Below are 55871 nucleotides of genomic sequence, written 5' to 3'. Positions count from 1 at the left end.
AGACGCTGCTCGTACCCCCTCACCCACCATCGAGGTGACGGTCATGACGGAGACCACTCAGCGCAGCAACGCCGCAACCGGGCCAGGCTCCGCGTCGCGGGGCGGTAAAGGCGCCCCCGAGACTCGTGGGAGCACCGCGATCGCGGACACGGTCGTGGCGAAGATCGCGGGCATGGCGGCCCGGGAGATTCCCGAGATCTACGCTCTCGGCGGCGGGATGACCAGGGCCTTCGGTGCCGTGCGTCAGCGCGTGCCCGGCTCGGGCGGCGGTGTCACGCAGGGCGTGAAGGTGGAGGTCGGCGAGCGTCAGGCCGCCGTCGATCTGGATGTCGTCGTGGAGTACGGCGCCGCCATCGTCGACACCTCAGCCGAGGTCCGCAGCAATGTCATCAACGCGGTGGAGCGGATGACCGGGCTGGAGGTCGTGGAGGTCAACATCTCCGTCGACGACGTCCATCTGCCCGACGAGGAGGACGAGGAGGAGGGCAGCGGGAAGCGGGTGTCCTGATTCTCGTCGCGCGACCCGTCCCCGTTCTGATCGCCTCCTTGTCGTCCCTTCACTTCCCCGGCGTGGCGGGTGGCACGTCGGGGGTCTCTCCTTGCGGGGAGGGGGAGGCCGTTGGGGACACGGCTTCGGTGACTGCCGTTGGCTTTGATCCGCCAGCCGGCCGCGGTTTCGGGCGTGCCCCCTTCTCAGCCCTCGTGCGCGCTCAGCCCTCGTGCACGCTCGGGGTCAGGCCCGCCTCCGCCGAGATGCGGGCTCGTTCCCCGTGGGCGCAGTGGATGATGCGGTCTCCGAGGCCGATCTTCTCCGCCTCCGCCAGGAACTCCGACAGCGGTGAGCGCATCACCGTGTAGTCGCCGTAGTGGACCGGCAGGATCAGGCGGGGGCGCAGGCGGCGGGCCAGTTCGGCGCCCTGGGAGCCGTCCATCGTGACGACGAAGCCGCCCGGCAGGCGTGTGCCGCCGAGGTGGAGGACGGCCAGGTCGGCGGTGGGGAAATGGCGGGTGATCTCGTCCAGGCCGTCGTAGACGAGGGTGTCGCCGGAGATGTAGAGGCGCAGCCGGGGCGGGCCGCCGGTCGGGCCGAACTCCAGCATGCTGCCCATCACCGGCGGCAGCAGGCGGCGCAGTGCGGCGTGGCCGGCGTGGCGGCCCGGCAGCGCGGTGACCGTGACCTGCGCACCGCCGCGGTGGAGGGTGAGCGACTTCCACGTGCGCAGGCCCGCCGTGCGTGCGAAGCGGTGGAGCACCTTGAGGCGGCGGGCCGCGTGCGGGGTCGTCAGGATCGGCACCGTGTGGTCCAGGTGGCGGCGGGCGCGGCGGTCCCAGTGGTCCCCGTGCAGATGGGAGAGGACGATTCCGTCGAGGCGCGGCAGTTCGTGCACGTCCAGGGCCGGTTCGGTCACGCGGCGGCTGAGCAGGCCGTAGCCCAGGTAGGCGTACTGGCCCCGGTGCAGGAAGTTCGGGTCGGTGAGCAGGGTGAGGGGGCCGTACGTCAGCAGCACGGTCGCGTTGCCGATGAAGTGGACGTCGAGTGTGTCGGCCCACCCGTCGGTGGGGGCACCGGCGTCAGTACGGCTGTCGGTGTCGCGCGGCATGGCGCTCTCCCGTCTTCCCGGACGCGGTGGCGCGGACGTACGTCGTGCAGCTTCTGCGGAACCGCGTTCCCGTGACCGGCTCGGCCGGGACCGGCCCGGCCCGCGCGGTGCCGGCCGCCGCGGTTCCCGCCCGTCCCGGGGCGGGGTACCCCCGGCCCGGGCGTTCAGGCCGAGCGTTTGCGCGGGGTCGACTTCTTCGCCGGTGTCTTCTTCGCCGTGCTCTTCGCCGTCGTCTTCTTCGCGCTCTGCGCCGACGTCGACTTGGCCGTGGACTTCTTCGAGGACGCCGTCGTCTTCTTCGCCGCCGTCTTCTTCGCGGTGGACGTCGACTTCTTCCCGCCGGTCTGCTTGGGCGCCGCGCGGGACGACTTGCGGGCCGGGAGCGCCTTGACCTCGGCGTGGTCGCCGGCCTCCTCGCCGCGGGACTCGCGGGCGGCGCGGACGCTGTTCTCCAGGGCCGCCATCAGGTCCAGGACCTTGCCCCCGGCGGCCGGTTCCGGGGCCTGCGGCGGGGCCTCGCCGGCCACCTTCGCGGCGATGACCTCCTCCACGGCCTCGCGGTACTCGTCGTGCAGGTCCTCCAGGTCGACCTCGCCCAGGGTGTCCATCAGGGCGTCGGCGAGGTCCAGCTCCTGGTCGCGGACGGTGACGTCGGCGTCGGGGGCGACGCCCTCGGGGGCGCGCACCTCGTCCGGCCACAGCAGGCCGTGCATGGCGATGGCGTCGTCGACGACCCGGAGCATGCCGAGGCGCTCCCGGCCGCGCAGGGCGTACTTGGCGATCGCCACCCGGTTGCTGCGCTTGAGCGCCTCGCGCAGCAGGGTGTACGGCTTGGCCGCGGGGGCGCCACTGGCCTGGAGGTAGTACGCGGCGTCCATCTGGAGGGGGTCGATCCGGTCGGCCGGGACGAACGCCACGATCTCGATCGTCTTGGCCGTGGGCAGCGGCAGGCTGGAGAGGTCCTCCTCGGTGATCGGGATGATCGTGCCGTCCGCGTCCTCGTAGCCCTTGCCGATCTCCCCTTGGGTGACCTCGCGGTCCTCCAGTTCGCAGAACTTGCGGTAGCGGATGCGCCCGCCGTCCTCGCTGTGGATCTGGCGGAAGGAGATCGAATGGCTCTCGGTGGCGTTCACCAGCTTGATCGGGATGCTGACCAGGCCGAAGGAGATGGCGCCGTTCCAGATGGATCTCACGTGCAGCACCCTTCCGGTCACGCTCGGGAGTGTTTGTCACGGTTTGCGTGGGATTCTTATCGTATGGCGCCTATGACAGTGGTGGAGGGGCGACGGCTCGCGCTGAGCAACCTGGAGAAGGTGCTGTATCCCGCCACCGGCTTCACCAAGGGCGAGGTGCTGCACTACTACGCGACCGTCGCCGGGGTCCTGCTGCCCCATCTGCACGACCGGGCGGTGTCCTTCCTGCGGTATCCGGACGGGCCGGACGGGCAGCTGTTCTTCGCGAAGAACGTGCCGCCGGGTACGCCCGAGTGGGTCACCACCGCCGAGGTGCCCCGGGTCGAGGGGCCCTCGCGGATGGTGCTGGTGCAGGACCTGCCGAGCCTGATGTGGGCGGCCAACCTGGTGACCGAGTTCCACACCCACCAGTGGCTCGTCGGCAGCTCGCACGAGGCCGACCGGATCGTCTTCGACCTCGACCCGGGGGCGCCGGCGACCATCGTGCAGTGCTGCGAGGTGGCCCTGTGGCTGCGCGAGCGGCTCGGCCGGGACGGCTTCGAGACGTACGCGAAGACCTCCGGCTCGAAAGGGCTGCACCTGCTCACGGCGGTGCGCGGGGCGTCCTCCGAGCAGGTCTCCGAGTACGCCAAGGCCCTCGCCGTCGAGGCGGAGAAGGCCATGCCGCGCCTCGCCCTGCACCGGATGACGCGGAGTCTGCGGCCCGGGAAGGTGTTCGTCGACTGGAGCCAGAACGCGGCCCGCAAGACGACCGCGGCGCCCTACACCCTGCGGGCCCGCCCCGAACCGACCGTGTCGGCGCCGGTGACCTGGGAGGAGATCGAGGAGTGCCGGGCCCCCGGGCGGCTGGACTTCCGGGCCGGGGACGTACCGCCCCGGGTGCAGGACTTCGGCGACCTCCTGGCCCCGCTGCTGGACCCGGAGGAGGCGGGGTCGCTGCCGTCGTAGGCGACGAGCCCTCCGCCCGCCGGGGCGCCCCGGCTCCGGCGCCGGTCGCTGCGCTGTGTCACACCCGTGCCCAGGTGTGGCGGTCCCGGGCCATGGCGTGCAGGGCCTTCACGTCCGCCGGTTTGAGGACGCCGCCCTGGCGGGACAGGCCCGGCAGGTCACCGTCCGTCAGCACGCGCACCCCGCGGGGCGCGACGGGGACCGACACGGCCGCCGGCTCCACCAGGGCGAGGACCGGGCGGACCTCCGCGGTCAGGGCGTAGGAGGCGCGGGCGGCGTCGGAGCGGACGCGGCGCAGCAGGGGTCCGGGGTCGCGGCGGCCCAGGGCGACGAGGGGGTCGGAGACCCGGACGCGCTGCTTGCGGGCGTACAGCGTGTGGACGGCGTACACGCCGCCGGGGCCGATCAGCAGGTGGTGGACGCGGTCGCCGCCCGGGAGCGGTACCGAGTGCAGGGCGTGCCAGCCCGCGCCGTCCAGGGCGTCGAGGGCGTCGCCCACGGTCTGCTCGGCGGCGAGGGCGCGGCGGCGCGGGTCGGGCCGCAGCCGGTGGGCCGGGCCCGGGTCCCTCTCCAGGGCGACGACGAGGGCCTCCCCGGGGCGGTTGGGGGCGAGGTCGTCGTCGGGGTGGAGGCTGAGGCGGGCGAGTTCGGCGGGGGTCGGCACCGGGGGCGGCCCGACCGTCACCGGGCCGGTGAGGAAGGGCTGGAGGACCCGCAGGACCTCGTCCTCGCGGTCCTCGCCGAGCAGGCTGACCCGGGCGGCCTCCCGGTCGTACCAGGCGACGTTCCCGCCGTCCGGGAGGCAGACGTAGAGGAGCTCCCGGCCGTGCCTCCAGGTCGGTATGACGCGCAGTCCTCGCATGCACCATCACCCCCGACCATGGGAACAGGCGGGGTGCTGCGGGGGCAAGAACCCGGTTACCTTGGGAACGAGTTGGACCCGTCCGGCGACGGGGCGCGGAATGGACACCGTGCCTGGTCAGCGTGGTGCGGGTCCTCGGCGGTCAGGTGGGAGGCGTCGGTGCGTACCCGCGGAAAACCCGATGTTCCGGCTCCGCAGAGCGCGTGGAGCGAGGTGGTCCCCGGCCTGTGGATGGGCGGCCACGAGTACACCGGCGGCTCGGGCCACCGGGAGTTCGCCGTCGTGCGGGACGAGTTCGACCTGGTGCAGACGCTGCTGCGGCTGCCGGGGCACGGGCCCGACCCCGGCGTGCCGCACCAGGTGTGGCCGATCCCGGACGGGCCGCTGGACGGTACGCAGCTGGCCGGGGTGATGCGGCTGGCCGAGGCCGCGTGCGAGGCGCTGGACGACGGCCGCAGGGTTCTGGTCCGCTGCTTCCACGGGTACAACCGTTCGGGGCTGGTGGTCGCGCACGTGCTGATGCGGCGGGGCAGTTCGGCCGAGGAGGCGATCCGGCTGATCCGGGACCGCCGCTCGCCCTGGGCGCTGCACAACGACCTGTTCGTCGCCTACCTGCGGTCCGGGCTGGCGACGGCCCGGCTGCTGGAGGAACTGACCGAGCAGCAGGGCACGGGCTGACCGCTGGCGGCTGGCGGTGGCGGCTGGCGGCTGGCGGCTGGCGACCGAGCAGGGCAGGGCAGGGATGCTGTCCTGCCAGGCGTCGGGGGTCGTCGCGTGCACGGCATACGGGCGCCCTCGCGCGCAAATGGGACGTCCCCGCGAATAAGGTGTACGCGGCCGGCGGTCGCGCCCGAGCCGCGTGATCAATCACCAACCGCAGGAGTGCAGTGCCCCTCAGCCGCCGCCCCGGCAGCCGTCGCCACAGCCACAGCCACAGCCACAGCCACAGCCACAGCCACAGCCACGATCGCCTCGGCCCCTTCACGCGCCGACTCGCACGCTCCCGCGGCCACCTCACCGCCGGTCCCGCCGCGACCCGCGGCCGCCGCGGCCGGGCCGTCCGTGCCACCGCGGTCGCCGTGCTGCTGCTGGCCGGGGCCGTGGGCTGCGGGGACGCCGGCGGTCTCGAAGGTGCGGGGGCCACCCCGACGGCGGCCGGGCCGGTCCGGCTCTGGCCGCAGATGACACCGGCGTCCAGCCCGGCCTTCGAGATCGGCGAGGTGGACACCGAGGTCGTCAAGGGGGTGAAGGTCCCCGGCGACGACATCGGCAAGGTGGACCCGGTCCGCATCGTCCGGGCCGAGATCGCCGCCCACCCCGGCGACTACGAGGGCGCCAAGGCCCCCTACCGCGACACGGAGGCCCGGATGGCCGACTGCGCGGAAGGGCCCGGGCACGGCGACTGCCCCGTCCTCGCCCCGTACTACCGCGACCTGACCGGGGACGGGCGCGACGACCTCGTGCTGGGCTTCCGGCTGCTGCCGGGCAAGACCACGGCCGTACGCGTCTACACGGTCGTCCGGCACCGGATCGAACAGGTGATGGCCTGGGAGGACGCGCTGAGCGGCGTCGAGCTGGCCGGGCGGTCCCTGGTGATCCGCTCGCCCTCCGAGGTGGCCGGCTACGAGTACCGGCTCCAGTGGACCTGGGACCGGGACCAGGGGGCGATGCTCCTCACGCACGACGAGATGCTGCGCACCGGCTCGCGCAAGCCCCCGCACACACCCTCCCACCGCCCGTCGCCCTTCCCCGCCCCGTCCGCCTCGGCTTCCGGGACGCCCTCCGCGACGCCGTCCGGCCCGCCCTCCGCGAGCACCGGATGAAGAGACCCGTCCTCCCCCGGTGGTCCGGGACGCTCGCCGTGAAGGCCGCCGCCTTCATCACGGTGATGTGCTGCGCGCTGGCCGCGCTGCTCGGCGTCCTGGTGCACGTGCAGGTGACGAACCAGACCGTCGGGCAGGCCCGCCACCAGGCGCTGGAGCGGCTGACGCAGGCCACGCAGCGGTACGAGGCCGGGGACGCCCTGCGGCCGGACACGGGGCTGGATCCGCGGGGACTGCCGCGCGAGCTGCGGGACCTGGCGGTCTCCGGGGACCGGGGCACGATGGTCGCCGACCGGGAGGGGCGGCCGACGATGTGGGCGGCCGGGCCCGCCGACGGGGGCAGGGCGCTGGCCGTGGCGGTGGACTACTCGCAGCAGGCCCGCACCATCGCGGGCCTGGACCGGGCGATCCTGTGGTCCTCGGCCCTGGCGATCGGTGCGACGCTGCTGGTCGGCGCGTTCGCGGTGACACGGGTGACGCGGCGGCTGCACGCGACGGCACGGGTGGCCCGGCGGATCAGCGCGGGCGATCTCGACGCCCGCGTGAACGACCCCCGTACCGGCCCTCGTGACGCCGCCACCACAGGGCCCCGTGCCGGCTCCGGCACGGATCCCCGTACCGGCTCCCGTACCGGAGCGCGGGCCGAGGGCCGGGCGCGTCCGCAGGACGAGGTGGCCGCGGTCGCCGCCGCGCTGGACTCCATGGCGTCCTCGCTGCAGGGCAAGCTCCTCGCCGAGCAGCGGTTCACGGCCGACGTCGCGCACGAACTGCGCACCCCGCTGACCGGGCTGCACGCGGCGGCTGAGCTGCTGCCGCCCGGCCGGCCGACGGAGCTGGTCCGGGACCGGGTGGCGGCACTGCGCACCCTCACGGAGGACCTGCTGGAGATCTCCCGGCTGGACACCGGACGGGAGCGGCTGGAGCTGGACACCGAGCAGCTGGGGCCGCTGGCCGGACGGGTGGTGCGGGCGGCGGGGAGCGACACGGAGGTCAGGGTGGTCCGGGACGTGTGCGTGGAGACGGACCGGCGGCGGCTGGAGCGGGTGCTGGGCAATCTCGTGGCCAACGCGCACCAGCACGGGCGGGGGCCGGTGGTCCTGACCGTGGACGGCCCGGTGGTGACGGTGCGGGATCACGGTGAGGGCTTCCCGGAGTACCTGGTGGCGCACGGTCCGCAGCGCTTCCGCACGGAGGGCGGTACGCGGGGGCACGGGCTGGGGCTGACCATCGCGGCCGGGCAGGCCGAGGTGCTGGGCGCGGGGCTGGAGTTCGCGAACGCGCCGGACGGCGGCGCCGTGACGACGCTGCGGCTGCCGTCCGGGTGACGGCCGTCGCGCCTGTAGCTGCACCCGCACCCGCATCCGCTACACCCGCACTCGCCCGTCGTCGTGAGCCCGAGCCCTCTCCTGGCCCAGTGCGGGAAGCGGGGCCCGCGGGGCGCTCCTAAGGTGGCGATCGGCGGGCTTCGCCGCGTTCGCCCGCCCATGGAGGTTCCCGTGTCCCTGCGCTCCAGCCTCCCGACAGCCACCGCCGCAGGTACGCCCACCGCCGCAGGTCCGCCCGCCACCGCTGCCGGCTTCACGCCCGCCGCCGCGTCCGACGACCGGGGCTCCGGCGGCGGCGACAGCCGGCAGGACCGGATCACCCGCACCGACCCGGCGCCACACCGGTGCTGACACTCCGTCACCCAAAGACCCACAAGGCGCACGGTTTGGGTAGGTTCCGGACATGAGCAAGGCCGGAATCACCGTGGCGACGGCGGACCCGCCCGCGCCCGCCGTCCACCGCCCTCCCCGGCGCCGGGGCGTCGAACTCTCCCTCATCGTCCTGGCCGTCCTGCTGTCGGTCTACGGCTACTGCGCCGTGGGCCTGGCCCGGCACGGCACCCTGCCCCCGGGCGCGGCCGGCTACGGCGCCGGGCTCGGCGTGCTGGCCCTGGTGGCCCATCTGGCCGTGCGCCTGCGGGCCCCGTACGCCGATCCCCTGCTGCTGCCCATCGGCGTGCTGCTCAACGGGCTCGGCCTGGTGCTGATCTACCGGCTCGACCTGGAGACCCCCGGCGACCGGGCGGCACCGGCCCAGCTGGTGTGGTCGACGCTGGGCGTCGCGCTGTTCACCCTGGTGGTGCTGGTCCTGCGCGACCACCGGGTGCTCCAGCGCTACACGTACGTCTGTGTCGCCGCCGCGCTGGTGCTGCTCACCGCGCCGATCCTGTTCCCGGCGGTGAACGGGGCCCGCATCTGGATCCGGGTCGCCGGGTTCTCCATCCAGCCGGGCGAGTTCGCGAAGGTGCTGCTGGCGGTGTTCTTCGCCGCCTACCTGGCGGCCAACCGCAACGCCCTGGCCTACACGGGCCGCCGCCTGTGGAAGCTGCAGTTCCCCACCGGGCGGGTCCTCGGGCCGATCGTCGCCGTCTGGCTGGTGAGCGTGGGCGTGCTGGTCCTGGAACGCGACCTGGGGACCTCCCTGCTGTTCTTCGGCCTGTTCGTGGTCCTCCTCTACGTCGCCACCGGCCGCACCGGCTGGATCGCCCTGGGGCTGCTGCTGGCGGCGCTGGGCGCGGTCGCCGTGGGCCGGCTGGAGCCGCACGTGCACAGCAGGATCGAGACCTGGCTGCACCCCTTCGCCTCCGTCGAGGCGGGCGAGGGGGCGAACCAGCTCGCCCAGTCGCTGTTCGCCTTCGCGGAGGGCGGCCTGCTCGGTACGGGCCTGGGCCTCGGCCACTCCGTCCTCATCGGGTTCGCCGTGAAGTCCGACTTCATCCTGGCCACGGCCGGTGAGGAGCTGGGCCTGGCCGGCCTGTCCGCGATCTTCCTCCTGTACGGCCTGCTGGTGGAGCGCGGCTACCGGGCGGGCCTCGCCCTGCGCGAGCCGTTCGGCCGGCTGCTCGCGGTCGGTCTCGCCTCGCTGGTGGCGCTGCAGGTGTTCGTGATCGCGGGCGGGGTGACCGGGCTGATCCCGCTGACCGGCATGGCGATGCCGTTCCTGGCGCAGGGCGGCTCGTCGGTGGTGACCAACTGGGCGATCGTGGCGCTGCTGGTCCGGGTCAGCGACTCCGCCCGGCGCCAGCAGGACGGGCGGGAGACCCGGTGACCCGGCACATCCGGCACGCCCGCCTGTTCTGCGCGCTGCTGCTGGCGGCCCTGCTGCTGAACGCCGCCCGCGTCCAGCTCGTCCGGGCCCCCGAGTACGACCGCAGCCCGGCCAACCGCCGCCCCGACATCGCCCGTTACGAGCAGCCCCGCGGTGACATCCTGGTCGGCGGCAGGCCCGTCACGGGCTCCCGCGACACCCGCGAGCACCTGCGCTTCGAACGGACCTACACGGACGGGGCGCTGTACGCGCCGGTGACCGGCTTCGCCTCCCAGCTGTACGGGACGACGCTGCTGGAGGACGCCCAGGACGGCGTCCTGTCCGGCTCGGACCCGATGCTCACTCCGTTCCCGCTGTGGGACGAGTTCACGCGGGCGCGCCGCACCGGCGGGGACGTCGTGACGACGCTCCACCCGGGTGCGCAGCGGGCCGCGTTCAAGGGCCTCACCGGACTGAAGGGGGCCGTCGCCGCGGTGGATCCCACCAGCGGCCGCATCCTGGCCCTGGTGTCGACCCCGTCCTACGATCCCCAGCCGCTGTCCGGCAACGGGGCCGAGGCGACCCGGGCCTGGAAGCGGCTCAACGCGGACGAGGACCGGCCGATGCTCAACCGGGCGGTGCGGCAGACGTATCCGCCGGGCTCCACGTTCAAGGTGGTCACCGCGGCCGCCGCGCTGGACGCGGGCGTGGTGACGGACCTGGACGCGCCGACCGGCTCGCCCGACCCGTACACCCTGCCGGGGACGCGGACGCGGCTGACGAACGCCGCCGAGGGGTGCCGGGACGCTTCCCTGCGCAAGGCGTTCACCCTGTCCTGCAACACGGTGTTCGCCAAGCTCGGCGTGGAGGTGGGGGTGGCGGACATGACGGCCACGGCCCACGACTTCGGCTTCAACGACCCGGACCTGCGCGTGCCGTTCACGGTGGCCCGCTCCACGTTCGACACCGCGCTGGACCGGGCGCAGCTCGGGCTGTCGTCGATCGGCCAGTACAACACCCGTGCCACACCGCTGCAGATGGCGATGGTCGCGGCGGCGGTGGCCAACGGCGGGCAGGTGCGCGAGCCGTACCTGGTGGAGCGCACGACCCGGCCGGGCGGCGGCACGCTCGCGACCGCGGGGCCGCGCGCGGCCCGTCAGGCGATGTACCCCTCGACCGCGGTGCGGCTGCGGGCGCTGATGCGGGAGGTGGTGGAGAAGGGCACCGGGCACCGGGCCGCGATCCGCGGCGCCGAGGTGGGCGGCAAGACGGGCACGGCCCAGCACGGCCGCCGCAACTCCGGCACGCCGTACGCCTGGTTCATCTCCTGGGCACAGGGCGACCGTGACCTGGAGCCGCGGGTGGCGGTGGCGGTGGTGGTGGAGGACGCGGAGGCGGAGCGCCGGGAGATCAGCGGGGGCGGCGACGCGGCCCCGATCGCCCGGGCGGTGATGGAGGCGGTGCTCACGTCCCCCCGCTGAGCGGTGCGCCCGGCCGGCACGGGCCGGCAACTCGCGCACGGGGGATTGACGAGCTTGCTGACAGGCAGTCTCATAAGTGGGACGGTGACGTGTGCACAACGAGGTGGGGCAGCCATGACGACCCTGACGGAAGCCGACGCGCTCGACGGCCTGCGCGACGCCCTGGGCCTGCTGAAGGACCGGGAGCAGGTGGCCCAGCGGCTGCTCGACTCCTCCGCCAAGCACTCCTTCGACCCGGACGAGGAGCTGGACTGGGACGCGCCCTTCGAGGAGGGCAAGTGGTTCTGGCCGCCGGAGCTGGTGTCGCTCTACGGCACGCCGTTGTGGAAGCGGATGGGTGAGGAGCAGCGCATCCTGCTCTCCCGGCACGAGGCGGCGGCGCTCGCCTCCCTCGGCATCTGGTTCGAGATCATCCTCATGCAGCTGCTGGTGCGGCACATCTACGACAAGGCGGCCACGAGCGCGCACGTGCGCTACGCGCTCACCGAGATCGAGGACGAGTGCCGCCACTCCAAGATGTTCGCCCGCCTGATCTCCCGCGGCGACACGCCCTGGTACCCGGTCAGCCGCGTCCACCAGCAGCTCGGCCGCGTGTTCAAGACCGTCTCCACCACGCCGGGTTCCTTCACCGCGACTCTGCTGGGCGAGGAGGTGCTCGACTGGATGCAGCGCCTGACGTTCCCCGACGAGCGGGTCCAGCCCCTGATCCGGGGCGTCACGCGCATCCACGTCGTGGAGGAGGCCCGGCACGTCCGCTACGCGCGTGAGGAACTGCGCCGCCAGATGGTGACGGCCCCCAAGTGGTCCCAGGAGTTCACCCGCATCACCTCCGGCGAGTTCGCCCGGGTGTTCTCGGTGGCGTTCGTGAACCCCGACGTCTACACGAACGTCGGGCTCGACAAGCGGGAGGCCCTCGCGCAGGTGCGGGCGAGCGGGCACCGCCGCGAGGTCATGCAGACCGGCTCCAAGCGCCTGACGGACTTCCTCGACGACATCGGCGTGCTGCGCGGCGTCGGCCGCCGCCTGTGGAAGTCCTCGGGCCTGCTGGCGTAGCGCCCCGGCCGGGAGAGGACCGCGACCGCCGGGCGGCCGCCGCACGGGCCGCACCCCGGATCCGCCCGCGCGCGGCGACCGGTGCCCGGATCCGCCCGCTGTGCGGTGACCGGTGCCCCGATTACGCTGCTGGGCATGACGCCAGCCGCCTCCAGTCCCGCCTACCGGCGACTCAGTGTCGAGGAGCGGCGCAGCCAGCTGCTCTCCTCCGCGCTGGGCCTCTTCGCGCACCGCGCCCCGGACGAGGTCTCGCTGGACGACGTGGCGGAGGCGGCCGGGGTGTCGCGGCCGCTGGTGTACCGCTACTTCCCCGGCGGCAAGCAGCAGCTGTACGAGGCCGCCCTGCGCTCCGCCGCCGACGAGTTGCAGCACTGCTTCGACGAACCCCGCGAGGGCCCGCTGCTCGCCCGCTTGTCCCGGGCCCTGGACCGCTACCTCACCTTCGTCGACGAGCACGACACCGGCTTCAGCGCCCTGCTCCAGGGCGGCAGTGTCGTGGAGACCTCGCGCACGAGCTCCATCGTCGACGGGGTCCGCCGGGCCGCCGCCGAGCACATCCTCAGCCACCTGGGCGTCACGCGCCCCGGCCCGAGCCTGCGCATGACCGTCCGCATGTGGATCACCGCGGTGGAGGCCTCGTCGCTCATGTGGCTCGACGAGGGCAAGCAGCCCCCGGCCGGGGAGCTGCGCGACTGGCTGGTGGAGCAGTTCGTCGCGGTGCTGACGGTCACCGCCCGGCGCGACCCGCAGACCGACGGCCTGGTCCGGGCCCTCGCCGAGGATGTCTGACACTGATCCCGTGAAGAGCGAAGAGACCCCCTTCGAGGGCGGCCCGATGGACGGCAGGGTCCTGCCCGTCCTCGTCGGCATCACCGGCCACCCGCCCAAGACGTACCGCATCCCCGTCCCGGACCCCGCCGGCGGCCCGTCCACGGTCCTGGTCTACCGGCGCGTCCCCCGCGGACCGGGCAAGGTCGGCCTGACCAACCGCTGGAAGTACGTGTACGCCCCGGAGGGCGTGCCGCCCCGCCGGCTGAACTGGCCGTGGTCCAAGCCGCGGAGGCCAGACGCCACGCCGCCCGGCAAGCCGGACGACGCCGACGGGTGACCCCGTTGCGCCGAACCGCGCACAGTCGCCGCGCGCGCTCCGCGCGCACGCCTGATCCTCACGAGTGTCCGGTGGCCGAAGGGCCGCCCCCGCACCGGAGGTGATGGCATGTCAGGAAGGCTCGTGCGTCTGGTCTGTGTCGTGGCGGCCTCGGCGGCCGCGGCGACCACGGTCCTCGCACCCGCCCCCGCCACCGCGGCCCCGAAGCCGGAACCGGCCGAGGACGCCTCCGTCGCCACACTGCTGACGGACCTTCAGAAGCTTTACCGGAAGACGGAGAAGGCCACCGAGGCCTACAACGCCGCCGAGGAGAGGCTGAAGGAGCAGCGGGCCGAGACCGGCCGGCTGGAGCGCGCCCTGGTCCGGGCCCGGCTCTCCCTGTACGACAGCCGGGGCGCGGCCGGCCGGCTGGCCCGCCAGCAGTACCAGAGCAGCACGGACATCTCCCCCTACGTGCGCCTGCTCCTGGCCCGGGACCCGCAGCACGCGATCGAGCAGGGGCAGGTGATCGGCCGGCTCGCGCGGGAGCGCGCCGAGGCCGTCGGCCGGCTGACCGGTGCCGAGCGCGCGGCCGGTGAGCTGGCCCGCACCTCCCGCAAGGCGCTGGACCGGCAGCTCGTCCTCGCCGAGCGGCGCAGGAAGGCCCGCGACGAGGTCCGCGAGCGCCTGAGGGAGGTGGAGAAGATGCTGACGTCGCTCAGCCGGGAGCAGCTGACCGCCCTGGCCGAGCTGGAGGCGGACGGCATCACGAAGGCGCAGCAGGAGTTCCTGGCTTCCGGAGCCCTCGGCGGGACCACCGAGGACGAACGCGCAGGCGACGAAGAGACCGCCGACAAGACCGCCGAGAAGGACGACGGGGGTGACGAGGACGGGGGTGACGAGGACGGCGGCGGCGGTGACGGGAAGAACCGCGACCACCGGAAGGCCGGCGGCCGGGAGGGCGTGCGCCGGCCTTCCGCGGCGGGCGCCCGGGCCGTCCGCTACGCGGTGCGGCAGCTGGGCAAGCCCTACGAGTGGGGCGCGGAGGGCCCGAAGTCGTACGACTGCTCGGGGCTGACCTCGCGGGCGTGGGCCGCCGCCGGGAAGACGGTGCCCCGGACCAGTCAGCAGCAGTGGAAGCGGCTCGCCCGGGTCCCGCTGAACCGGCTGCGCCCCGGTGACCTGGTCGTGTACTTCCCCGAGGCCACGCACGTGGCGGTCTACCTGGGCGACGGCATGGTCGTCCAGGCCCCCCGCCCCGGCGCGCGGGTGAAGGTGTCCCCGATCGCGGCCAATCCGGTCCTGGGCGCCGTACGCCCCGACCCGGGCGGGAAGCCCCTGCGGCGCTACCGGCCGCCGGAGCTCCCCGAGAGCGCCGTGCGCGGGTCGGACAAGGGCTACGGGGCCTACGCGGCGCCCGCGCCGGACACCTCGGCCAGGTAGGCCTGCGTCTTGTCCGGGTCGTAGAAGAAGTTCTCGAAGTCGGAGGGGTCGTTGAAGCCGTTCGCGAAGCGGTCGGCGACCGGCTGGATCTCGCCGGCGGCGCCGATGAGGTTCAGGATGTGCTCCGGCGGCGGCGCGAGCATCGCGTTGGTCCACTTGGTGACGTGCTGCGCGGTGTTCCAGTAGCGGTCGAAGGTGGCCCGCATCCACTCCTCGTCGAACGGCTTGTCGCCGTGCTCGACGATCGAGGCGAGGTAGGCGGCGGCGCACTTGGACGCCGAGTTGGAGCCCTGCCCGGTGATCGGGTCGTTCGCCACGACCACGTCGGCGACGCCGAGCACCAGGCCGCCGCCCGGCAGGCGCCCGATGGGGTTGCGGACGGTGGGGGCGTAGCGCCCGGCCAGCGTGCCGCCGGCGTCGGTCAGTTCGACCTTGGTGGCCCGCGCGTACTCCCACGGGACGTACCGCTCCATGAGTTCCAGGGTCAGGGAGAGGTGCTCGGCGGGGTCCTTGACGCCGGCGAAGACGTCGAGCGGGCCGCCGGGTATGCCCTCCCAGAAGAGGATGTCGGCGCGGCCGGAGGTGGTCAGGGTCGGCATCACGAACAGCTCGCCGACGCCCGGCACGAGGTTGCAGCGGACCGCTTCCGTGCCCGGGTGCTCGGGACGCGGGCCGAGGCCGTGGACGTAGGCCACGGCGAGCGCGCGCTGCGGCTCGCCGTACGGGGAGCGCTCGGCGTCGCGGGCGAACATCTGCACCAGTTCGCCCTTGCCGGCCGCGACCAGCACCAGGTCGTAGGTGCGGGAGAAGTAGTCGAGGTCGCCGACGGCCGCGCCGTGGATGACCAGCTGCCCGCCGCGCTGGGCGAAGGTCTCCATCCAGCCGGCCATCTTCACGCGCTGGTCCACGGACTGCGCGAACCCGTCGAGCCGGCCCAGCCAGTCGATGGCCCGGGCGGCGGGGCCCTCGGCCCAGGAGCCGGGGGCGGCGACCGAGACGCCGAGTCCTTCGATCTTCGGGGCCTGGGACTCCCAGAAGTTCAGCTGGAGGTCACGCTCGTGCTGCAGGGCGGTGTGGAACATGCACTGCGTGGACATGACCCGGCCGGTGCGGATCTCGTCCGCGGTCCGGTTCGACATCAGGGTGACCTCGTACCCCTGGGACTGCAGGCCGAGGGCGATCTGGAGGCCGGACTGACCGGCTCCGACGACGAGTATCTTCCGCATGCGGGGCTGTCTCCTACTCGGGGGTTTCGTCGAGCGCGTGGCCCACCAGGGCCAGGAGGGTCTCGATCACGGAGATCCGGCGACGCGCGTCCATGATCATGACAGGTATGTGCCGCGGGATGGTCAGGGCCTCCCGCACGTCCTCCGGCTCGAACAGCTCGCTGCCGTCGAAGTGGTTGACGGCGACCACGTACGGCAGTCCGGAGCTCTCGAAGTAGTCCAGGACCGGGAAGCAGTCCTTCAGACGCCGGGTGTCGGCCAGGACGACGGCGCCGATCGCTCCGCGCACGATGTCGTCCCACATGAACCAGAACCGCTGCTGGCCCGGCGTGCCGAACAGGTACAGCACCAGGTCGTCGTCGAGCGTGATGCGACCGAAGTCCATGGCGACGGTGGTGGAGGTCTTGCCCGGCGTGGCGGTGAGGTCGTCGGTGGCCTCGCTCGCCTCGGTCATCAGCGCCTCGGTCTGCAGGGGCGTGATCTCCGAGGCGGAGGTGACCAGCGTGGTCTTGCCCACGCCGAAGCCGCCCGCCACCACGATCTTCGTGGCTATGGGGGCCCGGGTGCGGTCCGTCTCCCAGGCGTGCATGCCCTCGTCGGGCTGCGCGAACGGAGAGGAACCGGAGACGCCGTGAGCGGCGTCAGAGACGACGGAGTCCACTCAGCACCCTTTCCAGCAGAGCGCGGTCGGGGCGGCCCGTGCCGTGGCCGGTCCCCGTGCCGTACACACGGATCTTTCCCTGGTCCGCGAGGTCGCTGAGGAGCACGCGGACCACGCCGAGCGGCATCTTCAGCAGCGCGGCGATCTCGGCCACCGTACGCATCCGGCGGCACAGTTCGACGATGGCCCGCAGCTCCGGCATCACGCGGCTGGAGAGGTGGCCGTTCGTCAGTTCCCTGCGCTCCTCGGCCGCTTCGAGGGCGGCCGTGCTCGCCACGAAGGTCTCCACGAGGAGGACGTGGCCGAAGCGGGTGCGGCCGCCGGTGAGCGAGTAGGGGCGCACCCGGGCGGGTTTGCGGTCGCCGCCGCGCACGGGGAGCTGCTGTTTGGGCGTCCTGCTCATCGGGCGTCCTCCGCCGTCTGCGACTCCTCGAGGGAGGCGCGCAGCTCGCTGCGCAGTTCGGGCGTCAGGACGTGGCCGGCCCGGCCCACGAACAGCGCCATGTGGTAGGCCACCACGCTCATGTCGCAGTCCGCGGAGCCGTGCACGCCGAGCAGCGAGCCGTCGCTGATCGACATGACGAACAGGCTGCCCTCGTCCATGGCGATCATGGTGTGCTTGACCCCGCCGAAGTCCATCAGCTTGGCGGCCCCGACGGTGAGGCTGCCGATGCCGGAGACGATGGTCGCCAGGTCGGCGGCGGATCCGCGCGGGCCGGCCTGCCGGGTCCCTCGGGTCTGCCGGGCTTCCCGGGCCTCCTTGTTGCGGTCCGCGTCGGAGGACAGCAGGAGCAGTCCGTCGGACGAGACGACCGCGACCGACAGGATGCCGGGGACCTCCTCGACGAGGTTGGTCAGCAGCCAGTGCAGGTTTCGTGCCTCGCTGCTCAGTCCGATCAGTCCGAAGGTACTGGGAGCGGTCAACTGCTTGCCTCCTCGACTGTGCCCCCCGTGGCTTCTTCGGATTCAGCTGGTCCAGATGTGCCGGTGGCCGGCGGCCGCTGGTGCGAGGCCGTCTGCTCGGCGATCTCCGCACTGACGTCCCGGTAGCCCGCCTGGGCGCCCTGGCGGAAGCCGCCGAGGCGCCGGCGCAGGGCCTCGGCGTCGACGGAGCCGCTGCGCTGGCGTGGCGCGGTGGCCGGTGCGGTGATCTTCGGCGTGCGCTTGGGGAGGCCCTTGTCGGTGACGCGCTCGTGTTCGGCGCCGGCCTCCGCCGCGGCTTCCCCTCCGGCGGTCTGGTCCCCGGCCGCACCCCCCGTGCGGCCTTCGTGTTCCTGCGCGGCCGGCTCCTGCGGGGCGTCCCCGCCGTCGGCGGCAGCGGATGTGTGCTGCACGTCCTCCGGCTCGCCCTGCGGTATCGGAGCCAGCAGCTCCATCGTGGTCTCCGACGGGGTCTCCGCCGGGATCCGTGTGGGTTCCCCGCCGGCGGGTCGCGCCGTGCCGTCCGGTCCGGTGGTGCCGGCCGGGTCGGGGTGCTCGGCCGCCGTGCCGCGCTCGTCGGCCTCCTGGCGGCGTACGGCCTTCTCCGCCAGGGCGACCAGCGGGTCGCCGCTCTCGGCGCGGCCGTGCAGGACGTTGGAGTTGGCCTCGGCGTCGGCACCCGGCAGGGAGACGGAGTGGGCGGCGCCGGTGACGGGGCCGGAGGCCGGGACGGCGCCCGGGGTGGCCGCCGCCAGCAGGGTGCGGGGCAGGACGACGACCGCCGCGACACCGCCCTGCTTCTGCTCGCGCAGCTGCGCGCGCACGCCGTGGCGGTGGGCGAGGCGGGCGACGACGTACAGGCCGAGGCCCAGGCCGTCCTCGCCCTCCTGGTCGTAGGGCGCCTCCGGGTCGAAGTCGGACAGCCGGGCGTTGAGGCGCTCCATGCGGTCCTCGGTCATGCCGATGCCCTCGTCCTGCACGGAGAGCATGACCTCGCCGTTCTCCAGCAGCCAGCCGGAGATCTCGACGGGCAGGTCGGGCGGGGAGAACGAGGTGGCGTTCTCCAGGAGTTCGGCCAGCAGGTGGGAGAGGTCGTCGGCGGCGAACCCGGCGATGTGGGCGTGCGGCGGCAGGGCGGCGATGCGGACCCGCTCGTAGCGCTCGATCTCGCTGACCGCGGCGCGGACGACGTCCACGAGCGGTACGGGACCGGCCGTGTGCTGGACGTGCTCGGTGCCGGCGAGGACCAGGAGGTTCTCGCTGTGCCGGCGCATGACGGTCGCGAAGTGGTCGAGCTTGAACAGCGTGGACAGGCGGTCCGGGTCCTGCTCGCGCTCCTCCAGGTTCTCGATGACGGCGAGTTGCCGCTCGACCAGGCCCAGGGTGCGCAGCGCGAGGTTGACGAACGTGCCGCCGATGGCGGTGCGCAGCCGCTCCAGCTGGGCCGCGGACTCGGCGAGTTGGCCGCGCAGCTCCTCGCGGGCGTCGGCCATCTTCTGGCGCTGGCCGACGAGGTGCTTGCGGTCGGACTCCAGCGTGGTGATGCGCTCGGTCAGGGCGGCGGCGTGCGCGTGCAGGGCGTTGACGGAGCGGACGACCTGGGCGAACTCGTCGTTGCGGCCGGTGAACTTGACCGGCTCCTCCGCCGCCGGGTCCTCGGCCTCGGCGAGGCGCTTGGAGCCCAGGCGCAGCACGGCGAGCGGCCGGGTGAGGCTGCGGGCCATGCCCGTGGCGACGCCGACGGCGAGCAGCATGAGGGCGCCGAGGAGGGCGACGCGGATCTCCAGCGCGGTGACGTCGTCGTCGCGCAGCGCCTCGAGGTCCTTGGTGCGCCGGTCGTAGAGGGCCGACTCCACGCCGCGCATCAGGTCGACGCGGGCGGACAGGGCGGTGTTCAGCTTCTTGGTACTGGTGGACAGTTCGCGGCCGGAGAGGGCCGGCTGGTCGGTCAGGGCCGCCAGGTACGTGTCGGCGGAGTTGACCTCGGCGCCGGTGACCGTGCTGTCGAAGGAGGTGCGGGCGGCCTTGGGCGCGGTGGCGCGGAAGTCGGCCAGCGCCGCGTCGGAGCGCAGCCGGGCCTGCTGGGCGGCGGCGCTCAGCCGGTCGCGCTGCCGGGTGTCGGCGTCCGAGGAGGTGGAGGTCTGGGTGGGCAGCCCGGTGACCGGGTCGATGACCGTCCCGGTGCTGCGCGGCACGCTCAGCGCGGCGAGCAGCAGCCCGCGGGCCGCGGCGGCCTGCTGCACGGCGGAGTCGAGTTCGGCCAGGGCGTGCCCGCCGGCGCCGGCGCGCGGCGGCGTGCGCTCGGCCAGGTCCTCGGCGAGCCGGTGGAGTTCGGTGATGGCGGCGGAGTACGCCTGGTGCGCCTCCAGGGCGCTGCTCTTGCCGGTGAGCGCGGCGCGGCGCACGGCCGCTATGCCGTCGAGCCCGTCCCGCAGGTCGGCGGGCGTGTCGGTGTCGGCGCGCAACTCCTCGACCTGCCGGTCCACGCGGGCGCTGCGCTGCTCGGAGGGGGCCTTGGACTTGGGGCGGCCGGCCGCGATGTAGGCGGTGACGTCGTCGCGCTCGTCGGCCAGGGAGTGGGCGAGCACGAGGGCGTCCCGCGTCTGCTCGGCGAGCGTCACCAGCCCCTGCGAGTCGTGCAGTTGCCCGGAGGCGGCCAGGACGGCCGGGGTGCCCGCGCCGGCGATGGCCGCGGCGACCACGGCCACGGCCACGATCAGCCGGTTGCGCACGTGGGTGGGGCGGCCCTTGCCGGTGGGGGGCGTCGGCTCGGCGTTCTGCTGGGGGGCCGTCTGCTTGCCTGTGCGACGAGGCCGCGTCTTCTGCACCGGTGCTCGCATTCCTGACTCGTGAACCCTTGGGTCCGGGTGACGCTCCGTCAACTGGCGCGTACTCCCGGTACACTTCCCGACCCTCCCAGCGCCGGTGTGCCACGCACGCGCATCACCTGACCCGCCACCCGAAGGAGTGAACATCGGAGGGGAGTTGAGGGGCAAGTTCCAGCGGCCTGTGCAGCCGCCGCGCGCGGCACGCCGGTTGGACGGCGGCGACGGGCGGTGGCAGTATTCGCCGCCACGCCTTCCCGTTCCACGGCATTACCTCCCAAACAGGGCGTCTGACCTGCCCGGGTGTGTCGGTCCGGCGACCGTTGCCGCCCCCCGGCGAACCGTGTGAAGGCCTCGTGCAGACTGGCCGGATGCGTACGGAACTCGCCTCGGAACCGTCGGACGCGGGCCGCCCGAACGAGGACTTCGCCGCCGTCGGGCTACCGGCCTCGGGACAGGGCGGTTCGGTCGTCGTGCTGGACGGGGTCACACCGCCGAAGGGCGGGACGGGCTGTCTGCATTCCGTTCCCTGGTTCACCGCGCGCCTCGGCGGTGCGCTGACCGAACTGACCGTTTCACTCCCGGATGTTCCCCTGGCCGACGCGCTGTCCCAGGCGATCGCGCGTACCGCCGCGGCCCACGCGGCAACCTGTGACCTTTCTCACCCCCGGACGCCGCAGGCCACGGTGGTCCTGGCCCGCTGGAACCCGGCCGCGGTGGAGTACCTGGTCCTGTCGGACTCGGCCCTCCTGGTGGAGTCGCCGGAGGGGGTGGTGACGCCGGTGCTGGACGACCGGCTGGCCCTGCTGCCCCGTTCGGCCCTGGCGACGGACGCGCTGGTGGACGCGACGCTGCGCAACAAGGAGGGCGGCTTCTTCACCGCGGCGGCCGATCCGTCCGTCGCCGCGCGGGCGGTGACCGGCACCCTGCCCCGCGGCGAGGTGCGCGCCCTGGCCGCCCTCACGGACGGCGCCGGCCGCTGGGTGGAGCTGTTCCGGGAGGGCGACTGGACGGACTGCTTCCGGCTGGTGCGCAAGGAGGGGCCGCGGGCGCTGCTGGACCGCGTGCGGGAGCTGGAGCGCGCGGACGCCGCCCGCACGTTCCTGGGCGGGAGCAAGACGCACGACGACGCGACGGTCGTGTACGCCGAGCTCTAGATCCGCCGCCGGTCGGACGACACCACGACCGCGCCCCGCGGGCGCGGGTGGGGCCCTCCGCTGCGGCGCCGCGCTCCCCCGGCGGCCGCTCCGCGCTCCCCCGCTGCGTCTGCCCGCTCCCGCCGGCTACTTCTCCATGCTGCGGTTGAGCTGGTGCAGCAGGCGGGCCAGTTCGGTGACCTCGCGGGCGTCCCAGTCGGCGAGGCGGCCGGCGTAGCGGGCGCGGCGGGCCTGGCGGACGCGGCGGACCCGGTCGTGCCCCTCCTGGGTGAGGGCGACCAGCCAGGCCCGTCCGTCGGCCGGGTCGGGCTCGCGGGCGACGAGCCCGAGCTCCTCCAAGGCGCGCAGCTGCCGGGACATGGTGGCCTTGCCGACGCCGATGTAGCCGGCGAGCTCGGTGGCCCGCTGCTTGCCGCACTCGTCCAGGCGCACGAGCAGCCCGTACGCGGACGACTCCAGGTCGGGGTGGACCTCGCGGGCCATCTCGCCCTGGTTGGCCCGGGCGCGCCGCAGCAACACGGTCAGCTCGCGCTCCAGCGCGAGGAACGCGGGCTGGTCCACGCCGCGTCCGCCCGTGCCGGCGTCCCGGCGGTCGTCGTCGTTGCCGTCGTCGTGCACGTCAGCCCTGCCTCGGTCGTCGCCCGCTACCTGAATTCTCCGCCGGCCGCGGGCATCGCCGCAGCTCGGCAAGTATTCCGCAGCTCACGGGAGTCGTGCTCACAGGGTCCTCACACGGTGAAGGCCCGGGCCTCCCTCACGGGGCCCGGGCCTTCCCTCATCCGATGACCTCCGTCACGCGGCCACCGGAACCTCGGGCGCCGCACCGTTGGTCGCGGGCGCGAGCGCCAGTTCCAGGACCTGGCGGACGTCGGTGACGGCGTGGACGTCGAGCTTGTCCAGCACCTCCGCCGGGACGTCGTCCAGGTCGGGCTCGTTGCGCTTGGGGATGATCACCGTGGTGACCCCCGCCCGGTGCGCGGCGAGCAGCTTCTGCTTCACACCGCCGATCGGCAGCACCCGCCCGGTGAGCGAGACCTCGCCGGTCATCGCCACGTCCGTGCGGACCAGCCGGCCGGAGAGCAGGGACGCCAGGGCCGTGGTCATCGTGATGCCCGCGCTCGGGCCGTCCTTCGGCACCGCGCCCGCCGGGAAGTGGATGTGCACGCCCCGGTCCTTCAGGTCGGCCACCGGCAGTTCGAGCTCGGCGCCGTGGGAGCGCAGGAAGCTCAGCGCGATCTGCGCGGACTCCTTCATCACGTCGCCCAGCTGACCGGTCAGGGTCAGTCCGGCGGCGCCGGTCTCGGGGTCGGCCAGGGACGCCTCGACGTACAGGACGTCACCGCCCGCGCCCGTCACCGCGAGCCCGGTCGCCACGCCCGGCACGGACGTCCGCCGCTCGGCCGGGTCCTGGGCGGACTCGGGCACGTGGTGCGGGCGGCCGATCAGGTCGCGCAGGTCCTCGTCGCGGACGGTGAAGGGCAGGTCCCGCTCGCCCAGTTCGTGCTGGGCGGCGACCTTGCGCAGCAGCCGCGCGATCGACCGCTCCAGGGTGCGCACGCCCGCCTCGCGGGTGTACTCGCCGGCGAGCTTGCGCAGGGCGCTCTCGTCGATGGTCACCTCGTCGGTGCCCAGTCCGGCCCGCTCCAGCTGGCGCGGGAGCAGGTGGTCGCGGGCGATGACGACCTTCTCGTCCTCGGTGTAGCCGTCCAGGCGGACGATCTCCATGCGGTCGGCCAGGGCCTCGGGGATCGCCTCCAGGACGTTGGCGGTGGCGAGGAAGACCACGTCCGACAGGTCCAGTTCGACCTCCAGGTAGTGGTCCCGGAAGGTGTGGTTCTGCGCCGGGTCGAGCACTTCGAGCAGGGCGGCGGCCGGGTCGCCCCGGAAGTCCGAGCCGACCTTGTCGATCTCGTCGAGGAGCACGACCGGATTCATCGAGCCGGCCTCCTTGATGGCGCGGACGATCCGGCCGGGCAGCGCTCCGACGTAGGTGCGCCGGTGGCCGCGGATCTCGGCCTCGTCGCGCACGCCGCCGAGGGCGACGCGGACGAACTTGCGGCCCATCGCGTGGGCGACGGACTCGCCGAGGCTGGTCTTGCCGACGCCGGGCGGGCCGACGAGCGCGAGCACGGCACCGCCGCGCCGGCCGCCGATGACGCCCAGCCCCCGGTCGTTGCGCCGCTTGCGCACCGCCAGGTACTCGGTGATGCGCTCCTTGACGTCCTCCAGGCCGGAGTGCTCGGCGTCGAGTACGGCCTTGGCGCCCTGGATGTCGTAGGCGTCCTCGGTGCGCTCGTTCCACGGCATCTCCAGGACCGTGTCGAGCCAGGTCCGGATCCACGAGCCCTCGGGCGACTGGTCGGAGGAGCGCTCCAGCTTGTCGACCTCCTTCAGGGCGGCCTCGCGGACCTTCTCGGGCAGGTCGGCGGCCTCGACCCGGGCCCGGTAGTCGTCGGACTCCTCGGCGGGGTCCTTGCCCGCCTCGCCGTTCAGCTCGCGCAGCTCCTTGCGGACGGCTTCGAGCTGGCGCCGCAGCAGGAACTCGCGCTGCTGCTTGTCGACGCCCTCCTGGACGTCCTTGGCGATGGTCTCGGCCACGTCCTGCTCGGCGAGGTGGTCGCGCAGCTGCTGGGTGGCGAGCTTGAGCCGGGCCACCGGGTCGGTGGTCTCCAGCAGTTCGACCTTCTGGTCGGTGGTCAGGAACGGCGAGTAGCCGGAGTTGTCGGCCAGCGCCGAGACGTCGTCGATGGCCTGGACCCGGTCGACGACCTGCCAGGCGCCGCGCTTGCGCAGCCAGGCGGTGGCGAGGGCCTTGTACTCCTTGACCAGCTCGGCGACCTGCCCGGGCACCGGCTCCGGGACGGTCTCGTCGACGCTGGTGCCCTCGACCCAGAGGGCCGCGCCGGGACCCGTGGTCCCCGCACCGATCCTCACCCGCCCCCGGCCGCGGATCAGCGCGCCCGGGTCGCCGTCGGCCAGCCGGCCGACCTGCTCGACGGTGCCGAGGACACCGGTGTTCGCGTACGTGCCGTCGATGCGTGGCACCAGGAGTACCCGGGGCTTTCCGGGTGTTGTGCGGGCAGCGGCCTGAGCGGCCTCCACCGCCGCACGGACCTCGGAATCGCTCAGGTCCAGCGGGACCACCATCCCGGGCAGCACGACCTCTCCGTCGAGCGGCAGCACGGGCAGGGTGAGCGGTGTGAACGCCGTGGACTCAGCAGCCATGATCTCCCCTTCGGCAGTCAAGTTGAGCTATGCCGACTCAATGCTCGGGCGCGGCCGAATGTTCCCCCGCCCCTGTTCGCTGTCAGCGATCACCTCTCACGCGGCGGATCGCCGGGCCCCTAAGGTGCTCCCAGTAATAGGTGAAGAACCAATTCGGTTGTTACGGGGGATGGCATGGACGGAACCGTGCGGGCGTGGGTGGACGGCTGGGTGGTGTCGCGCGGGGCGGCCCCGCCCGCGGCCGAGCCGTGGGGCTGGACGATCGACGTGGGGATGTACGGGCACGTCACCCGGCACGTCCTCGGCGCCAGGGGAGACGCCGTGGACGAGACGACGGTCCGCAAGGTGGCGGGCGCGGTGACCGGGCACGGGGTGTGGCTCAAGGTCTTCCGGGACCCGGCGGTGGTCTCCGGCTGGCTCGGCGGCGACTGGTGGATCGACCCGGAGACCGGCTGGCTGATGACCCTGCCGCTGACCGAGGAGGACGTCCCGCGGGTTCCCGACGGCTACCGGCTGCGCACCTGGTCGCGCGGCGGGGTGACGCGGCTGATGGTGGCCGCGCCCGACGGGTCCCTCGCGGCGCGCGGCCAGATCGCCCCGACGGGCGGCACCGCCGTCGTCGACCAGATCGAGACGGCCGCCGCGCACCGCCGCAGGGGCCTGGGCAGCCTCGTGATGCGGACGCTGCAGCAGATCGCGGTCCGGCACGGCGCGCACACCGGCGTCCTGGCCGGCACACCCGCGGGCCGCGGGCTCTACGAGGCGCTGGGCTGGACGGTCGCCGCCCCGCTGACCAGCGCCCGGTACGGCCCGCCGCCCTCCGCTCAGGCTTGAGGAGCCCCCCGCCGGGCACCGGCCGGGAGCCGCCGGGCGGCGTGCCACCGGCGCACCGCCGGCCAGGTCGCCATCCCGACGAGCAGGGCGATCAGGTGCCCCCATCCGGTCATCGGGTCGGTGAAGGCGAGCAGGTCCTCGAGGAGGGCGCCGCAGGCGGCGGTCAGCAGCGGCAGGCGCAGCCACAGCGGCAGCAGCCCGGCCAGGGCGCCGCAGGCGGCGGCGGCACCGAAGCTGACGCCGTAGTCGAGGCGGTGCAGGGAGGAGCCGGGGAGGCCCCCGGCCAGCACCGCGAGGCCCACCGGCACCTCGGTCGCCAGGGTGGCCACGACGTGCCCCAGCAGGAAGACGCCGGCCGTGCGCAGCCCGCCGACCCGCCGCTCCAGCGCCGTCAGCACCAGGACGAAGCCGGCGGTGAACGGCGACGCCACCCCGCCGGCGACCCACAGCGCGCTGCCGACCAGCACCAGCTCCGGGGTGCGCACCAGGTGGGCCACGTCGGTGCTGGAGCCCTGGAGCAGCGCGTGCACCAGGGCGGGATCGGCCCGCTCGGCGATCAGCGCGGTCGCGCAGAGCACGGCGGTGTACCAGAAGGTGAAGGGCGTCCCGGCGGGCGTGGGCAGCAGCCGCCAGGGCCGCATGCCGCGCGCCGCGGACCGGCGCCTGCCCGCCACCGGGGTCCCGCGCGAGCCCGCGGCCGGCGCCGCCTCCCCCGCGCCGGCCTCGGGGCGCACGCCGCCGTCCGGGTGCCCGCGCGTGCGCCGCTGGCGCGGCACTCCGTCGAGCGGCGGGGGCGCGTCGCCCGCGGGCGCGTCGTCCGGCACCCGTGAGCCCGCCCCGCCGCACGGCTCGGGCACCTCACCCGTCGCAGAAGCGGGCGCCGAGGACGGGGTCGTCCCGTCCGGCGGCGGTGCGGTGCGTTCCAGCACGGGCGCTCCTTCCCTCGTCCCGGGCCTGCGCCCCACCCGTTCCGCCGTCCGTGACGGGCGCGGCGCGAGAGCCGCTTCCCGCAGCAGCCCGTCGCGTCCCCCCGGTAATTCCCCGCCGCACGCGCCCCAGACCTGCCAGGATGATCCGATGCCCACCTTCCACGACACGCCAGAAGTACTGGACCGGCGCGAGGGCCCGCACGGCGAGGTCGTGCTGCGACGGCACGGCGGCCGGCTGGAGATCATCGCCAACGGCACCTTCCTGATGGACACCTCCGACGGCCGTTCGGAGCGGCTGCTGGTCGACGCGGCGCTGGCCGCCCTGCCCGGCCGCGACCACCCCGACGTGCTGATCGGCGGGCTCGGCGTCGGCTTCTCCCTCGCCCACGCCGCGGCGGACCCGCGCTGGGGACGGATCACGGTGGTGGAGCGCGAGCACGCGATCGTCGAGTGGCACCGCTCCGGCCCGCTCGGGGCCCTGTCCGCCGAGGCCCTCGCCGACCCGCGCACCGACGTCGTCGAAGCGGACCTCGTGGCGCACCTCCATGAGACATCCGCCACGTACGACGCCCTGTGCCTCGACATCGACAACGGGCCCGACTGGACCGTCACGGAGGACAACGGCGCGCTCTACGGGAAGGCCGGACTGGCGGCCTGCACCCGGGTGTTGAGGCCCGGCGGAGTGCTCGCGGTGTGGTCCGCGCAGCCGTCCCCGGAATTCGAGGGAACCTTGCGGAATGCCGGGTTCCAGCAGGTGCGTACCGAAGAGATCCCCGTTGCCCGGGGCGTTCCGGACGTCGTCCACCTCGGCATCCGCCCTGGATAGCAAAGGCGTACCGCATCCCCGTACGCTGCTCCCCGGGCGCCGATCATTCAAGCGTCAATCGCAACCATGCGCAGGCACAGCCAGTCAGAAGGAATCACCCCACTGATTCCGGAAAGCACACCCCAGGGGCGGGCGATGGAGCAGACACACACCTCCCACAACGGTTCGGCGACGGCTGCACCCGGCGCGCAGCGCCGGGTTCTCGTCGTCGAGGACGACGCCACGATCGTGGATGCCATCGCGACCCGTCTGCGAGCCGAGGGATTCCTCGTGCAAACCGCCGGCGACGGTCCGTCCGCGGTCGACACGGCCGAGGCATGGCAGCCCGACCTGCTGATCCTCGACATCATGCTGCCCGGCTTCGACGGCCTGGAGGTCTGCCGTCGCGTGCAGGCCGCCCGCCCGGTGCCGGTGCTGATGCTGACCGCGCGGGACGACGAGACCGACATGCTGGTCGGGCTCGGCGTCGGCGCCGACGACTACATGACCAAGCCGTTCTCGATGCGGGAACTGGCGGCGCGCGTGCACGTGCTGCTGCGCCGGGTGGAACGGGCCGCCATCGCGGCGGCCACCCCCCGCTCCGGCATCCTGCGCCTGGGCGAGCTGGAGATCGACCACGCCCAGCGCCGGGTGCGGGTGCGCAGTGAGGACGTCCACCTGACGCCCACCGAATTCGACCTGCTGGTGTGCCTGGCGAACACCCCCCGCGCGGTCCTCTCGCGCGAGCAGCTGCTGGCCGAGGTCTGGGACTGGGCGGACGCGTCCGGCACCCGCACGGTCGACAGCCACATCAAGGCGCTGCGCCGGAAGATCGGCGCGGAGCGGATCCGCACGGTGCACGGCGTGGGCTACGCCCTGGAGACCCCGACGCCATGAGCCGCGGGCCGGCCGCACGGAGGAACCCCCGGGAGCCGGAGCCCTGGGGCAGGGTGAGCCCGTTCTCGATCAAGACGAAGCTGGGCGCGCTGGTCGTCATCTCGGTCCTGATCACCACGGGTCTGTCGGTGATCGCGGTGCACACCAAGACCGAACTGCGCTTCATCACGGTCTTCTCGATGATCGCCACGCTGCTCATCACGCAGTTCGTGGCCCATTCGCTCACCGCGCCCCTGGACGAGATGACGGCGGTGGCCCGCTCCATCTCCCAGGGCGACTACACCCGCCGCACGCGGGAGAACCGCCGTGACGAGCTCGGCGACCTGGCCGTGACGATCAACGCCATGGCCGACGAGCTTGAGGCGCAGGACAGCCAGCGCAAGGAGCTGGTGGCGAACGTCTCGCACGAGCTGCGCACCCCCATCGCGGGGCTGCGCGCGGTGCTGGAGAACATCGTCGACGGCGTCACGCAGGCCGACCCGGAGACCATGCGCACGGCGCTGAAGCAGACCGAGCGGCTCGGCCGGCTGGTGGAGACGCTGCTGGACCTGTCCCGCCTGGACAACGGCGTGGTGCCGCTGAAGAAGCGGCGGTTCGAGGTGTGGCCGTATCTGTCCGGCGTACTGAAGGAGGCCAACATGGTCGCCTCGGTGCGCGCCGGCATCGCCACCGGCTCGGGCAGCCACACCCGCACGGACGTCCATCTGCACCTCGACGTCCATCCGCCGGAGCTGACCGCGCACGCGGACCCGGAGCGCATCCACCAGGTCGTCGCCAACCTCATCGACAACGCGGTCAAGCACAGTCCGCCGCACGGCCGGGTGACGGTCAAGGCGCGGCGCGGGGCGCTGCCGGAGTCCCTGGAGCTGGAGGTCCTGGACGAGGGCCCCGGCATCCCCAAGTCGGAGTGGCACCGCGTCTTCGAGCGGTTCAACCGCGGCAGCGCCAAGCGCACGCAGGGGCCGGGCAGCGACGGGGGCACGGGGCTGGGGCTGGCGATCGCCCGCTGGGCGGTCGATCTGCACGGCGGCCGGATAGGAGTGGCCGAATCCGAGCGGGGTTGCCGGATTCTTGTCACCCTTCCGGGAGTTACCTCAACGCCAAGTTGACGTAAAGTTCGAACCGGAGTCACAAGATCCACGAGCGTCCGCGCTGACGGACACGTGTGATCAGGCACAGGCCCGCGCCGACGGCGCGCCAGGCCCCGCTCCACCCTTGCCTGCTGTAGCGGAACCACGCTTGTTTCCCGCCATTTCAAGCCCCGAAACACGCTTGAAGATGTGACTTGCACGACGTTGAACGGGCCCGGCCTGACCTTCGCCGTCGGGGAGGCGTAGCCTTGATTCCCGCTGTCCATCATCTTGTGAAGCGGAAGAGGGCGGTTGCCGCCGTGTCGCCACAGTCCCCCAGTAACTCGAGCATCTCGACCGACACCGACCAAGCGGGCAAGAACCCTGCTGCGTCGTTCGGTGCCAACGAGTGGCTCGTCGACGAGATCTATCAGCAGTACCTCCAGGACCCCAATTCGGTAGACCGAGCCTGGTGGGACTTCTTCGCCGACTACAAGCCGGGCGCCGCTGGCGCCCCGGCTCCGGCGGGTACCGCGGCCGCGGGGGCCGCGGGGACCACCACCACCGCTCAGCAGGCGGCCCCGGCCGCTCCCGCCCAGGCCCCCGCGCCCGCGGCCGAGAGGACCGACAAGCCCGCCGCCGCTCCGGCCCCCGCCCAGGCGCAGGCCCCGGCCCAGCCGAAGCCCGCCGCCCAGGCCCCGGCCGCCGCTCCCGCGAAGGCCGCTCCGGCCCCCGCGAAGCCGGCCGCCGCCAAGCAGGCCGCCCCGGCGAAGAAGGCGGAGCCCGCCGCCGGGGCCCCCGCTGGCCCCGAGCAGGTCGTGCTGCGCGGCCCGGCCGCCGCGGTCGCGAAGAACATGAACGCCTCCCTGGAGGTGCCCACGGCCACGTCCGTGCGCGCGGTCCCGGTGAAGCTGCTGTTCGACAACCGCATCGTCATCAACAACCACCTGAAGCGGGCCCGGGGCGGGAAGATCTCCTTCACGCACCTGATCGGCTACGCGATGGTGCAGGCCATCAAGGCCATGCCGTCGATGAACTACTCCTACGCGGAGAAGGACGGCAAGCCGACCCTGGTCAAGCCGGAGCACATCAACTTCGGCCTCGCCATCGACCTGGTCAAGCCCAACGGCGACCGCCAGCTCGTGGTCGCGGGCATCAAGAAGGCCGAGACGCTGAACTTCTTCGAGTTCTGGCAGGCCTACGAGGACATCGTCCGCCGCGCCCGCGACGGCAAGCTGGGCATGGACGACTTCACCGGTGTGACGGTCTCCCTGACCAACCCCGGTGGCCTCGGCACCGTCCACTCCGTGCCGCGCCTGATGCCCGGCCAGTCCGTGATCATGGGCGTCGGCTCCATGGACTACCCCGCGGAGTTCCAGGGCACCTCCCAGGACACCCTGAACAAGCTCGGCATCTCGAAGGTCATGACGCTCACGTCGACCTACGACCACCGGGTCATCCAGGGCGCGGCCTCCGGCGAGTTCCTGCGGATCGTCGCCAACCTCCTCCTCGGCGAGAACGGCTTCTACGACGACGTCTTCGAGGCGCTGCGCATCCCCTACGAGCCGGTCCGCTGGCTCAAGGACATCGACGCCAGCCACGACGACGACGTCACCAAGGCCGCCCGCGTCTTCGAGCTGATCCACTCCTACCGGGTCCGCGGCCACGTCATGGCCGACACCGACCCGCTGGAGTACCAGCAGCGCAAGCACCCCGACCTGGACATCACCGAGCACGGCCTGACGCTCTGGGACCTGGAGCGGGAGTTCGCCGTCGGCGGCTTCGCCGGCAAGTCGATGATGAAGCTGCGCGACATCCTCGGCGTCCTGCGCGACTCGTACTGCCGCACCACCGGCATCGAGTTCATGCACATCCAGGACCCGAAGCAGCGCAAGTGGATCCAGGACCGCGTGGAGCGCCCGCACTCCAAGCCGGAGCGCGAGGAGCAGCTGCGCATCCTGCGCCGGCTGAACGCGGCCGAGGCGTTCGAGACGTTCCTGCAGACCAAGTACGTCGGCCAGAAGCGCTTCTCGCTGGAGGGCGGCGAGTCCGTCATCCCGCTGCTGGACGCGGTCCTCGACAGCGCCGCGGAGTCCCGCCTGGACGAGGTCGTCATCGGCATGGCCCACCGCGGCCGCCTGAACGTCCTGGCGAACATCGTCGGCAAGTCGTACGCCCAGATCTTCCGCGAGTTCGAGGGCAACCTCGACCCGAAGTCGATGCACGGCTCCGGTGACGTGAAGTACCACCTGGGCGCCGAGGGCACCTTCACCGGTCTCGACGGCGAGCAGATCAAGGTCTCCCTAGTCGCGAACCCCTCGCACCTGGAGGCGGTGGACCCGGTCCTGGAGGGCGTCTCGCGCGCCAAGCAGGACATCATCAACAAGGGCGGCACCGACTTCACGGTCCTGCCGGTGGCGATCCACGGCGACGCGGCCTTCGCGGGCCAGGGCGTGGTGGCCGAGACCCTGAACATGTCGCAGCTGCGCGGCTACCGCACCGGCGGCACGGTCCACATCGTCATCAACAACCAGGTCGGCTTCACCGCGGCCCCCGAGTCCTCGCGCTCCTCCATGTACGCGACGGACGTGGCCCGCATGATCGAGGCCCCGATCTTCCACGTGAACGGCGACGACCCGGAGGCCGTGGTCCGCGTCGCGCGGCTCGCCTTCGAGTTCCGCCAGGCGTTCAACAAGGACGTGGTGATCGACCTCATCTGCTACCGCCGCCGCGGTCACAACGAGTCGGACAACCCGGCCTTCACCCAGCCGCTGATGTACGACCTGATCGACAAGAAGCGCTCGGTGCGCAAGCTCTACACCGAGTCCCTGATCGGTCGCGGCGACATCACCCTGGAAGAGGCCGAGCAGGCGCTGCAGGACTACCAGGGCCAGCTGGAGAAGGTCTTCACCGAGGTCCGCGAGGCCACCTCGCAGCCGAACACGGTGGAGACCTCCGACCCGCAGGCCGAGTTCCCGGTCGCCGTGAACACCGCGGTGACCACGGAGGTCGTCAAGCGGATCGCCGAGTCCCAGGTCAACATCCCCGACCACATCACCGTCCACCCGCGTCTGCTGCCGCAGCTGCAGCGCCGGGCGGCGATGGTCGAGGACGGCACCATCGACTGGGGCATGGGCGAGACGCTCGCGATCGGCTCCCTCCTGCTGGAGGGCGTCCCGGTCCGCCTGGCCGGCCAGGACTCGCAGCGCGGTACGTTCGGCCAGCGCCACGCGGTCATCATCGACCGCAGCACGGGCGAGGAGTACACGCCGCTGCAGTACCTCTCCGAGGACCAGGCGCGGCTCAACGTCTACAACTCCCTGCTCTCCGAGTACGCGGCGATGGGCTTCGAGTACGGCTACTCGCTGGCCCGCCCCGAGGCGCTCGTGATGTGGGAGGCGCAGTTCGGCGACTTCGTCAACGGCGCCCAGACGGTCGTGGACGAGTTCATCTCCTCCGCCGAGCAGAAGTGGGCCCAGACCTCCGGTGTCGTCCTGCTGCTGCCGCACGGCTACGAGGGCCAGGGCCCGGACCACTCCTCGGCCCGCCCCGAGCGCTTCCTGCAGATGTGCGCGCAGAACAACATGACGGTCGCCATGCCGACGTCGCCGTCGAACTACTTCCACCTCCTGCGGTGGCAGGTGCACAACCCGCACCACAAGCCGCTGGTGGTCTTCACGCCCAAGTCGATGCTGCGCCTGAAGGCGGCGGCGGCCAAGGCGGAGGAGTTCACGACGGGCCAGTTCCAGCCGGTCATCGGCGACGCCTCGGTCGACCCGGCCGCGGTGAAGAAGGTCGTCTTCTGCGCCGGCAAGGTCTACTACGACCTGGAGGCCGAGCGTCAGAAGCGCGGTGTGACGGACACGGCGATCATCCGCATCGAGCGCCTGTACCCGCTGCCGGGCACCGAGCTCCAGGCGGAGATCAAGAAGTACCCGAACGCCGAGAAGTACCTGTGGGCCCAGGAGGAGCCGGCGAACCAGGGTGCCTGGCCGTTCATCGCGCTCAACCTGATCGACCACCTGGACCTGGCGGTCGGCGCCGAGGTGCCGCACGGCGAGCGCCTGCGCCGCATCTCGCGCCCGCACTCCTCGTCCCCGGCCGTGGGTTCCGCCAAGCGGCACCAGGCCGAGCAGGAGCAGTTGGTGCGTGAGGTGTTCGAGGCGTAGCCCTCGCGCCGCGTCGCACGTCACCGGGCCGCATCCCCGTCGGGGGGTGCGGCCCGGCCGCATATCCTGGACGGCATGTACTTCACGGACCGTGGCATCGAGGAACTGGAGAAGCGGCGCGGCGAGGAGGAAGTCACCTTCGAGTGGCTGGCCGAGCAGCTGCGCACGTTCGTGGACCTCAACCCCGACTTCGAGGTCCCGGTCGAACGCCTGGCGACCTGGCTGGCCCGGCTGGACGACGAGGACGACGAGTAGCGGCCACGACCGGCGACGAAGAGCAGCCCGAGGGTCCGTGAGGCGCCGCCCGCCCCGCCTCGCCGCCCGAGTCCGGCACCGCACCCACGCGCGACGCCCTCCGGGCCCTGTCGCCGCCCGCGACCACCGCCTCAGTCGCGCGGATGGGTGACGGTGTAGGCCAGACCCACCGTGCCGTGCGCGAGGAGCAGTGCGCCGGCCGTGATCCAGCCCCAGCGCCCGCCGTGCCGGCGCAGGCCCCAGACCAGCAGGGGCACGCCCGCCGCCATCTGGGCCAGGGCCGCGGCAGGGGCTCCGGGGGCGCCGGTCCAGGGCAGCAAGGGACCCAGGCGGCTGTGCCCGACGGTTCCGTGCTCCCTCACCGCCTCCCGCAGGCCGGGCCGCTCGACGGGCCGGCTGTCCGGCTGGAGCGCGACGGCTTCGCGGAGGCGGTCGGCGGGCAGGCCGGGCACGAGTTCCGGGGGCATCGAGACGCCCACGCGCGCGAGGACCGCCAGCAGGCCGCGCAGCCGGGCGCGGGCGTCGGCCGCCGCGTCGGGTTCGCTCAGCCGGTCGAGGGCCTGGACGTCCAGGACGGGATCGAGCCCCACCCGGGCGGCGAAGGTCCGCATCGCCTCGTCCTCCCCCGCCGGGACGCCGCTGGAGAGCCAGACGAAGCCGACCGGGCGGCGGAACCCGGACGCCAGCGTGAAACCCGCGTGGTCCGCGTCCCACCACAGCGCGAGAACGGGCCAGGGCGCGCCGACGGCGAGGGCGCCGGCCCAGCCGGTGACCACCCGGTCGACCGGCTCTCCGCCCTCCCGCCAGGGACCGCCCTCGGGGACCAGCACGCTCCATCCCTCCCCCGCGCGCGTGAGTTGCATGGGTTCGCGCAGCAGCGGGGCCACGGCGGCGACGGCCCCGGGCGCCGCCCGGCACAGCAGCAGCGCACCGGAGGCGGGGTCCGCAGGGGCGGCATCCGTCGGCATGGTCACACGTTAGGGCGATTCGCCCGATGATGAGCACTTATGACCACCGCCGGTCCGCAGAACGGGTGTCTTGACTTTGCCTGTCCGCGATATATCGTGAATGCGAGAGGACGCGATATGGCGCGTCGGATCAGGGAGGTCTGCCATGTCCGAGTGGTCCGTCACGGAGCCGGTGAAGCTCGCCTTCGACGAGCCCGTGCGCGATCTTCACGTGCGCCTGGTCAACGGCACGGTGAACGTGGTGGGCACCGACGAGGGTTCCGCCCGGCTGGAGGTCTCCGCAATCGAGGGACCACCCCTGGTGGTCACCCAGCAGGACGGCGTCCTCACCGTGGCGTACGAGGACCTGCCCTGGAAGGGCTTCCTGAAGTGGCTGGACCGCAAGGGCTGGCAGCGCAGCGCGGTGGTCTCCCTGGCCGTCCCGGCGGGCACCCGCGTCGAGGTGGGGGTGGTCGGCGCGGCGGCGGTGATCTCCGGCATCCGGGGCCCGTCGGTGGTCAGGGGCGTCACCGGCGACACGACGCTGGTGGGCCTGTCCGGCCCGGTCCGCGCCGACACGGTCTCCGGCAGCCTGGAGGCGCAGGACGTGACGGGCGAGCTCCGGTTCCAATCCGTCTCCGGCGACCTCACCGTGGTCGAGGGTTCCGGCCCCTCCGTGCGGGCCGACTCGGTCAGCGGCTCCATGATCGTCGACCTCGACCCGGACGGCCCGACGGATGTCCGGCTGACCAGCGTCTCGGGCGAGATCGCCATGCGCCTGCCGTACCCGGCGGACGCGGAGGTCGAGGCGAACACGGCCAGCGGTGCCATCTCCAACGCCTTCGAGGGCCTGCGGGTCTACGGGCAGTGGGGCGCGCACAAGATCGCCGGGAGGCTCGGCGCGGGCACCGGCCGGCTGCGGGCGACCACCGTCTCCGGCTCCATCGCCCTGCTGCGCCGCCCGGCCCGGGAGGACGAGGACACCGGCCCCGCCGACGCCCGGCCCGGCACCCCGTCCGCCGACCCGCGGGGCGGCCCGCCCGACGGCTCGGGAGACAATTCCGTCTCCGGCCGGGACACCGGCGCCGACGGCGCCCCGGCCGACGGCTCGACCGACAAGAAGGTGCTCTGACATGCCTCCCGTCTTCGCCCACGGCCGCCTCCGCCTCTACCTGCTGAAGCTGCTCGACGAGGCCCCGCGCCACGGCTACGAGGTGATCCGCCTCCTCGAGGAGCGCTTCCAGGGGCTGTACGCGCCGTCGGCGGGCACGGTGTACCCCCGGCTGGCCAAGCTGGAGGCCGAGGGCCTGGTCACCCACACCACCGAGGGCGGCCGCAAGGTCTACTCGATCACGGACGCGGGCCGCGCCGAACTGGCCGACCGCAGCGGTGAACTCGCCGATCTGGAGCTGGAGATCCGCGAGTCGGTCGCGGAGCTGGCCGCCGAGATCCAGGCCGACGTGCGCGGAGCCGCGGGGGACCTGCGCCGCGAGATGCGCGCGGCGGCGACGGAGGCCCGCCGGGGCCCCTCCGGCAGCGGGGCGGAGGGCGGCGCCTCCCCCGGCGACGCCCCGCCCTTCGGCGACAAGGAGGCCTGGCGCATCGCCAAGGAGGAGATGCGCCGCGCCCGGCAGGAGTGGAAGGAGCAGGCCCGGCGCGCCAAGGACGAGAGCCGCCGGGCCCGCGAGGACGCCCAGCGGGCCCGCCGCCAGGCGAAGGAGGCCCAGGAGCAGGCACGCGCCCAGGCCCAGGAGCAGATGCAGCGCATCACCCGCCGGGTCCAGGAGCAGGTGCAGGACCGCTTCGCCCGCGGCGACTGGCCCGCGGGACTGCGCGAGGGCCTGAGCGAACTGGTCAAGGAGATGGGCGAGTTCGGCAAGGACTACGGCAAGGACTTCGGCTTCGACTGGTCCGGCACGGGCCGGACGGGCCCGACGGCCCCGGACCCGACGCCCGCACCCTCCGCACAGTCCGCACCCTCCGCGGAGGACTTCCCGGCCGCCTACGAGCCGGCCTGGGCCCATGAGGACACCGCGGACTCCACCGGTGACCCGGCCCGGGACCTGGACCGGCTGCTGGACCGTTTCCGGGACGACATCCGGGACGCCGCCCGGGACAACGGCGTGACTCCCGACCAGTTGCGGGACGCCCGCCGCCACCTGTCGACGGCGGCGGCCCACATAGGGGCGCTCCTGCGCACCCCGAAGAAGTAGCCACCCGACGCCCGGCAGAAGGCCACCAGCGCCCGCCGCCCGATGCCCGCCGCCCGGATCCCACCACCACCGCCACCGGCGACTGTCGCCCGGCGCCCGCCGGTCAGCCGGCCTTGGCCTCGCCACCCGGTCCGTACAGCACCCGCACCAGGGACTCGTACGTCACCCCGTGGTCGGCGAGGACCTCGGCCGGCACGCCGGGCCGGGCGGTCAGGGCCAGCAGGATGTGCTCGTCGCCGATGTGCCGGTCGCGCTGGGCCAGGGCGGCCCGCAGGGAGCGTTCGAGCACGTCCTTGGCGCCCCGCCCGAAGGAGGGGCGCCCGGCGGACCACCAGCGCTTGTCCTTGGTGTCACCGGACATCGCCCCGACGCCGTGCAGGTCCTCCACCCGGGCGACGATCTCCGTCACGTCGATCCCCAGCCCGGCGAGTGCGTCGCTCTCGGCCCGGGACAGCCCGGCCCGCCGCCGCGCCTGTCTCAGCGCCTCGCGCACGGGCTCCCGGTCCTCCCCGAGGCCCAGCGCCGCGAGCGCGAACGACCCGCGACTGCCCTGCCGGTCGAGCAGGGCCAGCAGCAGATGCTCCGGCCCCACGCTCCGCCCGCCCTCCACATGGGCGAAGGCGCCCTTCACCACGTCCCGTGCGTCCTTGGTGAACCGCTCGAACATCAATGCCTCCCGTACTTCTTGTGCACGGCCTGCCTGCTCACGCCGAGCTCGGTGGCGATCTCCTGCCACGACCAGCCCTGGTGGCGCGCGTTGCGCACCTGCACGGCCTCCAACTGCTCCAGCAGCCGGCGCAGGGCGGCGACGGCCCGCAGGCCGATCCGCGGGTCCCGGTCGCCGGCCCGCTCGGCCAGATCGGTTGCTTCGGTCATGACGTCAACTTACGTTGACATCGCCCGACCCGTCAACCCCGGTTGACATGCGAAACGGCCGGCCCGTTCCCGGGCCGGCCGTCGAGCAGCGCGCCTGCGCGCAGGTGTCGCTCAGGGGTTGGTCAGCACGACCTTTCCGAACTGCTCACCCGCGGCCAGCCGCTCGAAGCCCTCACGGGCGCGGTCCAGGGGAAGCACCTCGTCGATGACGGGCCGCACACCCGTGGCGGCGCAGAAGGACAGCAGGTCCTCCAGCTCGTCCTTGGTGCCCATCGTGGAGCCGACGACCTTCAGCTCCAGGAAGAAGATCCGCGTCAGTTCGGCGTGCGGGGGCCGGTCGCCGCTCGTGGCCCCGGAGATGACGAGGGTGCCCCCCGGCCTCAGCGACTTCACCGAGTGCGACCAGGTGGCGGCGCCCACCGTCTCGATCACGGCGTCGACCCGCTGGGGCAGCCGCGCGCCCGACTCCAGCGCCTCCACGGCCCCCAGCTCCAGGGCCCGCTTGCGCCGGGCCTCGTCCCGGCTGGTGGCGAACACCTTCAGGCCGGCGGCCTTGCCCAGCACGATGGCGGCCGTGGCGACACCGCCGCCGGCGCCCTGCACGAGCACGGAGTCGCCGGGCCGGACGCCCGCGTTGGTGAACAGCATCCGATAGGCGGTCAGCCAGGCCGTCGGCAGACAGGCGGCCTCCTCGAAGGAGAGCCCCTTCGGCTTCGGCAGGATGTTCCAGGTCGGCACGGAGACCTGCTCGGCGAACGTCCCCTGGTAGCGCTCGGTGAGGATGGAACGGGGCTCCTTCGGGCCGACCCCGTGCCCGCTCTGTCCGATGACGGAGTGCAGGACGACCTCGTTGCCGTCCTCGTCGACACCGGCGGCGTCGCAGCCGAGGATCATCGGCAGTTTGTCCTCGGCGAGGCCCACCCCGCGCAGGGACCAGAGGTCGTGGTGGTTGAGGGAGGCGGCCTTGACGGTGACGGTGCTCCAGCCGGGACGGGCCTCGGGGGCCGGACGCTCCCCCAACTCCAGGCCGGAGAGCGGCTGGTCGCGGTCGATTCGGGCGGCGTAGACGGCGAACATGACCTTGACGATAGGTTCCCCGCCGCGGTGAAGGAACCACGTGCCCCTGTGAGACACACCCTCTTGCCAGGAGGGCCTGGGCGGTGTCCCGGAGCCGCCGCGGCGGGACCCGCACGCGCCGCCCGTGAAGGTGCGGGGTTCCCGGGTCCGCAGCGGCCGGACGCCGACGGGACAGGGCCGGGCCGGCGCACCACCGGCCCGCTCCACCCGTTCAGCCGTACCGCCCGGCAAAGAAATGACCCCGTCCGCATCCGGACGGGGTCACCTCACGGCACGGTCGGCGCTGTCAGCGCCGGGCCACGCCCTCCGCCCGGGCCGCCGCCGCGACCGCCGCGGTCACGGCCGGCGCGACGCGCTCGTCGAAGGGCGACGGGATCACGTAGTCGGGGGCGAGGTCGTCCCCGACCACGGCGGCCAGCGCCTCGGCGGCGGCCAGCTTCATCCCCTCGGTGATCCGGGACGCGCGCACCTGCAGGGCGCCCGCGAAGATCCCCGGGAACGCGAGGACGTTGTTGATCTGGTTCGGGAAGTCCGACCGCCCGGTGGCGACGACCGCCGCGTACTTGTGCGCGACCTCGGGGTGGACTTCGGGGTTCGGGTTGGCCATGGCGAAGACGAAGGCGCCCTCGGCCATCGTGGCGACCGCGGACTCCGGGACGGTCCCGCCGGAGACGCCGATGAAGACGTCCGCACCGGCCAGCGCCGACTCCAGCGACCCGGTGAGCCCGGCCTTGTTCGTGAACCCGGCCAGCTCCCGCTTCACCGCGGTGAGGTCCTCGCGGTCCGCCGACACGACGCCCTTGCGGTCGGCCACCGCGACGTCCCCGATGCCGGCCTCGACCAGCATCTTCGCGATCGCGACACCGGCCGCGCCGGCGCCGGAGATGACGGCCCGCAGGTCGCCCACCGCCCGCCCGCTCAGCCGCGCGGCGTTGCGCAGGGCGGCGAGGGTCACGACCGCCGTGCCGTGCTGGTCGTCGTGGAAGACCGGGATGTCCAGCCGCTCCTGCAGCTTCCGCTCGATCTCGAAGCACCGGGGCGCCGAGATGTCCTCCAGGTTGACTCCGCCGAACGAGGGCGCGAGCCGCACCACCGTCTCGACGATCTCGTCGACGTCCGTGCAGTTCAGCGCGATCGGAACGGCGTCCACACCGCCGAACTGCTTGAACAGGATGGCCTTGCCCTCCATCACCGGGAGGGAGGCCTCGGGCCCGATGTCACCGAGCCCCAGAACGGCCGTACCGTCCGTCACGACGGCCACGACCGACGACTTCCACGTGTAGTCGTGCACGAGCTCCGGCTGCTCCGCGATCGCGCTGCACACCTTCGCGACGCCGGGCGTGTACGCCAGGGACAGGTCGTCCTTGTCGCGGACCGGCACCGTGGCCTGCACGGCCATCTTGCCGCCGCGGTGCAGCGCGAACGCCGGATCGAAGGAGTCGAGGGGCTCCGCACCGCCCTCGGGATCCGTATCGCCGGTCTTGCTCTCGCTGCGAGGATTGACGATCTCCGCTGCCACTTTCTTTTACCCCTTAAATCTTCATTGGTTTGAGGGTTGCCACTCCTGGTGAGGGGTGGGCGGGACCGCGTACCGCCGTGGTGGTGCTCTGTACGTGTGACGTACGGGCGCGCACGCGACGGGCGCGCCGCACACGCGCCCTGAGCCCCGGATGAGGGGTGTAAAGACCCTTCTTACCGGACGGAAGGCATCTGGGACGAGTCCATAACGCCAAGGTCACATGACGGTGCCCTGACTCTTCGTCCAATATCGGTACAAGGCCTGGACGAACCGTGGAGAACCACTCAAGCAGCGGCGAAGCACTCGGGCCCCGTCTCGAAATCCGGGGATGAACCGAAGATCTTCCGGCCGGAACGAAAGATTCCCATAGAAGGTCCGGCCGTGATGTACCGGAGTGGTGCGGTTCGGGGATCGCCCGTTATCCGATTTTGACATGGCTGGCCCCCAGAATGGCGCAGTCCGAATGGCAAGATGCCGTAATCACACGAGGTCGCGACACTCGAAGACGTGTGCTCCCGTCGACCTGCGGCTCTGCCGGCACCGTCGGCAGCGCACGCGCCGCCGATCCCATCGGCGGCGCACAGCCCCATCGGCAACTCCACCCATCCGCCGGAGGAACCCACCATGACCGCAAGCTCCACCCGTCGTACGACCGCCGCCCGCTCCCGGCTAGCAGCGGTCGGTGCGATCGCGGTCGCAGGCGCGCTGATGCTCACCGGATGCGGTGACCAGACCAAGGACACCGGCTCGGAGAGCGACACCGCCTCCACCGCCCCGCTCGCCGGCAAGCTGCCCCAGGCCATCCGCGACAAGGGCGTCATCAAGGTCGGTTCGGACATCGCCTACGCCCCGGTCGAGTTCAAGGACAGCTCCGGCAAGGTCGTCGGCATCGACCCGGACATCGCCGCCGCCATGGGCAAGCAGCTCGGTGTCGACTTCCAGTTCGAGAACGGCACCTTCGACACGCTGATCACGGGTCTGCGCTCGAAGCGGTACGACATCGCCATGTCCGCGATGACCGACACCAAGGACCGGCAGGAGGGCATCGACTCCGACACCGGCAAGAAGGTCGGCGAGGGCGTCGACTTCGTCGACTACTTCACCGCCGGTGTGTCGATCTACACCAAGAAGGGCGACGACCAGGGCATCAAGAGCTGGTCGGACCTGTGCGGCAAGAAGATCGTGCTGCAGCGCGGCACGGTCTCCGAGGACCTCGCCAAGGCGGAGTCGAAGAAGTGCCCGGCCGGCAAGAAGATCGCCATCGAGGCCTTCGACAACGACCAGCAGGCCCAGACCCGTCTGCGCGCGGGCGGCGCCGCCGCCGGCTCGTCCGACTTCCCGGTCGCCGCGTACGCCGTGAAGACCTCCGGCGGCGGCAAGGACTTCCAGCTGGTCGGCGAGCAGGTCGAGGCCGCTCCGTACGGCATCGCGGTCGCCAAGAACCAGACGGAGCTGCGTGACGCGCTCAAGGCCGCCCTCGACGCCATCATCGAGAACGGCGAGTACGAGAAGATCCTCAAGAAGTGGGGCGTCACGGACGGCTCCGTCGACGAGGCCACGATCAACGGCGGCAAGTGACCGCGACGCAGCGGCACTGAAAGGCACTACCCGTGACTGTTGACATCGAGAAGACGGCGGGCGACACGCCCCCGGCCGGACCGGAGGCCATCAAGGCCATCCCGGTCCGGCACTACGGGCGGTACATCTCCGCCGTCGTCGCCGTCGCCCTGCTGGGCGGCATCGTCTACGCGTTCGCCCAGGGCAAGATCAACTGGGGTGCGATCCCGGACTACTTCTTCGACGACCGCATCCTGGACGGCGTCGGCAAGACGCTGCTGCTGACCGTGCTGTCCATGGCGATCGGCATCGTCGGCGGCGTCCTGCTCGCCGTGATGCGCCTGTCGAAGAACCCGGTGACCTCGTCGATCGCGTGGTTCTACATCTGGTTCTTCCGCGGCACCCCGGTCCTGGTCCAGCTGATCGTCTGGTTCAACCTGGGCCTGGTCTTCGAGTACATCAACCTCGGGCCGTTCTACAAGGACGAGTGGTCGGACTTCATGACCCCGTTCCTGACGGCGCTGCTGGGCCTCGGCCTGAACGAGGCCGCGTACATGGCGGAGATCTGCCGTGCCGGTCTGCTCTCGGTCGACGAGGGCCAGACCGAGGCGTCGCACGCGCTCGGCATGAGCCACTCCAAGACGCTGCGCCGCATCGTCATCCCGCAGGCGATGCGCGTGATCGTGCCGCCGACGGGCAACGAGGTCATCAACATGCTGAAGACGACCTCGCTGGTCTCGGTCGTCCAGTATCCCGAGCTGCTGCGCGCCGCCCAGGACATCGGCCAGACCTCCGGCGCCCCCGCCGAGATGCTGTTCCTGGCCGCGGCCTGGTACCTGCTGCTGACCTCGATCTTCAGCGTCGGCCAGTACTACCTGGAGCGCTACTACGCCCGCGGTTCGAGCCGGGCGCTCCCGGCCACGCCGTTCCAGAAGATCAAGGCCAACGTGCTGTCCCTGTCCAACCGCTCGTCGACGACGGGAGGCACCGCATGACCGCCATGGTGAAGGCCGAGGGCGTCCACAAGTCCTTCGGTCCGGTCGAGGTGCTCAAGGGCATCGACCTGGAGGTGAAGACCGGCGAGGTGTTCTGCCTCATCGGCCCCTCCGGCTCCGGCAAGTCGACGTTCCTGAGGTGCATCAACCACCTCGAGAAGATCAACGCCGGCCGCCTCTACGTCGACGGCGAGCTGGTGGGCTACCGCCAGAAGGGCGACAAGCTCTACGAGCTGAAGGACAGCGAGGTCGCGCTGAAGCGCCGGGACATCGGCATGGTCTTCCAGCGCTTCAACCTGTTCCCGCACATGACGGCCGTGGAGAACGTCATGGAGGCGCCGGTCCAGGTCAAGGGCGTGAACAAGGGCCAGGCGCGGCAGCGCGCGCTGGAGCTGCTGGACCGGGTGGGCCTGGCCGACAAGGCGGGCAACTACCCCTCCCAGCTCTCCGGCGGCCAGCAGCAGCGCGTCGCCATCGCCCGTGCCCTGGCCATGGACCCGAAGCTGATGCTGTTCGACGAGCCGACCTCGGCGCTCGACCCGGAGCTGGTGGGTGACGTCCTGGACGTCATGCGCGACCTGGCCGAGTCCGGCATGACGATGGTCGTCGTCACCCACGAGATGGGCTTCGCCCGCGAGGTGGGCGACAGCCTGGTCTTCATGGACGGCGGCGTGGTGGTCGAGGCGGGCAACCCGCGCGAGGTGCTCACCAACCCGCAGCACGAGCGGACGAAGTCCTTCCTGTCCAAGGTGCTCTGACGGTTCGCACAGCGAAGGGGCGGTACGGAGTCTCCGTACCGCCCCTTCCGCCGTGCTGCCGCCGTGCTACTTCAGGGCCAGCAGCAGGGTGTCCGAGGGTGAGCACCACACCGGCCTGACCTCGGCGAAGCCCTTCTCGCGCAGGGTCCGGGCGTGCCACTGCGCCGAAGGCGCGTCCCCCTCGGCGTGCTCGCCGTAGATCTCGTGGCGGCGGGCGGTGGGGCCCGCGAGGACCGGGTCCCGGGCGGCGAGCTGCCACCACTGCGCCCAGTCGAGGACGCCCTGCCGCTTGGCCTGATCCATGCGGGCGTGGCGCCGGGCCCGCTCCGCCGCGTTGATCCGGGGCGTCGTCTCGTCGATCATGTGGTCCGCGTTCATCAGGACGCCGCCGTCGCGGAGGAGTTCCGCGAGTTGTCCGTAGAGGTCCGCGAGGGGTTCCCGGTGCAGCCAGTGCAGGGCCGTCGCGGTCAGGACGGCGTCGTAGGCCTCGTGGGGCAGTCGTGCCGGCCAGCCGGGGTCCTTGAGGTCGGCGGTGACGAGGGTGACCCGGTCGTCGCCGGCGAAGGTGCCTTCGGCGATGGCGAGGAGCGCCGGGTCCAGGTCGACGCCCGTGCTGGTGGCGTCGGGGAACCGGTCGAGCAGCCGGGCGGTGATGCTCCCCGTGCCGCAGGCGAGGTCCAGAACGCGCGGGGCGGTGCCCACGAGGGCCTCCACCATGTCGAGCATGATCGCGAACCGCTCCTCGCGGTCGGGCATGTACCACTCCTGCTGGCGGTCCCAGCTGCGTTGCCAGGCCTGCCAGTCGGCGGCCGGCGTGGTGGTGTCCGCGTCCGTCGTCGAGCCCCTCCGTCGTAATACCCTGGAAGCACCATCAGCTCTTACCCGTGCGTTGACGACGATAAAGCCCCTCCGTAAGGACTACAAGTGGAACTGGCCTATTACTCGGACTACGCCGTGCGTCTCGTCAACACCGAGGAGCCGGTCCGGGGCAAGGACGCCCTGACGTCGGTCGAGGCCGTTCGCGACCTGTTCGGCACCAGCCGGTCGGCGGCCCGGCGCGCCACGGAGGCCGACGTCACGCGGTTCCGCTCGATCCGGGCCCGGCTGCGCGCCGTCTTCGAGGCCGCCGACACCGGCGACGAGACGCTCGCCGTCGACCTGCTCAACTCCCTGCTGCTGGAGTTCCCGGTCAGCCCCCAGATCTCCGGGCACGACTTCCGCGACGACGACGGCCGCCCCCTGTGGCACATGCACCTGGCGGACCACCCGTCCAACGCGACGGCCGGCTACGCGGCGATCGCCGCGATGGGCCTGGCCTTCCACCTCACCGAGTACGGCGTGGACCGCCTCGGCCTGTGCGAGGCCGCCCCCTGCCGCAACGCCTACCTGGACACCTCCACCAACCGCTCCCGGCGCTACTGCTCCGACCGCTGCGCGACGCGCGCCAACGTGGCGGCCTACCGGGCCCGCAAGCGCCTGGAGACGGCCCGGCCCGACCTGCCCGAGACGGGCCTGGCCGCGGACAGCACCCAGCCGAGCAGCGCCCAGGGCGAGCGCCGCCCGGGCTTGAGCGGCCGGTAGCGGAACCGGACCCGGCCGAGCACCAGGTCGTCGGGCACCACGCCGTAGTCGGTGCTGTCGCCGCCGGCGCGGGCGTTGTCGCCGAGCACCCACCAGCCGTCACCGCGGCGCTGGGCGGCCCGCTTCACCACGAGCAGGTCCTGCTGGAAGGGGTGGCGCAGCACGACGACGTCACCGGTCCTGATCCGGGCGCCGTAGTGCACCAGGAGGCGGTCGCCGTGGTACAGCGTGGGCACCATGGACGGACCCGTGACCTCGGCGATCCCGAAGGGCGGGGCCGTTCCTCCGCGTTCGGAATCGTGCGACAGCTCCGGCATCACCCGGCACCTCCCCGGTTCTTTCCTCCACCAGTCTCAGTCTCACCCCGGACTTTTGTCCTAAGCCCCAGGGGGCACCCGCGAAAACCCCTCCGTCACGGAGTAATGTCCCCTGTGAGAAGACGATCACGAGGAAGGAATGCTCCATGCTTTCCCGCCTGTTTGCACCCAAGGTCAAGGTCAGCGCGCACTGCGACCTTCCCTGCGGTGTCTACGACCCCGCCCAGGCCCGCATCGAGGCGGAGTCGGTCAAGGCCGTCCAGGAGAAGATGGCCGGAAACGACGACCCGCACTTCCAGGCCCGCGCCACCGTCATCAAGGAGCAGCGCGCGGAGCTTGCCAAGCACCACGTCTCGGTGCTCTGGAGCGACTACTTCAAGCCCCCGCACTTCGAGAAGTACCCGGAGCTGCACCAGCTGGTCAACGACACCCTGAAGGCCCTCTCGGCCGCCAAGGCGTCGACCGACCCGGCCACCGGCCAGAAGGCGCTGGACTACATCGCGCAGATCGACAAGATCTTCTGGGAGACCAAGAAGGCCTGATCGCCGCGTGCGGTGAAGGGGCCCGGCCGGATCGGCGGCCGGGCCCCTTCGTCGTACACGCGGTCTCACGCGGCCGAGCCGACCTTGGCCGGCCGTTCGCCGTGGAGGGCGGCCTCGTGCACGTCGTTGACGTTGTGCGCGTTCACCGGGCTGCGGCGCGAGACGACCACCATGCCGGCGGCGAGCGCGGCGCCCGCGAGCCCCACGGCGGCCGTACCGAGGTCGCCGCCGAGGCGGACGACCACGGCGGCCAGCGCGCCGATCAGGCCGGCCGCGGGCAGGGTGACCGCCCACGCCACCACCATGCGGCCCGCCACGCCCCAGCGGATCTCCGCGGCCCGGCGGCCGAGCCCCGCGCCGAGGATGCTGCCCGAGGCCACCTGCGTGGTGGACAGGGCGAAGCCGAGGTGGGCGGAGGTGAGGATGACGGCCGTGGACGCGGTCTCCGCCGCGAAGCCCTGGGGTGAGCGGATCTCCGTCAGGCCCTTGCCCAGGGTGCGGATGATGCGCCAGCCGCCGAGGTAGGTGCCGAGCCCCATGGCCAGGCCCGCGGAGGCGACCACCCACAGGGGCGGCCCGGCGTCCGCGCCGAGCGCGCCTGCGGAGACGAGGGTGAGGGTGATGACGCCCATGGTCTTCTGCGCGTCGTTCGTGCCGTGGGCGAGCGAGACCAGCGAGGCGGAGGCGATCTGGCCGGCGCGGAAGCCCTTGGCCACGGTCTCCCGGCGGGCCCGGCGGGAGAGCCGGTAGGCGAGGCCGGTGGCCAGCAGCGCCGCCACTCCCGCCACGAGCGGTGAGGCCACCGCCGGCACCAGGACCTTCTCGACGACCTTGCCGGCGTGCACGCCCTGGCTGCCCGCTCCCGCCCACACCGCGCCGATCAGCCCCCCGAACAGGGCATGGGAGGAACTGGACGGCAGCCCGAGGAGCCAGGTCAGCAGGTTCCACAGGATGGCGCCGACCAGCCCCGCGAAGATCATGCCCGGGGTGACCAGGCCGTCGTCCACGATGCCGCCCGAGATGGTCCGGGCGACCTCGGTCGACAGGAACGCACCGGCGACGTTGAGGACTCCGCTGATCAGGACCGCCGTCCGGGGAGCGAGCGCGCCGGTGGCGATGGAGGTGGCCATCGCGTTCGCCGTGTCGTGGAAACCGTTGGTGAAGTCGAAGACGAGTGCCGTGACGATCACGGCCGCCACGAGGAACGTGATGTGGTCCATTGCAGTATGCAAACAAGTCCGGGCCGACGGGCGGGACCGGCGAGGCGGAGCGGGCGCAAGGTTCACGCAGGTGGCCGTGGCGGGCCCTCTACGATCGCGCCCATGACGATCCGCTGGACCTACGCCTTCATCGACCGCCCGCGCCCCGGCTTCGGCGCCGCCTGCGCCTTCTGGACGGCGGTCACGGACACCCGGCTGTCCGAACTGCGCGGTGAGCAACAGGAGTTCGTCACCCTGCTCCCGGACGGCGGCGCCGACGCCTGCGTGAAGGTGCAGGCGGTGGGGCCCGGGCCGGGCGGCGCCCATCCGGACTTCTGCGTGGACGACGTGGCGGAGTTCGCCGCCGCGGCGGTCCGGCTCGGCGCGAGCGTGGTGACGGATCTCGGCTCGCTCGTCGTACTGCGCTCACCGGGCGGCCAGTTGTTCTGCGCGGACCCGTGGCGCGGCCAGGCGGCACGGCCGGGCGTGGTGCGGGGCAGCCGCCTCGACCAGGTGTGCGTGGACGTCCCGCCGTCGGCGTACGGCGCCGAAGTCGCCTTCTGGAGCGCGCTGCTGGCCGGCTGGGAGTCGCGGCCCGGGTCCCTGCCCGAGTTCCATGTGATCGAGCCGCCGTCCGGCCTGCCGGTCCGTCTGCTGCTGCAACGCCTCGACGAGGAGCGGCCGGTCTCCGCCCACCTCGACCTCGCCTGCGCGGACCCGGCCGGGACCAGGGCGCGGCACGAGACCCTCGGAGCCGCTTTCGTGGCCGCCTTCCCCGGCTGGACGGTGATGCGCGACCCTGCGGGCGGCCTGTACTGCCTGACCTCCCGCGACCCGGCGACGGGCGGCGTGCGGGCCGCGTCCGCGGAGACGGCCTGACGCTCGGGGCGAGCGCGAGCGGTGTGCGCGCGGGAGGCGAGCGTGCCCCCGGCGGGCGGAGGGGCAGGGCGGAGGTCTCCCCCGGGCTCGGTCTCCTGCCGGACGTGCGGCCCGCCCGCTACCGCCGCGTCCCGCGCCTATACGGCCAGCGCCCATACGGTCAGCGCCCACAGCGGCCGGTGAGCCCACGGGTGGCACACCAGCCGCCCGCTCGGGACCTGGGTCGGCGGGCTCGGGACGAGCCGGGCTGGACCGGGCGGTCGTGCTCCAGGACGCCGTGCGGAGGTCTCCTGGGCCACCGCCCCGGGTGTGGTCGTTCCGGGCGGCGCGGCTCAGGGTCACATGGTTGGGGGTGGGGTGTTTCCGCTAGAGCCGCTTCCGGGCGGCGCCGCCCCGGGCGGGGCGGTCGTCGTGGCTGTGGGGGACCCGGCCGGGTGTGGCTCGGGCGCCGGGAGGACCGCCGCGGTGTCCGCGTCCCCGGCCTCCCGGGCCGCGCAGTCCGGATTGCGGCAGGGGCCCGCCACCCACCGCGGGACCCATGTGCCCAGCGTCTTGTGCCGCCGGACGACCGTCTCCACTGGCTGTCCGCAGGTGGGACAGACGTGCTCGTCGCTGCTGCCCATGTCCTCAGCGTAGGCCGGTCCGGGTGCGGGCGCTCCCTGCCGGCCGTGTGCGTTCGGACCTGCGCTCCCGCGACCGCTCGCCGAGGCCGGCGTGAGGCGTCCCGCCCACGGCAGGCCAGAGGCGGGGAGGCTCGGTGCCCGGGTTCCGAGCCGGGCTCGGTGCCCGGGTTCGAAGCAGGGCTCGGTGCCCGGGTTCGAAGCAGGGCTCGGCTTCGGGATCCGGGCTAGACCGTGCCCGACGCCGGTTCGCGCCACATCGGCCACATCTGCGGGCCGTCGGGGAGTTGCAGGGCCGGGCCGCAGGATGCGAACCCGAGGCGCTCGTACAGCTTGCGACTGCGCGCGCTGCTCGCCTCCAGGTACGCCCCGGTCCCCTCGCGGTCGCAGCGGTCCAGGACCGACTCGATGAGCGCGGTGCCGAGCCCCTCGCCCTGCCGGCCGGGTGCGACGCCGATCATCCACAGGTACTCGTGGGCACGCCCCGAGGGATGGATGTCCGCGGTGAGCCGGCCGATCAGCTCGATACGCTCGTTGTCCGGGTCGACGGCCTGCCGCACCTGGGCCGGCCCGTCGTCCTCGGCGGCGTCGTCCTGGTGCGGATCGCCTTCGGGCAAGGACAGCCACAGCGCGCAGGCCGATCCGTCCTCCATCACGTCGATACGGCCCGCCTCGAACACGATGTCGGTGAAGGCGGCCATGAGTCCGGGGTGGTGCGCGCGGCGGTCCCGCACGTCGGGGAAGACCCAGCCGCTCACGGGGTCGTCCTGGAACGCCTCGTCCAGCAGACGGACGATCAGGTCCCTGTCCTCTTCGCCCGCCGTCCGGATCGCCACACCCATGTTCCGCCCCTTCGCTCGTCCGATCGGCGTTGATCGTAGGGGGGGTCGGGGATCTCCGGCGCGAGCAGCGGGAGAGCTTGGCGTGAATCAGTCGAACACGTGCCCTGTCTTGCGTGCGTGACACGCGTAAGGAGCGGGCCCCGCACACCGTGGGGCAGTGCGGGACCCGCGGACCGGAGGCCGGTGACCGTGCGGGGTCAGGAGCCGCACGGCCCCGGCACCCCGGGGTCTTGCCCTTCGGTCGCCCGAAGGTCGTCAGGTGCTGCCGGCGGCCGCTTCCCGCCGACCGCCGACCCGTGACCGCCGACGGGCGTCGGCCGTCAACTGCTGCGCCGCGTCACGAACTCGGCGAGGGCCAGCAGCCCGCCCGCCGCCTCCGGATCCGGCACCGCACGGGAGAGCTGCTGCATCGCCCGGGCCATACGGTCGGCCGCCTGGATCTGTGCCCAGTCCCGGCCGCCCGCACGCTCGACAGTGGCAGCGATGTGGTCGAGGTCCTCCTTCTCGCTGGGCCGTGCGTACAGTTCGGCCAGTTCGGCGGAGGCCGGGGTGCCGGAGACGAAGGCCGCGACAACGGGCAGGGACTTCTTGCGGGCGGCCAGATCCGCGCCGACGGGCTTGCCGGTGCGGCGCGGATCGCCCCATATGCCGATGATGTCGTCGATGAGCTGGAAGGCGAGCCCGGCCTCCCGGCCGAACGCGTCCAGTGCCGCCACTTCGTCGTCGGAGGCGCCCGCGTAGAGACCGCCGATGGCGCAGGCACTGCCGAGCAGCGCGCCCGTCTTGGCCTCCGCCATGGTGAGCACCTCGGCGAGCGTGACCTCGCCGGGGACGCTGCCCTCCAGGGCCGTGTCCGCGTGCTGTCCCGCGCACAGTTCGATGACGCAGTCGGCGAGCCGCGCGGCGGCCGCCCGGGCGACCGGGTGCGGGTCCTCGGCCAGCAGCCTCAGTGCCAGCGCATGCAGGGCGTCACCGGCCAGGATCGCGTCCGCGTCGCCGAACACGCTCCAGGCGGTGGGCCGGTGGCGCCGGGTGGCGTCCCGGTCCATCACGTCGTCGTGCAGCAGTGTGAAGTTGTGGACCAGTTCCACCGCGGCTGCTGCCGCGGTCGCTCCGGCCCGCGCCTCGGGTCCGCCGAGGGCGGACGCCGCGGCGAGGACCAGGGCGGGACGGATGGCCTTGCCGGAAGCGCCGTCGGCCGGGCTGCCGTCGGCCTGCTCCCAGCCGAAGTGGTAGAGCGCGACCCGGCGCATCGGTGCGGGCAGTGTGCCGAGCGCGGCCCGCAGCACCGGGTCGACCTCCGCGCGAGCGCGCTCCAGCAGCGTCACCGCTTCGTGCTCCTCGGCCGGTGGGGGCCGGCCGTCCCGCTGTGTCCCGATCGGCCCTCGCCCGTCCGGCGTCCCGGCCGGGGTCCGGGACGCGGTGCCGAGCCGCCCGCCGGGGGCGGGCAGCGCCGGTTCCGTCCTGGACTCCGTGAGGGAATCACCCATGGGACCGCCTCGGAAGGTGAGCGGACGGTGAGGGCCGCGCTGCCGCTGCGCGCGTACCCCCAGGGTGTACCCGCCCGGGCGGGTGGGGACACGGGCGGTGCACCGGGAGGGTCACCGCCAGCGGCCGATCTCGACGTTCTCCAGGACGCCGAGCGCGTCGGGAACCAGCACCGCGGCCGAGTAGTAGGCCGTGACCAGGTACTTGATGATGGCCTGTTCGTTGATGCCCATGAAGCGCACGGACAGGCTCGGCTCGATCTCGTCCGGGATGCCGGAGGCCCGCAGGCCGATGACGCCCTGGTCCGCCTCGCCGGTACGCAGGGCGATGATCGAGGTCGTCCGTGCCTCGGTGACCGGGATCTTGTTGCACGGGAAGATCGGCACGCCGCGCCAGGTGGGGATGCGGTTGCCGGCCATGTCGATGGTCTCGGGCACGAGTCCCCGCTTGTTGAGCTCGCGGCCGAACGCGGCGATGGCCCGGGGGTGTGCGAGCAGCAGCTTGGTGCCGCGGCGCCGGCTGAGCAGCTCGTCCAGGTCGTCCGGGCTGGGGACGCCGTCGTGCGGCTGGATCCGCTGGTCGTACTCGCAGTTGTGCAGCAGACCGAAGTCCCGGTTGTTGATGAGCTCGTGCTCCTGGCGCTCCTTGAGCGCCTCGACCGTCAGCCGGATCTGCTGCTCGGTCTGGTTCATGGGCTGGTTGTACAGGTCGGCCACGCGCGTGTGGATGCGCAGGACGGTCTGGGCGACGCTCAGTTCGTACTCACGGGGCCGGGCCTCGTAGTCGACGAACGTGTGCGGGATGTCCGGCTCGCCCGAGTGGCCGGCGGCGAGGTCGATCTCCTTCTCGCCGTACTTGTTGGAGCGCTGCGAGGGGATCGAGCGGATCTGCCGGAGGTGCTCGCGCAGGGTGTCCGAGCGCTCCGCGATCTGCTGGAACTCCGCGCGGGGCAGGACCAGGACGGTGCAGGCGGTGAGCGCGCGGGCCGTGTACTCCCAGATCGCGTCCTCGTCGAGCAGCGCGTCCTCGCCGAAGTAGGCGCCGTCGGCGATGATGCCGAGCGACTCGTCGTCGCCGTAGGGGCCGGTGCCGACCTTCTCGACCCGGCCGTGCGCCAGCAGGTACACCTCGTCGGACGGGCCGCCGAACGAGGTGATCACCTCGCCCGCCGCGAATTCCCGCTGCTCGCAGCGGCGGGCGATCTCGAAGAGGACCTCCTCGTCCTCGTAGGACCGCAGCGCCGGCAGTTCGCCCAGCTCGGCGGGGATGATCTCGACACGGTCGCCGGTCTTGACGAACGTCAGCCGGCCGTCGCCCACGGCGAACGTGAGCCGCCGGTTCACCCGGTACGTACCGCCCTGGATGTCGACCCAGGGCAGCATGCGCAGCAGCCAGCGCGAGCTGATCTCCTGCATCTGCGGCACGGACTTGGTGGTGGTGGCCAGGTTCCGCGCGGCCGCCGTGCCGAGACTCTGCTGCGGCTTGGTCTGCTCCGTGCGGACCTCTTCGCCTACCGACATAAAGAACTGCCTCCCCGGTTGTGACCGACGCGCCTATGCCTCGGGCATCGCTGTGCAGGAGCAAGCCTTCCTCACGCAGCGTGTCAGTGCTATTACACGAAAGAGCGGGAATGGATCTTCACCGTGATGGGCAGGGAGCCGCTTCCGGCGTCTGACGTTCGAAAACGCCGATGTCGCGGCCTGCCTCCCTGCCGGTGGGGGTGGGCGGCCGGAACCGGCCGGGGCGACGGGAGCCCGCAGGAGCGGCCGGTTGGCGCCCGCGGGTGTTCGTGGACGCCGCCTGCCGATCGACGGTCGGCGGCCGTCGTCGGCGCGGCCCGCGGGACCGCCACCCCCGGGTGACAATGGCGCGGTGACCAGCCCCGACACCCCGGACCTTGCCTCACTGCGCCCCCGGCTCCCCTCGCCGGTGCAGGAGGTGGTGGACGGCCGCTTCGAGCAGCGGGGCGTGCGGTTGCTGCTGAAGCGGGACGACCTGATACATCCGGAGCTGATCGGCAACAAGTGGCGCAAGCTGGCGCCGAACCTCGCGGCGGCGGCCGGCCGGACCGTCGTCACGTTCGGCGGGGCCTGGTCCAACCACCTGCGCGCCACGGCAGCGGCCGGCCGGCTGCTCGGCGTCCCCACGGTGGGTGTCGTACGCGGCGACGAACTGGCGACCCGGCCCCTGAACCCCTCCCTGGCGCGCTGCGCGGCCGACGGGATGCGGCTGCACTTCGTCGACCGGTCGACGTACCGCCGCAAGACCGAGCCCGAGACCCTGGCCGCCGTCCTGCGCTCGGCACGGGCCGAGGAGGCGTACGTCGTACCCGAGGGCGGCAGCAACGCGCAGGCCGTGCGCGGCTGCCGGGACCTGGGTGCCGAGCTGCGCGGCGAGGCCGGCACCGTCGCCGTGGCCTGCGGGACGGGAGGGACTCTGGCGGGTCTGGCCGCCGGTCTCGCCCCCGGGCAGCGGGCTCTGGGCGTACCGGTGCTCAAGGGCGGCTTCCTGAACAAGGAGACCGAGGTCCTGCAGCACCGGGCCTTCGGCGGCCCGCGCGGCACCTGGACCCTGGACGACCGTTTCCACTTCGGCGGCTACGCGCGCGTGCCCGCCGGGCTGGACGCCTTCGCGGCCGACTTCGAGCAGCGCCACGGCCTGCCCGTCGAACGGCTCTACGTCGCCAAGCTGCTGTACGGGCTCGTCGCCCTGGCGGAGGAGGGCGCCTTCCCGCGCGGGACGGCGGTTGCGGCCGTGATCACGGGCCGCCCGTTCCCGTGACGGACGGAGCAGCGGCCCGGCCCGGCAGCCGTGCCCCCCGGGCCGGGCCCGGGGCGGGCCGCTTTCCCACCCCTCCCGGCGGCAGGGCGCTCCCCCGTCACCGGGGCACTCCCCCGTCACCGGGCAGTGCCGCCCGGCCGGGCCGTCAGGCGGCCTCGCGGAAGGCTGCCGCCTCCTCCAGGTCCAGCCTGCGCAGCAGGGTCCGCAGCATCTCGTCGTCGATGTAGCGGCCGTCGCGCAGCTTGACGAACACCTCGCGCTCGGCGCCGATCATCTCCCGCGACAGCCGCCGGTACGTGTCGTCGACGGACTCCCCGGTGATCGGGTTGGCCTGCCCGAGCCGTTCCCAGACGGCGTTGCGGCGGCGTTCCAGGACCGTGCGCAGCCGCTCGGCGAGCGGGCCCGGCAGGGCGTTGCGCTCGTCGGTGAGGAGTTCGTCCAGCCGTCGCTCGGCGGCCCGGGAGGCCTGCGCCTGGGCGTTGGCCTCGGCGAGCGTCTCGGCCTGGACGTCGCGCCCGGGGAACTTCAGCAGGCGGATCAGCGGGGGCAGCGTCAGGCCCTGCACGACGAGGGTGCCGATGACGGTGGTGAAGGTGAGGAAGAGGATCAGGTTGCGCTGCGGGAAGGGCTCGTCGCCGTCGGGCAGCGTGAGCGGGATGGAGAAGGCGATGGCCAGGGACACCACGCCCCGCATCCCGGCCCAGCCGATCACGAACGGCCCCTTCCAGGTGAGTTTCTCCTCGCGTTCGCGGATCCTGGCCGACAGCAGCCGCGGCAGGAAGGCGGACGGGTACACCCACACGAACCGGGCCGCGACCACCACCAGGAAGATCGCGACGGCGTACCAGGCGGCCTCGGTGCCCTCGTACTCCCCGAGCCCTCTGAGGACGATCGGCAGTTGCAGGCCGATCAGTGCGAACACCGCCGACTCCAGGACGAAGGCGACCATCTTCCAGACGGCGTCCTCCTGGAGGCGGGTGGCGAAGTCGACCTCCCACGCGCGGTGCCCGAGGTAGAGCGCGACGACCACGACCGCGAGGACGCCGGAGGCGTGCACCTGCTCGGCGACGGCGTAGGCGACGAACGGGGTGAGCAGGGACAGGGTGTTCTGCAGCAGGGCCTCCTTCACGTGCGTGCGCAGCCAGTGGATGGGCGCCATCAGCAGGAGGCCGACCACGACACCGCCCACGGCGGCGAGCAGGAACTCGGCGATGCCCCCGGCCCAGGTGGCGCCCTCGCCGACGGCGGCCGCGAGGGCGACCCGGTAGGCGGTGATGGCGGTGGCGTCGTTCAGCAGGGACTCGCCCTGGAGGATCGTGGTGATCCGGGAGGGCAGCCCCACCCGGCGGGCCACCGCCGTCGCCGCGACCGCGTCCGGCGGCGCGACGACCGCGCCGAAGACCAGCGCCGCCGTCAGCGGCATGTCCGGCACGATCACGTACAGGGCCCAGCCGACGACGAACGTCGCGAACAGCACGTACCCGACGGACAGCATCGCCACCGGCCGCAACTGCGCCCGCAGGTCGAGGTAGGAGCTGTCGCTGGCGGCCGTGTGCAGCAGCGGGGGCAGGATGAGCGGCAGCACGATGTGGGGGTCGAGCGTGTAGTCGGGCACCCCCGGGACGTAGCTGACCGCCAGTCCCGCCGCCACCAGCAGCAGCGGCGCCGGCACCGGTGTGCGCCGCGCGGCCGCGGCGATCGCGGCACTGCCCGCCACCAGAAGCAGCAGTGGCATCACGTCCATCGTTCTCGCCCGCCCTCTTTTTCGACGCGGTCTTCTGCTCGACCGTCGTAACCTGGCAATCATGAAACAGTGCACGCACGCCGACGCGCTGCCGCACCCCGAACCGGGTCCGCTCACCGAGACCTGTCCGGAGTGCCTGGCGGAGGGCACGGATCCGGTGCAGCTGCGGCTGTGCCTCAGCTGTGGTCACGTCGGCTGCTGCGACTCCTCACCGGGGCGGCACGCGGCGCGGCACCACGACGAGTCCGGTCACCCCGTGATGCGGACGCACGAGCCCGGTGAGACCTGGCGGTGGTGCTTCGTCGACCATGTTCTGGTGTGACGCCGCAGGACCCCGCCGCCGGACGGTTCGACCGTCTGACGTCTGGGTACGTCAACCCGGCGCGCGCTCTTCCCATT

50 protein-coding genes and 1 pseudogene are annotated in these 55871 nt (G+C 72.8%); 28 read left to right on the top strand and 23 right to left on the bottom strand.

Translation table 11 applies throughout. From position 1 onward, the window contains the following. Positions 1 to 43: 43 nt before the first annotated feature. Positions 44 to 508, top strand: a complete 465-nt coding sequence (locus tag ACFYWG_RS19220) for an Asp23/Gls24 family envelope stress response protein (RefSeq protein WP_389202395.1) — start codon at positions 44 to 46, stop codon at positions 506 to 508. A gap of 202 nt (positions 509 to 710) precedes the next feature. Here ACFYWG_RS19220 and ACFYWG_RS19215 read toward each other — a convergent pair whose 3' ends face one another. Both ACFYWG_RS19215 and ACFYWG_RS19210 read right to left on the bottom strand, forming a co-directional pair. Next, on the bottom strand, positions 711 to 1601 hold the full coding sequence (locus tag ACFYWG_RS19215; RefSeq protein ID WP_389202393.1) for an MBL fold metallo-hydrolase: 891 nt from the start codon (positions 1599 to 1601) through the stop codon (positions 711 to 713). Between the two features lie 164 nt (positions 1602 to 1765). After that, positions 1766 to 2803, bottom strand: coding sequence for a Ku protein (locus tag ACFYWG_RS19210; protein ID WP_383501114.1), 1038 nt, complete (start codon positions 2801 to 2803; stop codon positions 1766 to 1768). 54 nt (positions 2804 to 2857) lie between these two features. On the opposite strand from ACFYWG_RS19210, the gene ligD reads away from it, so the two are divergent. Then, the gene (gene ligD / locus ACFYWG_RS19205) at positions 2858 to 3742 is read left to right on the top strand and encodes a non-homologous end-joining DNA ligase (protein ID WP_389202391.1); all 885 of its coding nucleotides are present in this window, start codon (positions 2858 to 2860) and stop codon (positions 3740 to 3742) included. A gap of 58 nt (positions 3743 to 3800) precedes the next feature. Here the strand turns inward: ligD and ACFYWG_RS19200 are convergent, their stop codons facing one another. Continuing rightward, positions 3801 to 4604, bottom strand: coding sequence for a nuclease-related domain-containing protein (locus ACFYWG_RS19200; protein ID WP_389202388.1), 804 nt, complete (start codon positions 4602 to 4604; stop codon positions 3801 to 3803). Positions 4605 to 4763: 159 nt separating this feature from the next. On the opposite strand from ACFYWG_RS19200, the gene ACFYWG_RS19195 reads away from it, so the two are divergent. The 9 genes from ACFYWG_RS19195 (at position 4764) to ACFYWG_RS19155 (ending at position 14563) form a co-directional block, all read left to right on the top strand. Beyond that, a complete protein-coding gene (locus ACFYWG_RS19195) occupies positions 4764 to 5282 on the top strand; it encodes a dual specificity protein phosphatase family protein (protein ID WP_376328588.1) in 519 nt (172 codons plus the stop codon). A 401-nt stretch (positions 5283 to 5683) separates the two neighbouring features. Beyond that, on the top strand, positions 5684 to 6427 hold the full coding sequence (locus ACFYWG_RS19190) for a hypothetical protein (RefSeq protein WP_389202779.1): 744 nt from the start codon (positions 5684 to 5686) through the stop codon (positions 6425 to 6427). Continuing rightward, positions 6424 to 7752: an ATP-binding protein gene (locus ACFYWG_RS19185; protein WP_389202385.1), complete on the top strand. Its 1329-nt coding sequence runs from the start codon at positions 6424 to 6426 to the stop codon at positions 7750 to 7752. Before ACFYWG_RS19190 ends, ACFYWG_RS19185 begins: the two co-directional genes overlap by 4 nt. 403 nt (positions 7753 to 8155) lie before the next feature. Then, on the top strand, positions 8156 to 9520 hold the full coding sequence (locus ACFYWG_RS19180) for an FtsW/RodA/SpoVE family cell cycle protein (RefSeq protein WP_376328594.1): 1365 nt from the start codon (positions 8156 to 8158) through the stop codon (positions 9518 to 9520). Beyond that, a complete protein-coding gene (locus tag ACFYWG_RS19175; RefSeq protein ID WP_389202383.1) occupies positions 9517 to 10980 on the top strand; it encodes a penicillin-binding transpeptidase domain-containing protein in 1464 nt (487 codons plus the stop codon). Before ACFYWG_RS19180 ends, ACFYWG_RS19175 begins: the two co-directional genes overlap by 4 nt. A 114-nt stretch (positions 10981 to 11094) precedes the next feature. Then, on the top strand, positions 11095 to 12033 hold the full coding sequence (locus ACFYWG_RS19170; RefSeq protein WP_376328597.1) for a diiron oxygenase: 939 nt from the start codon (positions 11095 to 11097) through the stop codon (positions 12031 to 12033). A 135-nt stretch (positions 12034 to 12168) separates the two neighbouring features. After that, positions 12169 to 12822 carry a TetR/AcrR family transcriptional regulator gene (locus ACFYWG_RS19165; protein ID WP_383501056.1) on the top strand — a complete coding sequence of 218 codons (654 nt, stop codon included), beginning with the start codon at positions 12169 to 12171 and terminating at the stop codon, positions 12820 to 12822. A gap of 10 nt (positions 12823 to 12832) precedes the next feature. Next, complete coding sequence (locus ACFYWG_RS19160) at positions 12833 to 13141, top strand: hypothetical protein (RefSeq protein WP_376328602.1); 309 nt, start codon at positions 12833 to 12835, stop codon at positions 13139 to 13141. Positions 13142 to 13249: 108 nt separating this feature from the next. Next, entirely contained in the window at positions 13250 to 14563 is a 1314-nt protein-coding gene (locus ACFYWG_RS19155; protein ID WP_389202380.1) for an NlpC/P60 family protein, read from the top strand. Here ACFYWG_RS19155 and ACFYWG_RS19150 read toward each other — a convergent pair. The 5 genes from ACFYWG_RS19150 to ACFYWG_RS19130 are packed head-to-tail and all read right to left on the bottom strand — an operon-like array spanning position 14527 to position 20199. After that, on the bottom strand, positions 14527 to 15789 hold the full coding sequence (locus ACFYWG_RS19150) for a styrene monooxygenase/indole monooxygenase family protein (RefSeq protein WP_376328605.1): 1263 nt from the start codon (positions 15787 to 15789) through the stop codon (positions 14527 to 14529). The genes ACFYWG_RS19155 and ACFYWG_RS19150 overlap by 37 nt on opposite strands. 13 nt (positions 15790 to 15802) lie before the next feature. Next, positions 15803 to 16450, bottom strand: a complete 648-nt coding sequence (locus tag ACFYWG_RS19145; protein ID WP_333933984.1) for an ATP/GTP-binding protein — start codon at positions 16448 to 16450, stop codon at positions 15803 to 15805. Next, the gene (locus ACFYWG_RS19140; protein WP_376328609.1) at positions 16431 to 16853 is read right to left on the bottom strand and encodes a DUF742 domain-containing protein; all 423 of its coding nucleotides are present in this window, start codon (positions 16851 to 16853) and stop codon (positions 16431 to 16433) included. The genes ACFYWG_RS19145 and ACFYWG_RS19140 overlap by 20 nt, the downstream gene beginning before the upstream one ends. Next, complete coding sequence (locus ACFYWG_RS19135; protein ID WP_376328612.1) at positions 16850 to 17374, bottom strand: roadblock/LC7 domain-containing protein; 525 nt, start codon at positions 17372 to 17374, stop codon at positions 16850 to 16852. Before ACFYWG_RS19135 ends, ACFYWG_RS19140 begins: the two co-directional genes overlap by 4 nt. Further along, a complete protein-coding gene (locus ACFYWG_RS19130) occupies positions 17371 to 20199 on the bottom strand; it encodes a nitrate- and nitrite sensing domain-containing protein (protein ID WP_389202376.1) in 2829 nt (942 codons plus the stop codon). The genes ACFYWG_RS19135 and ACFYWG_RS19130 overlap by 4 nt, the downstream gene beginning before the upstream one ends. Before the next feature lie 368 nt (positions 20200 to 20567). Between ACFYWG_RS19130 and ACFYWG_RS19125 the strand changes: the two genes are divergently transcribed. Next, positions 20568 to 21353: a protein phosphatase 2C domain-containing protein gene (locus ACFYWG_RS19125; RefSeq protein ID WP_389202374.1), complete on the top strand. Its 786-nt coding sequence runs from the start codon at positions 20568 to 20570 to the stop codon at positions 21351 to 21353. A gap of 126 nt (positions 21354 to 21479) precedes the next feature. Here ACFYWG_RS19125 and ACFYWG_RS19120 read toward each other — a convergent pair whose 3' ends face one another. Continuing rightward, on the bottom strand, positions 21480 to 21971 hold the full coding sequence (locus ACFYWG_RS19120) for a MarR family winged helix-turn-helix transcriptional regulator (RefSeq protein ID WP_383501040.1): 492 nt from the start codon (positions 21969 to 21971) through the stop codon (positions 21480 to 21482). A 174-nt stretch (positions 21972 to 22145) separates the two neighbouring features. Beyond that, entirely contained in the window at positions 22146 to 24578 is a 2433-nt protein-coding gene (lon, locus tag ACFYWG_RS19115; RefSeq protein ID WP_389202372.1) for an endopeptidase La, read from the bottom strand. A gap of 174 nt (positions 24579 to 24752) precedes the next feature. Between lon and ACFYWG_RS19110 the strand changes: the two genes are divergently transcribed. Beyond that, entirely contained in the window at positions 24753 to 25412 is a 660-nt protein-coding gene (locus ACFYWG_RS19110; RefSeq protein ID WP_389202370.1) for a GNAT family N-acetyltransferase, read from the top strand. Here ACFYWG_RS19110 and ACFYWG_RS19105 read toward each other — a convergent pair. After that, positions 25403 to 26338 (bottom strand): rhomboid-like protein, encoded by a 936-nt coding sequence (locus tag ACFYWG_RS19105; protein ID WP_389202776.1) that lies wholly within the window; start codon positions 26336 to 26338, stop codon positions 25403 to 25405. The genes ACFYWG_RS19110 and ACFYWG_RS19105 overlap by 10 nt on opposite strands. Before the next feature lie 151 nt (positions 26339 to 26489). Between ACFYWG_RS19105 and ACFYWG_RS19100 the strand changes: the two genes are divergently transcribed. The 5 genes from ACFYWG_RS19100 (at position 26490) to ACFYWG_RS19080 (ending at position 33537) form a co-directional block, all read left to right on the top strand. Then, positions 26490 to 27167, top strand: coding sequence for a spermidine synthase (locus ACFYWG_RS19100; RefSeq protein WP_383501032.1), 678 nt, complete (start codon positions 26490 to 26492; stop codon positions 27165 to 27167). Between the two features lie 135 nt (positions 27168 to 27302). Beyond that, positions 27303 to 28043: a response regulator transcription factor gene (locus tag ACFYWG_RS19095; RefSeq protein ID WP_333933999.1), complete on the top strand. Its 741-nt coding sequence runs from the start codon at positions 27303 to 27305 to the stop codon at positions 28041 to 28043. Next, positions 28040 to 29152 carry a sensor histidine kinase gene (locus ACFYWG_RS19090; protein ID WP_383501029.1) on the top strand — a complete coding sequence of 371 codons (1113 nt, stop codon included), beginning with the start codon at positions 28040 to 28042 and terminating at the stop codon, positions 29150 to 29152. Before ACFYWG_RS19095 ends, ACFYWG_RS19090 begins: the two co-directional genes overlap by 4 nt. A gap of 281 nt (positions 29153 to 29433) precedes the next feature. Continuing rightward, positions 29434 to 33282 carry a multifunctional oxoglutarate decarboxylase/oxoglutarate dehydrogenase thiamine pyrophosphate-binding subunit/dihydrolipoyllysine-residue succinyltransferase subunit gene (locus tag ACFYWG_RS19085; protein WP_389202367.1) on the top strand — a complete coding sequence of 1283 codons (3849 nt, stop codon included), beginning with the start codon at positions 29434 to 29436 and terminating at the stop codon, positions 33280 to 33282. Between the two features lie 75 nt (positions 33283 to 33357). Next, positions 33358 to 33537 carry a DUF6104 family protein gene (locus tag ACFYWG_RS19080; RefSeq protein WP_003992906.1) on the top strand — a complete coding sequence of 60 codons (180 nt, stop codon included), beginning with the start codon at positions 33358 to 33360 and terminating at the stop codon, positions 33535 to 33537. 131 nt (positions 33538 to 33668) lie between these two features. On the opposite strand, the gene ACFYWG_RS19075 is transcribed toward ACFYWG_RS19080, so the two are convergent. After that, positions 33669 to 34505: a hypothetical protein gene (locus ACFYWG_RS19075; protein ID WP_389202365.1), complete on the bottom strand. Its 837-nt coding sequence runs from the start codon at positions 34503 to 34505 to the stop codon at positions 33669 to 33671. Between the two features lie 145 nt (positions 34506 to 34650). Between ACFYWG_RS19075 and ACFYWG_RS19070 the strand changes: the two genes are divergently transcribed. Both ACFYWG_RS19070 and ACFYWG_RS19065 read left to right on the top strand, forming a co-directional pair. Next, positions 34651 to 35616, top strand: a complete 966-nt coding sequence (locus ACFYWG_RS19070; RefSeq protein WP_389202363.1) for a DUF4097 domain-containing protein — start codon at positions 34651 to 34653, stop codon at positions 35614 to 35616. 1 nt (position 35617) lies between these two features. Beyond that, positions 35618 to 36697 (top strand): helix-turn-helix transcriptional regulator, encoded by a 1080-nt coding sequence (locus ACFYWG_RS19065; protein ID WP_383501019.1) that lies wholly within the window; start codon positions 35618 to 35620, stop codon positions 36695 to 36697. A 103-nt stretch (positions 36698 to 36800) separates the two neighbouring features. Here ACFYWG_RS19065 and ACFYWG_RS19060 read toward each other — a convergent pair whose 3' ends face one another. From ACFYWG_RS19060 to ACFYWG_RS19045, 4 genes are all read right to left on the bottom strand, one after another. Further along, entirely contained in the window at positions 36801 to 37364 is a 564-nt protein-coding gene (locus ACFYWG_RS19060; protein WP_389202360.1) for a Clp protease N-terminal domain-containing protein, read from the bottom strand. Beyond that, positions 37364 to 37573, bottom strand: coding sequence for a helix-turn-helix domain-containing protein (locus ACFYWG_RS19055; RefSeq protein WP_376328647.1), 210 nt, complete (start codon positions 37571 to 37573; stop codon positions 37364 to 37366). The genes ACFYWG_RS19060 and ACFYWG_RS19055 overlap by 1 nt, the downstream gene beginning before the upstream one ends. Positions 37574 to 37684: 111 nt before the next feature. Continuing rightward, positions 37685 to 38650: a zinc-binding dehydrogenase gene (locus ACFYWG_RS19050; RefSeq protein WP_385416602.1), complete on the bottom strand. Its 966-nt coding sequence runs from the start codon at positions 38648 to 38650 to the stop codon at positions 37685 to 37687. A gap of 286 nt (positions 38651 to 38936) precedes the next feature. Continuing rightward, on the bottom strand, positions 38937 to 40169 hold the full coding sequence (locus ACFYWG_RS19045) for an NADP-dependent malic enzyme (protein ID WP_376328651.1): 1233 nt from the start codon (positions 40167 to 40169) through the stop codon (positions 38937 to 38939). A gap of 624 nt (positions 40170 to 40793) precedes the next feature. Here ACFYWG_RS19045 and ACFYWG_RS19040 point away from each other — a divergent pair. From ACFYWG_RS19040 to ACFYWG_RS19030, 3 genes are read left to right on the top strand one after another with little or no spacing between them, the layout of a single operon-like run. Beyond that, a complete protein-coding gene (locus ACFYWG_RS19040; RefSeq protein WP_383501007.1) occupies positions 40794 to 41747 on the top strand; it encodes an ABC transporter substrate-binding protein in 954 nt (317 codons plus the stop codon). 32 nt (positions 41748 to 41779) lie between these two features. Then, entirely contained in the window at positions 41780 to 42721 is a 942-nt protein-coding gene (locus ACFYWG_RS19035; RefSeq protein WP_376328655.1) for an amino acid ABC transporter permease, read from the top strand. Then, a complete protein-coding gene (locus ACFYWG_RS19030) occupies positions 42718 to 43479 on the top strand; it encodes an amino acid ABC transporter ATP-binding protein (RefSeq protein WP_376328658.1) in 762 nt (253 codons plus the stop codon). The genes ACFYWG_RS19035 and ACFYWG_RS19030 overlap by 4 nt, the downstream gene beginning before the upstream one ends. 66 nt (positions 43480 to 43545) lie before the next feature. On the opposite strand, the gene ACFYWG_RS19025 is transcribed toward ACFYWG_RS19030, so the two are convergent. Then, complete coding sequence (locus ACFYWG_RS19025) at positions 43546 to 44379, bottom strand: class I SAM-dependent methyltransferase (protein WP_389202774.1); 834 nt, start codon at positions 44377 to 44379, stop codon at positions 43546 to 43548. A 24-nt stretch (positions 44380 to 44403) separates the two neighbouring features. Between ACFYWG_RS19025 and ACFYWG_RS19020 the strand changes: the two genes are divergently transcribed. Next, the gene (locus tag ACFYWG_RS19020) at positions 44404 to 45060 is read left to right on the top strand and encodes a CGNR zinc finger domain-containing protein (protein ID WP_389202355.1); all 657 of its coding nucleotides are present in this window, start codon (positions 44404 to 44406) and stop codon (positions 45058 to 45060) included. Between the two features lie 65 nt (positions 45061 to 45125). On the opposite strand, the pseudogene ACFYWG_RS19015 reads toward ACFYWG_RS19020, so the two are convergent. After that, positions 45126 to 45299: pseudogene (locus ACFYWG_RS19015) on the bottom strand (S24 family peptidase); the annotation flags it as partial. Positions 45300 to 45523: 224 nt separating this feature from the next. Between ACFYWG_RS19015 and sodN the strand changes: the two are divergent. Continuing rightward, the gene (gene sodN / locus ACFYWG_RS19010) at positions 45524 to 45919 is read left to right on the top strand and encodes a superoxide dismutase, Ni (protein ID WP_004983535.1); all 396 of its coding nucleotides are present in this window, start codon (positions 45524 to 45526) and stop codon (positions 45917 to 45919) included. Between the two features lie 65 nt (positions 45920 to 45984). On the opposite strand, the gene ACFYWG_RS19005 is transcribed toward sodN, so the two are convergent. Continuing rightward, positions 45985 to 47139: an anion permease gene (locus ACFYWG_RS19005; protein ID WP_385416591.1), complete on the bottom strand. Its 1155-nt coding sequence runs from the start codon at positions 47137 to 47139 to the stop codon at positions 45985 to 45987. Between the two features lie 102 nt (positions 47140 to 47241). Here ACFYWG_RS19005 and ACFYWG_RS19000 point away from each other — a divergent pair, with 102 nt between their 5' ends. After that, on the top strand, positions 47242 to 47997 hold the full coding sequence (locus ACFYWG_RS19000; protein WP_389202352.1) for a VOC family protein: 756 nt from the start codon (positions 47242 to 47244) through the stop codon (positions 47995 to 47997). Between the two features lie 847 nt (positions 47998 to 48844). Here ACFYWG_RS19000 and ACFYWG_RS18995 read toward each other — a convergent pair. The 3 genes from ACFYWG_RS18995 to ACFYWG_RS18985 form a co-directional block, all read right to left on the bottom strand. Further along, positions 48845 to 49459: a GNAT family N-acetyltransferase gene (locus ACFYWG_RS18995; RefSeq protein WP_389202350.1), complete on the bottom strand. Its 615-nt coding sequence runs from the start codon at positions 49457 to 49459 to the stop codon at positions 48845 to 48847. 320 nt (positions 49460 to 49779) lie between these two features. Continuing rightward, positions 49780 to 50949, bottom strand: coding sequence for a family 2 encapsulin nanocompartment cargo protein polyprenyl transferase (locus ACFYWG_RS18990; protein WP_389202348.1), 1170 nt, complete (start codon positions 50947 to 50949; stop codon positions 49780 to 49782). A gap of 111 nt (positions 50950 to 51060) precedes the next feature. Continuing rightward, positions 51061 to 52467 (bottom strand): family 2B encapsulin nanocompartment shell protein, encoded by a 1407-nt coding sequence (locus tag ACFYWG_RS18985; protein WP_385416582.1) that lies wholly within the window; start codon positions 52465 to 52467, stop codon positions 51061 to 51063. Between the two features lie 352 nt (positions 52468 to 52819). Between ACFYWG_RS18985 and ACFYWG_RS18980 the strand changes: the two genes are divergently transcribed. Then, positions 52820 to 53728 carry a 1-aminocyclopropane-1-carboxylate deaminase/D-cysteine desulfhydrase gene (locus ACFYWG_RS18980; protein ID WP_376328677.1) on the top strand — a complete coding sequence of 303 codons (909 nt, stop codon included), beginning with the start codon at positions 52820 to 52822 and terminating at the stop codon, positions 53726 to 53728. A gap of 145 nt (positions 53729 to 53873) precedes the next feature. Here ACFYWG_RS18980 and ACFYWG_RS18975 read toward each other — a convergent pair whose 3' ends face one another. After that, complete coding sequence (locus ACFYWG_RS18975) at positions 53874 to 55472, bottom strand: Na+/H+ antiporter (protein ID WP_389202345.1); 1599 nt, start codon at positions 55470 to 55472, stop codon at positions 53874 to 53876. A gap of 61 nt (positions 55473 to 55533) precedes the next feature. On the opposite strand from ACFYWG_RS18975, the gene ACFYWG_RS18970 reads away from it, so the two are divergent. Then, entirely contained in the window at positions 55534 to 55794 is a 261-nt protein-coding gene (locus ACFYWG_RS18970; protein WP_376328682.1) for a UBP-type zinc finger domain-containing protein, read from the top strand. Positions 55795 to 55871 lie beyond the last annotated feature (77 nt).

The sequence above is a fragment of the Streptomyces sp. NPDC003456 genome (genome assembly GCF_042878735.1).
Classification (GTDB): Bacteria; Actinomycetota; Actinomycetes; order Streptomycetales; family Streptomycetaceae; genus Streptomyces.
Note: the sequence above shows the minus strand (reverse complement) of the source record. Positions and strands in the feature narration are given on the sequence as shown.

Bases quoted from the DNA above. Each gene is read 5' to 3' on its own strand.
- ACFYWG_RS18975 (WP_389202345.1), bottom strand. From the start codon at position 55,472: ATGGACGTGATGCCACTGCTGCTTCTGGTGGCGGGCAGTGCCGCGATC.
- ACFYWG_RS18990 (WP_389202348.1), bottom strand. From the start codon at position 50,949: ATGGGTGATTCCCTCACGGAGTCCAGGACGGAACCGGCGCTGCCCGCC.
- ACFYWG_RS19060 (WP_389202360.1), bottom strand. From the start codon at position 37,364: ATGTTCGAGCGGTTCACCAAGGACGCACGGGACGTGGTGAAGGGCGCC.
- ACFYWG_RS19030 (WP_376328658.1), top strand. From the start codon at position 42,718: ATGACCGCCATGGTGAAGGCCGAGGGCGTCCACAAGTCCTTCGGTCCG.
- ACFYWG_RS19150 (WP_376328605.1), bottom strand. From the start codon at position 15,789: ATGCGGAAGATACTCGTCGTCGGAGCCGGTCAGTCCGGCCTCCAGATC.
- ACFYWG_RS19220 (WP_389202395.1), top strand. From the start codon at position 44: ATGACGGAGACCACTCAGCGCAGCAACGCCGCAACCGGGCCAGGCTCC.
- ACFYWG_RS19110 (WP_389202370.1), top strand. From the start codon at position 24,753: ATGGACGGAACCGTGCGGGCGTGGGTGGACGGCTGGGTGGTGTCGCGC.
- ACFYWG_RS19075 (WP_389202365.1), bottom strand. From the start codon at position 34,505: ATGCCGACGGATGCCGCCCCTGCGGACCCCGCCTCCGGTGCGCTGCTG.
- ligD (WP_389202391.1), top strand. From the start codon at position 2,858: ATGGCGCCTATGACAGTGGTGGAGGGGCGACGGCTCGCGCTGAGCAAC.
- ACFYWG_RS19050 (WP_385416602.1), bottom strand. From the start codon at position 38,650: ATGTTCGCCGTCTACGCCGCCCGAATCGACCGCGACCAGCCGCTCTCC.
- ACFYWG_RS18995 (WP_389202350.1), bottom strand. From the start codon at position 49,459: ATGGGTGTGGCGATCCGGACGGCGGGCGAAGAGGACAGGGACCTGATC.
- ACFYWG_RS19170 (WP_376328597.1), top strand. From the start codon at position 11,095: ATGACGACCCTGACGGAAGCCGACGCGCTCGACGGCCTGCGCGACGCC.
- ACFYWG_RS19215 (WP_389202393.1), bottom strand. From the start codon at position 1,601: ATGCCGCGCGACACCGACAGCCGTACTGACGCCGGTGCCCCCACCGAC.
- ACFYWG_RS19090 (WP_383501029.1), top strand. From the start codon at position 28,040: ATGAGCCGCGGGCCGGCCGCACGGAGGAACCCCCGGGAGCCGGAGCCC.
- sodN (WP_004983535.1), top strand. From the start codon at position 45,524: ATGCTTTCCCGCCTGTTTGCACCCAAGGTCAAGGTCAGCGCGCACTGC.
- ACFYWG_RS19100 (WP_383501032.1), top strand. From the start codon at position 26,490: ATGCCCACCTTCCACGACACGCCAGAAGTACTGGACCGGCGCGAGGGC.
- ACFYWG_RS19165 (WP_383501056.1), top strand. From the start codon at position 12,169: ATGACGCCAGCCGCCTCCAGTCCCGCCTACCGGCGACTCAGTGTCGAG.
- ACFYWG_RS19000 (WP_389202352.1), top strand. From the start codon at position 47,242: ATGACGATCCGCTGGACCTACGCCTTCATCGACCGCCCGCGCCCCGGC.
- ACFYWG_RS19040 (WP_383501007.1), top strand. From the start codon at position 40,794: ATGACCGCAAGCTCCACCCGTCGTACGACCGCCGCCCGCTCCCGGCTA.
- ACFYWG_RS19185 (WP_389202385.1), top strand. From the start codon at position 6,424: ATGAAGAGACCCGTCCTCCCCCGGTGGTCCGGGACGCTCGCCGTGAAG.
- ACFYWG_RS18970 (WP_376328682.1), top strand. From the start codon at position 55,534: ATGAAACAGTGCACGCACGCCGACGCGCTGCCGCACCCCGAACCGGGT.
- ACFYWG_RS18985 (WP_385416582.1), bottom strand. From the start codon at position 52,467: ATGTCGGTAGGCGAAGAGGTCCGCACGGAGCAGACCAAGCCGCAGCAG.
- ACFYWG_RS19140 (WP_376328609.1), bottom strand. From the start codon at position 16,853: ATGAGCAGGACGCCCAAACAGCAGCTCCCCGTGCGCGGCGGCGACCGC.
- ACFYWG_RS19005 (WP_385416591.1), bottom strand. From the start codon at position 47,139: ATGGACCACATCACGTTCCTCGTGGCGGCCGTGATCGTCACGGCACTC.
- lon (WP_389202372.1), bottom strand. From the start codon at position 24,578: ATGGCTGCTGAGTCCACGGCGTTCACACCGCTCACCCTGCCCGTGCTG.
- ACFYWG_RS19200 (WP_389202388.1), bottom strand. From the start codon at position 4,604: ATGCGAGGACTGCGCGTCATACCGACCTGGAGGCACGGCCGGGAGCTC.
- ACFYWG_RS19155 (WP_389202380.1), top strand. From the start codon at position 13,250: ATGTCAGGAAGGCTCGTGCGTCTGGTCTGTGTCGTGGCGGCCTCGGCG.
- ACFYWG_RS19065 (WP_383501019.1), top strand. From the start codon at position 35,618: ATGCCTCCCGTCTTCGCCCACGGCCGCCTCCGCCTCTACCTGCTGAAG.
- ACFYWG_RS19095 (WP_333933999.1), top strand. From the start codon at position 27,303: ATGGAGCAGACACACACCTCCCACAACGGTTCGGCGACGGCTGCACCC.
- ACFYWG_RS19055 (WP_376328647.1), bottom strand. From the start codon at position 37,573: ATGACCGAAGCAACCGATCTGGCCGAGCGGGCCGGCGACCGGGACCCG.
- ACFYWG_RS19125 (WP_389202374.1), top strand. From the start codon at position 20,568: ATGCGTACGGAACTCGCCTCGGAACCGTCGGACGCGGGCCGCCCGAAC.
- ACFYWG_RS19180 (WP_376328594.1), top strand. From the start codon at position 8,156: ATGAGCAAGGCCGGAATCACCGTGGCGACGGCGGACCCGCCCGCGCCC.
- ACFYWG_RS19080 (WP_003992906.1), top strand. From the start codon at position 33,358: ATGTACTTCACGGACCGTGGCATCGAGGAACTGGAGAAGCGGCGCGGC.
- ACFYWG_RS19070 (WP_389202363.1), top strand. From the start codon at position 34,651: ATGTCCGAGTGGTCCGTCACGGAGCCGGTGAAGCTCGCCTTCGACGAG.